We start from the raw sequence: 56,004 nt of genomic DNA, 5'->3' as shown, positions 1-56,004 counted from the left end.
TGAGCGGTGCAGCGCCTTTGTCCAAAGCTTCAGACATACTGATTTTGTTTTCAGAAAAAGGCTGATAGGCGTCGGCATAAACTTTGTCCAGCACCGGTCCCATCACAAATAAAGTCAGAAACAAGGCAAGTCCGACCATGACTTGATTCGGTGGTGCAGACTGAGTACCCAGCGCCTGACGTAACAGCGACAACACGATGATGATGCGGGTAAAACTGGTCATCATCAGCAAAGCTGCGGGTAAAAAACTCAGAGAAGTCAGGAACAGCAGGGTTTGCAGGCTCAATGAGTAATTTTGTCCGCCACCGGCAGCCGGTGTGGAATTGATGGCTGGCAGCCCGCCACTATTCTGGGCGAATACCGTGTCCGGAAAGAGTAGCAGGCATGAGAATGAAAAAAGACTCAGAAACAGACTTAGAAACAGACTCAGGCGTGGTACGGGATAGCGTAGCAGTTTCATGCAGATTTATGTTTGCGGTGGGCGGGTCTCAGCAGCGGAGCTGGTTTCATTCCGCTTAGCGATGGTTTTTTGCAGCCAGTTGTGAAAGGCACCCGTGTCAGTGCTGCCATGCTGTAAAAGCTCTTCCTGTTTGGCGACCTGGCCCAGCTGATTAATGCTGTGTGCGGTGACACCGAGTACCATCCATTGATCGCCGATCTCAACCACCAGGATGCGTTCGCGCTGACCAAGATTGAGTCCGCCTACAATTTTCAAGGCCAGCCGGTTTTGCTGACCAACTGGCGTGATACGTTTAAAAGCCCAGGCGGCCGCGAACATCAGGCCCAGAATAAACAACAGCGCCAGGATGATTTGCAGGAAACCGGTAGTGGGCGCAACAACCGCATTGTCGGCTGCCTGACTCAGGGTTGGCAGCATCAGGATTGACAGCAGGGAAGGGGACAGTTTCTGCATTATTTATTGAGTTTTCTGATGCGTTCAGCAGGCGTCACGATATCGGTCAGACGAATACCGAACTTATCATTCACCACCACCACCTCGCCCTGGGCAATCAGGCAGCCGTTGACCAGCACGTCCATAGGTTCACCGGCCATGCCATCAAGTTCAACTACCGAGCCTTGCGCCAATTGCAGCAAATTTTTAATCGCAATTTTGGTGCGTCCGAGTTCAACCGTGAGTTGTACCGGAATATCCAGGATAAAGTCGATGTCATTGTGGGTTTCTATGCCACTGCCTTTATTGCTGAATTCGGTGAAGATGGCGGCACTGGGCTCTGCTTTTGGTGCGGCGCTGGATGCTGCCGCTGCGGCTTCAGCCTTTTCCTGTTCGGCAATGGCGGCGCCCCAATCGTCTTCACTGATGGGTGTGTCTGCGCTTTCATCCATGATTTTCTCCTTGTGCTACTTCCTGTACGCTGGAGCTGAGTAGCTTTTCCACGCGTAAGGCATATTGACCATTAAAAACACCATACTTACATTCCATGACCGGGGTGCCGTCTACTTTAGCTGAGACTATCTCCGGCACGCTGAGCGGTATCACATCGCCCTCTTTCATGTTCAGAATGTCGCCCAGTGTGACGCGGGTAGTGCCCAGATCTGCCACCAGTTCGACTTCCGCAATCTGTATCTGCTGCGTCATCAGACGCACCCAGCGTTTATCCACTTCCAGCGTTTCACCTTGCAGGCTGCTGGTCAGTACATCGCGGATAGGCTCTATCGTCGAGTAAGGCATGCAGATATGCATTTCGCCACTGACTGGCCCCAGTTCTATCGTGAAGGTAGTAGACACCACTACCTCGTTCGGGGTGGCAATGTTAGCGAACTGCGTGTTCATTTCTGAACGTATATATTCGAATTCAATCGGATATACGGGTTCCCAGGATTTGGAATAGGTCTCAAAAATGATTTCCAGGATACGGTGAATAATCCTTTGTTCTGTCTGTGTAAAGTCGCGACCTTCGACCCGGGTATGGAAGCGTCCATCACCGCCAAACAGATTGTCCACCAATAAAAATACCAGTCCCGGGTCGAGCACGATCAGCGAAGTACCGCGCAAAGGCTTCATGTGCACCAGGTTCAGATTGGTCGGCACCACCAGATTGCGGATGAATTCACTGTATTTCGACACGCGCACTGTGCCGACGGAAACCTCAGCACTGCGACGTAAAAAATTGAATAAGCCTATGCGTAACAGACGAGCGAAACGTTCATTGATGATCTCCAGCGTCGGCATACGGCCACGCACGATACGCTCTTGCGTGGCAAGATTGTATGGGCGGACACCAGAGGTGTCCTCCTGAGAGAGGGAGTCATCCTGATCTCCCGTGACACCCTTTAAAAGGGCATCAACTTCTTCCTGGGAGAGAAAATTGTCTGACATGATGCTTATTGAACGACAAATGAAGTGAAGAACACACCGCCGACTTTTTGCGGATCGCCCTTAGGAGTAAATGGCTGAGAAGTTTTCTCAACGATTTCTTCTACCAGTTTTTCTTTGCCCTCAGTTGAAATGATTTCGCTGGCTTCTTTACTCGACAACAGTAACAGCAGGCGGCTACGCACTTGCGGCATATTTGCTTTGATCAGGTCAGCCTGATCCTGGCCTTCAACCTGCAGTGTCATGGTCACCTGCAGATATTTATCGCCTTCATTCGACTGCAGATTGACGGTAAACGGTTCCATAGGCAGGAAGACCGGTGGCTTGGCCGCTTCCACTTTGTGTTCTTTTTCTTTATTGGCTGATTTTTTAGACAAAAAGAAAGCAGCTCCACCACCTATACCCGCCAGCAAAACGACTGCAGCAGCAATGATGATGATTAGTTTTTTCTTTGATTTGCCGCCAGCAGCGGGTTCACCGTGATCCGGTGCTGCTTTCGCAGGAGCTTTCGCCATGTTCTTCCTCTCATCTGGCAAGACGTGCCACGATTTTCTCTATTATCCGATATCGAAGGCATGCGTGAACGGTGAAACAGAGGGGGGAAACACCCTTAGCTCAGGCTTATCCTGGCATTGACTGTTTGCTGCCGCTCCTGATGACTGGTTCGTATGCCTGCGTATCGCTTCAGGTTCTTATTTTACCTGTTTCACTGGCAATATTTCCAGTTTGCTGCTCAGGCAAAGGTATCTACTGCTCCCGGATTGGTTCTGGCTCTGCCAACTGTTGTTGTGCTACGCGTTGTTTCTGCATCATTTCGCACAATTTCAGAGTTCCGGCGTATGCTGTTTTCCGGCTGGAAGCTTGCCTGCTGTTGTCCCTGTCCTTGTCCCTGCCCCGATGGCGACGACTGGGTCTGCACATTAAATCCCGCTAATTGCATACCCGCATCATTCATCATGTCGCGCAACTTAGGCATAGAGGCTTCCAGTGCCTGCCTGACTTCAGGCTGGGCTGTAATGAAAGTCGCATTGGCCTGATCCTGATTCAGACTGAGTATGATTTTCAGCGGCCCCAGATCTGGTGGATTCAGAGACAGCTCTGCCTGTTGCAGCTTGCTGGCCGCCATGCTGATCACATGCTCACCGATTGCTTTGTCCCAGCCAGTTTGATGTACGCCAATGGGAATTTGCACTGGACGGACGGCTTGCTCCGTCTGCACATAGGATGCGAATCCCGGGCTGGCTTGGGTTACAGAGGCTGGGAGGGCAGTGCTTTCCTGTTCTTTGCTGATAGCGACACGCATAGAGTTAGCAAATGACAGCTTTTCCTCAGATTTCTGTGTAAGTGCATTGAGCGTGGCGGCTGATTTTTCATCCGGCTTAATATCTGCACTGACGCGCTCCGATACCTTTTCGTTCAGTGCTGTTTCTATTTCAGGTAATGCACCCGGTTTGATTGATTCGTGTCTGATATCTGCAGGCTTTGCTGGCGCAGAAGTCTGCTGAGTTTTACTCATCATTTCTTTGCTCAGACCCGCATTTCCGTTGGCCAGTGCAACCTCAGGTTTTGCAGCCTGATCGGTCGTATCCAGCTTAAAAACCTGGTCTGCAGCAGTTGCATTGGATTCGCCCTTGTCAGTGATGTTGGCGTTGCTGCTCAATGTATCCAGGATCTGCGCTAATTGTTCTGTAGTGACAGGTGCAGAGGCTGGCTCAGCATTCGCGCTTTTTTCGGTATGAATAGCATCGGAACTGATTTTGCTATCTTGTGCTTTCGCCTGCGGTGATTCACTATCACTCTGCTTAGTACGCAGATTCTGTAACAATGCAGCTAAATCCATGCTTGGTGCTGCGATGGGCTTATCTTCTTCTTTTTCCTCGTGCGCGGCCTGGGTCGCGTTCGTGTTAGTGGTGTTGCCCGTCACTGGCGCGGGGCTTTTTGCTGCTACCACTTGTGGATCCGGATTTTTTAAGGAACGACTCACCAGTTCTTGCTTCAATTGTTGCTGAAACGAGGAAGTTAACGCTGCGCCATTTTTATTTGCACCGCCAGTATTCGCTGGCAGGAAATCGGCTGATGGCTTAATACTCGTGGTTTGCATGATCTTACTCACTCAGAACTGAAATTATTGTTTGTAAAAATAAGTGCGCGCAGCGAAGTCATCGGTCTGTTTCTGGTCCCGCTTACTTTCTTTTGCCAGTCGGACGGACTCAGCGCGCTTATCCAGTGTGTTGTACGACAAGCGTTTTTTTTCGTTGGCCTGCCAGTTCATTTTTGCCATTTCAATTTTGCGCTCGGCGTCTTTGACCACTAACTTTTGGCCATCAACCGCGCTATCCAGTTTGGCCAGAAAACTCATGAAGTTGCCGTACTGCGTAATATTGATACCACGCGCACTGGCATCCCTGAATTTCGCATCGTAATCATCCCGGTATTGCAGCAGCAAGTTCAGCTTGCTCAAGGTATCTTCATGCGCGCGTATCGCTTTCCCTAGCGTCTTGGCCGCCTCATCGGTATCACGTTCCGCAATTTCAATCAGAGTTTGTAGTGGAGACTTCGCTGCCATAATGATTTCAGTATAGTCGCCTCACAGGAGAATCTAAGCGTTAAACAGAGCCTGAAGTCCCGCTAAGCTCTCGGATATGCTGCATTTTTCCAGGATATTCTGTTGTAAAAATGCGGTAATGTGTGGGTGTAGCCGTATCGCTTCATCCAGCATAGGGTCTGAGCCAGGCGCATAGGCGCCGACGCTGATCAGATCCCGGCTGCGTTCGTAGCGCGAATACAGTTGCTTGAGCTTTCGCGATAATTGCTGATGTTCAGGTGTGGTGATGCTGTGCATGGCGCGGCTGATCGATTGTTCGATATCAATCGCCGGATAATGGCCTGCTTCTGCCAATGTACGGTTGAGCACGATATGGCCATCCAGAATCGCGCGGGCCGAGTCCGCGATCGGATCTTGCTGATCATCGCCTTCAGTCAAAACGGTATAGAAAGCGGTAATAGAGCCGCCGCCTTCCTTGCCATTGCCTGCGCGCTCGACCAGTACCGGCAGTTTAGCGAAAACGGATGGCGGATAGCCCTTGGTCGCTGGTGGCTCACCGATCGCCAGCGCAATTTCACGTTGGGCCATGGCGTAACGGGTCAGGGAATCCATAATCAACAAGACGTTATGGCCCTGATCGCGGAAAAACTCAGCGATGGTGGTGGCATAGGCAGCACCTTGCAAACGTAATAGCGGCGGCGCATCTGCGGGCGCTGCGACCACTGCCGAGCGTGCCAGACCTTCTTCACCCAGAATCTGTTCAATAAATTCCTTGACCTCGCGACCCCGTTCGCCGATCAGGCCGACTACGATCACGTCTGCCGTGGTATAGCGCGCCATCATGCCGAGCAGCACACTCTTACCGACGCCGGAACCGGCGAATAAGCCCAGCCTTTGTCCGCGACCCACACTCAGCATGCTATTAATGGCGCGCACGCCTACATCCAGTGTGTCGCTGATAGGCGCACGTTCAAGCGGGTTGTAAATTCTGGCTCCCAGTGGCGCACTGACTTGGGTATTGAGTGGCCCCAGCGTGTCAAGCGGCCGTCCATTGCCATCGACCACGCGACCCAGCAACTGATAGCCGACCGGTAACTGGCGGCTGCGGTCATTTGGTCTGCGCTGCGCCTGCTGCGCTGCGGACAACACTTCCGCATAGACTGGTGCACCCGGCGTCACACCATCCAGGTCACTATGTGGCATCAGGAACAGACGATCACCATCAAAGCCTACGACTTCCGCATCAATGTGTGATCCGTTCGCCAGATGGATGGCGCAGGCGCTGCCGACTGGCAGGCGCAAACCAACTGCTTCCATCACCAGACCGGTCACTTTGGTGACGCGTCCGGCAATCACCAGATCATCGGACGGACGTATGCCGGACTGGCTGGTTTTCAGCAGCGATTGCCATTCATGGGTCAGGGTAGCTTCCATTTATTTCAGTCCGGTGTCTGCAATTGCTCGGTGATGTGTGCACTCAGTTTTTGCCAGCGGTTTTCCAGACTGGCATCAATCACGTTTTGCGGCGTCTCTATCATGCAGCCACCACGTGTGATTTGTTCGTCGGGACTTATGCGCCAGCCTATCTGTTGCAGGGCAGGGGTGAGTAATTCCTGCACTTGGGCTGCATCATCAGGATGGACATGGATCTGGGTTGCCTGTTGGCGCGATGGCAGCTGAGCAATCGCATCTTCAGCGATACGTAAGATGACATCCGGCCGCATCTCGATTTGACTTCTGAGCATGGCTTGCGCCAGATCTAAGGCCAATGCCAGCAGATCTTTGCCGGTTTCCTTGCCCATGTGTTGCAGCTGTGCGCTGAAATTCGCGGTCAGCTCTTGTAAATGCTGTAATTCCTGCTGCATCTCTGTACGGGATTCGGCATAGGCCTGCTCTTTGCCGTCCAGCAGTCCTTGTTCGAATGCGCTTTGATATGCATCCTGATAAGCTTCCTGGCGCGCCTGTTGTCGCACCGCTTCCAGTTCTTCTTCTGTCAACATAGGAACCAGCGGGACTTCCACAACTGGTGCCGGGATGGGTTCCAGCTCTATTTTTGGATGTTTATCCCCGAACGAAGTCAGCTCCCATGGTCGGAAGGCGGCCGGATCGAGGTTGTGGAAAATACTAGACATACGCGTCATCGCCTTTAGAGCCCAGCATGATCTGACCTTCATCGGCCAGGCGACGTACCACCAGCAGGATTTGTTTCTGCTGCGTTTCAACTTCAGACAGACGTACCGGGCCTTTGGATTCCAGATCTTCACGCATCATTTCAGCAGCACGCGCCGACATATTGCGGAAGATTTTTTCACGCATATCCGGATTGGCACCTTTTAGCGCCACGATCAGCGAGTCAGACTGCACTTCGCGCAGCAGCATTTGTATGCCTTTGTCGTCAATGTCCATGATGTTATCGAAGACGAACATTTCATCCATGATTTTTTCTGCCATATCGCCATCGTATTTCCGCAGATTGTCCATCACAGAGGCTTCGTTTTCACCACTCATGAAGTTCAGAATTTCGGCAGCAGCACGCACACCACCGATGGATTTTTTCTTCAGACTTTCATTGCCAGTCAGCAGTTTGGTCAGTACATCATTGAGTTCGCGCAGCGCCGTCGGCTGAATACCATCCAGGGTGGCGATCCTCAGCACCACATCATTACGCAGGCGTTCAGAGAAATTGTTCAGAATCTCGCAAGCCTGATCGCTTTCCAGATGCACCAGTATGGTCGCGATAATTTGCGGATGCTCATTCTTGATCAGATCCGCTACTGAGGGCGAGTCCATCCATTTCAGGCTTTCTATGCCGCTGGCGTCTTTGCCACCCAGGATGCGGTTGAGCAGGGACGATGCCTTGTCGTCGCCCAGCGCTTTGGTCAGTACATTACGGATATACTCATCCGAATCCAGACCAACGGACGAACTGACGTCTGCTTCGGCTTTAAATTCTTCCAGTACCTTGGCAATTTTTTCATGCGGAATGGCGCCTATCGTTGCCATCGCGGCACCGATTTTCTGCACTTCCCGTGGGCCAAGAAATTTCATTACTTCAGCCGCACCATCCTCACCCAGAGCCAGCATAAAAGTGGCTGCTTTCTGTACGCCGTCATCACTCATTATTCACCCACTTTTTAATCACGTTAGCGACGATTCTTGGATCGGATTTAGCCAGTTCACGGGCCAGTTCCAGATTCATCTCATAAATAGTAGCTTGTTTGCCGGCAACTTGTTGTTCTTCTTCGCTGGAAAGCTGAACCACGGCACCGTCTTCTTCTGCGGCTGCGGCTTCTTCGGCGATACGTTCTTCCTCGGCGACGCGTTCCGCTTCCTCGGCTTCTGCTTTTGCCTTGGCTTCGGCTTCTTCCTTCTCTTTGTCTTTGCCCATGATCTTGTACAGGATAGGGCGTAAGTAGCCAAAGAACAGGTAAGCCATGACTGCAGCAAGCAATAAGTAACGCCCTAGTTCTTTGGCCAGCTGGATGTTCTCCGGCTGCTTCCAGAGTGGTGCATCAATCAGGTTTTCTTTATCTGGACCTACAAACGGACTATTGGCAACGCTTAAAGTATCTCCGCGTTCCTTGTTGAAGCCCATGGCTTCCCGTGCGAGATCGGTAATCTGTGCTTTTTCTGCATCGGTCAACGCACGTGGGATGACTTTGCCATTTTTGTCGGTTTCATTTTTGTAGTTGACCACGACTGCAACCGACAGGCGCTTGACACCGCCCATGCCTTGCTGGGTGTAGCGTATGGTTTTGTCGACTTCGTAGTTAATGGTGGAATCCTTCTGTACCAAGCCAGCTGCTGCAGCCTGGCTGGCGCCAGTGGTGGTGCTGGTAACCAGAGGAGCGGTTGCCGGTACCGGGGGCTGATTGGTCAGTGCGCCTGGAACGCCGGAAGGATTATTGTTTTTGTTGAAGGTCTCGCTGGATTGCTGGCTGCGTATGGTCGACGCTTCCGGTGGGGAGTTAGGGCGATAGCTTTCCGCTGCCTGCTCGCTTTTCGAGAAGTCGATATCGGCGGTTGCTTCCGCATGCACATTGTTGGCACCAACGATAGGGGCGATGATGGATTCTACCCGCTTGATAATGTTTTGCTGGTATTCCTGTACGTATTTCAGTTGGGATGGGTCCAGGTTGGCACCTATACCCTGGCGGTTCATATCAGACAGCAGGGTGCCATTCTGATCCACGATGGAGACGTTCTTGGTAGAGAGTTCCGGCACGCTACTGGCAACCAGATGCAGAATCGCGCTGACCTGTTGCTGGTCGAGATTGCGTCCCGGGTAGAGGTTCAGCAATACCGACGCAGTTGGTTTTTGCTGGTCGCGGATAAAGACGTTTTGTTTAGGAATGGCCAGATGCACGCGCGCCGCCTGTACGGAGGAGACCGCCTGGATAGAGCGCGCCAGCTCACCTTCGAGCGCGCGTTGGAAATTGACTTGTTCCAGAAACTGAGAAATGCCCAGTTTTTGATTTTCCATCAGTTCAAAGCCGACATTTCCGCCTTTAGGCAGCCCCTGCGACGCCAGTTTCAGGCGTGCATCATGTACTTGTGCAGCAGGTACCAGGATCGCATTACCGCCATCCGAATACTTATAGGGCACATTCATTTGCTGCAGCGATGCCACAATGGCGCCGCCATCACGGTCATTAAAGTTGGAAAACAGTACCTTGTACTCAGGTTGCTGTCCCCACAGCCACAGTCCGGCCATGATGGCTATGATCAGGGCGGCACCGCCGGATAACATCGCGATGCGTATGCCCGGGGTTTGCGGAATGCCGAACAGGCGTGGCGGTTCGGCAGCGATCTCTTCCGGATTCAACAGTGTGTCAGCTGTGGCCATACTTTACTCCAACCGCGGCAAAATCAATAAATTGTGGGTACATGATACTCGTCAGCTTAAGCGTTGATGGTTGATGGCAGCGGTTTTACGCTTCGCACACCAAACCAAGATGGTTTTTCTCTGTTAGCTATTTTGCGTTAACCGAAAAAAAATGATGTCCCGAATAAAGGGGATTTTCCCTGCTTACTCTGGCATATGCGGCAGACGGAAGCTGGTAACTTATTGCCTGGGACATTCTTTTAATGACGCTCAGCGAAGCAGCTCGGCATCGTGGATACCGGTTGCGTGCTTATGCAGTAATCCGGTGACTGCCTGTGGCGGAGTTGATTAAGCGGAGTAAGCTGACAGATTGAATAAAGGAGTTGATATGAAACTCGCAGGCATAGATAGCAGCCGCATTGATGCAATGGTGGCACAGTTGCGTAATGCAGCGGCGAAAATGGAGGCTGGCGCTGGTGTGAATCAGGCTGGCGCCGCGACAGGGGCGGCGGCAACGACAGCGCCACAAAAACTGGATTTCGCGGATGCCTTAAAGGCGTCGCTCGATCAGGTGAATGAGGTGCAAATGAGTTCCCAGGAGCTCGGGCGTAAATTTGCTTTGGGTGACGATAAAGTCAGCCTGTCCGATGTCATGATCTCTATGCAAAAAGCAAATATCTCGTTTCAGACTACGGTACAGGTCAGAAATAAACTGGTGACTGCATACCATGACATCATGAGTATGCAGATTTGAATGGTCGCGAAATTGACAGAAAAGGCGAGGGCGTATCAGCGTATGCCAGTTAATTTGGAATTGCGCTCCCGCTCCAGTTTCATAATGTAACGTTGAACGCTGGCCAGTACCGCATTGGACAGGTTGATGAACTGGCAACCTACACGGCGGTTCGATTTTCCATTCAGCAAAACCAATTCCTGAGAGTTTCTGACCTGCAGACTCACATCAACCAGACCGATAGTCGGCAACTCTACTTTGCAATGATCGTAGGTCGTGCCTACCGTTACATCCAATAGTTTTTTCTCATCCAGTACTGCAATGCCACCACAGCTGATGTCTACCAGTGTCAGCTTCAGCGTTTCTATCCGGCCATCGACTTCAACCGGGAAGTTGGCTTTGATCGGTGTAGAAAGCGGGGTATTGATGCGGTAATATTCGCGCCTTTGCAGGCGTATCAATGTGGCGGGAATAGGAAATTGCAGAGAAGGCCGGTTCTCAAAGCTGGCAATGCTGACTTTGTTTGCGGAGAACTGGATGCCTATCTTGTCCAGTAAGCCTTCAAACGAGATACGGTTTGCTTCCGCTATCCGCTGGTTCGCCAATTGACCAGGTGCACTGTCTACGATCACCAGATTGGCTGCCTCGTCGATATGCAAAATAGAGGTGATAAAAACCTCTGCCCCCCCGTTAATCAACATGCTGATTAACTGATTACTGTCACTTAGCCCGCGTAGCAGTGAAATAATTTCCCTGCGGGACTCAACTTGATAGGGACTTTGATTCTCTGTCCCAAGAGTGGGGGTAAGTTGCATATTTGTGTTGTTATTGTCAGTAAAATGAATGCGTAAAAAAGTCAGTGCGAAGTCAGTGCAGGTAGATCTTACTTTTTGTTGAATCCTGACTTTTCGGCTTCGATATGGTAAAGCCAAGCGAGCAGTTCTGCAACTGCGCGATACAGCTCTGGCGGAATATCCTGATCCAGCTCCACCCGCATCAGTAAACTCGTCAATTCTTTCGATTCATGCACATGTACGCCGTGCTCCCTGGCTTTGAGTATGATCTGTTCTGCAATCAGTCCTTTGCCCTTAGCAACAACTTTGGGCGCACCTTCACCTTCCTGATAGGCCAGCGCAACGGCATTTTTTAGCGGCAAGTGATGGGACTTATCATCCATGTTGTGTCGGTGAGTCTTTTGTCATTAAATTACGCCAGCAAAAGGATGTGGCGAGCGTAGAGCGGCCGGCGCCAGCGTGCAAACTAAGGTTTCTCAGGTGCTGACACGACTGCCCCTGATACCTGTAGTCCGGATATCTTCATGCCAGCGGCTTCGAGTGCAGTCGTTAAGCTGCTCTCATTTGCCGCGAGTGTCAATGCCGAAGATTCTGGTGCAGAGATCGCGATCTGTACGGTTTGCTGATGCAATTGTATTTTTGCGTCCAGCTCGCCTAGTCCGGGCAATGTCATGCGCAGGCGGGTATGCCAAATTTCCGGTTGTGGTGTATCCGCAGCAGCCTGATGATGGGGGTCTTTTGTGATCTGCCATTCCAGCTTTTGGCCTGGAAACAGTTCGCCGCGCCATTGCAGCTTGTCTTGCTCAAGCAGTTGTAACTGATTCTGGATTATTTGCTTCAATGTATCCGTATATTCACTTTGCTCAGCATTGGTATTTGGAATAGCCGCCAGCAAGCTATGCTGAGGCTCAGCCTCCAGTGCTTTCTGTTCCAGCTGTCCTTGTGCCCAGGCTGCAATATGCGATTCATAAAACAAACCACTTTGTGACACTGCCTTTTCCATGACCCCTGCCAACGCAGCTGGTTTGGCTAAGTCCTGAGCATCGCTCAACAAGGGCTGTGCAGAAAGCAGTTCTGCTCCGGACATGGGTTTTCCCTTGTCCGTCAGCCGTAACAAAATCTGACTGAGCGGGCTGAGTTGGGTCACGCTGCTGGTTTCAGTCTGCGCCAAGGGTAAGCCCAGACTTGCGCTCAGCTGTTCAGGGCTGATTCTGACCCACTGCGTTTGTTGGCTGTTGATGTCAGCATGCAAATTCAGCGTGTAATGTGCAATGTCCAGCGGCTGAGCCGGATTTTGCAAGCTGATGTGAATAGTTGGTGTCAACGTCAGTAAGCGAAAACTGAGTTTGTCGGCACCCGAAAAACTGGCGGGCAGCCTTAAGCTCGTGCTCAGATCACCGATACGTATGGTGCTTAGCTTATCGGCATTTGTGCCGAGTACTTCGGCTTGAGAAGGCTGACCCAGCGCCAGTTGAGCAAACTTGAGGTACGTGTTCTGATCGCCCGCTTTGAGTGGCAGGGCAGAGCTGATCGCCTCGACAGCGGAAATGGGTTTGTACAAGCTGTCGAGGCGCACAGGCATGATGTTTAGGCCGCGTTACCGGTCCCGTAGGCAGTATTGACCTTCATGGCTGTATTTGAGCTACGCATTAATTGCGACAACTCGGTCATCCAGGGTTCAGTGATATCGCGAATTTCTCTGTCATCCGCCAGGATTTTTTTAATGACCCGAATTTTTCTTTCTTTTAATTCAGGGGAGAGCGGGGCAGGCGTATCTGCCGTCTTTATTGCTTCAACTTTCAAGGAGCAATCACTTTCCAATACGCTTAAACGTTCCCAGTCCCGGTCCCGCGCAGCATTGAGCATCTGATTGGTCAGAGACGCGACATTTTCATACAAGGAGATAATTTCTAAGCTTTCCATTCTGAATCAAGCCTCAAAAACGTGAGTAGGACGTGGTTGTAAAGGGTCGTGCATCATGACAGGTGGCGCATCGGTTGTCGTAGCCTGTGGAGCAATCGCGTCCCAGGCGGATTTCAGGTCCCGCAATAATTTTGATACTTCAATCAGTGCATCTTCGCTGTTATTCAGGTTGGCCAGCAGCAATTGTCTGGTCATGTATTCGTATAATGCGTCGAGATTCAAGGCAATCTCACCACCAACCCGTTTATCAAGGCTGGCTCGTAAGCCATTGTCAATAATCGAAATGGCCTTGGAGATCGATTTGCCTTTGCCGGCAATATCGCCGCTATGCATTTGTACCTGAGCATTATTAATAGCAACAATGGCACCTTCAAACAGCATCACGATCAGTTTGTGAGGAGATGCTGCAATAACACCGGTTTCAACACCTATTTTTGTATAAGCATTCGCGCCATTTGATGATGAACTAAACATGGGAATTCCTTCGCTTAATCTTTTACTTGTTGGTGGTACCGTTTAAAACGTTAATTTGCTGGGTCAGGAAATTTTGGGTCGCTGTCATAGAACTCACAATTTTATCTAGCGCTGAAAATTGGGCCTGATACCTGGCTTGGGTAGCTGCCAGCCGCTTATTGATGGTGTCGGTCTGTTTTTGTAAATCTTTGATGGAACTGTTAATGCCATTGGTGGCATTGGTGATAGCTCCATTCGCGCCCACAAAGCGACTCAGGGCAGCATTCAGGTTAAATGCATAGCCTTGCGAAAAATTCACACTACCGCGGTCGCCGGTGGAGCCACCGCTGATCAGAACTTGTATTCCAGCCGAATCTGAACCACTGGCACCGGTCAGAGTTTGCCCTGTACCAATTGCTGCAACCCCGTTTAGGGTTCCTGTTACATTTTTACCCGGCGTACCTGAGGTTACAACGCCAGTCAATTGGTCGAGTCCGGTTCCTGATTTATTGCTCAGGCTGATATTTGAAGTTGACCCATAGCTGCCTGAGGTCATGTTCAGAAAGCCACTGGAGTCTATCGTGGCATTCAAGCTGATGCCCTTAGCGCTAAAGCCGGCAGTGCCATTGACTGCAGACTGTATCATGCTGGCTAACTGGGTTGCCGTGTATGTGCCAGCTGTGAGATTCACGTCAGCTGCTACGCCATCAACTGAAAATGACAGGGTAGTGCCGCTGGCAATTGTTGTCGGACCACTGTTGAGATTAAGACTGCCGGTCAGGCTTCCCTGGGTCGCTAATTGTGTGATGTTGACGGCATAAGAGCCGGGTTTGGTGCTGGGGCCAGAGCCAACAAAACTGGTCAGACTATCTGTGGTTTTGCCCGCAGCTGCAAACAAACCCGCCACATCGCTGAAATTGGCACTCAGCGCAGATTGTAATTTGCTGGAGTCGACTGCCAGTGAGCCGTCTTTTTGGAAAGAGATGCCTATCTGTGCCAGATTGGTCAGGCCACCACCAAGCCCGGCGACTGAGTTTGTCATCACACTGCGTATCTGATTTTGTACAGATTGCACAGTCGCATCACCCAGCAAGGCGCCCGCAGCTTTAGTCGTCGGATTGTAGGAGGTGACTGAGGCGATGGTAGAATTCAAGCTATTGTATGCATTTACAAATGCAGTAATGCCGCTTTGTATCTGGGTCGTATTTGCAGTCAGATTCAGATTGGTGGTGCCCACTTTCTGAGCTGTGATCGTCACACCTTGAATCGCGCTCGACACATTATTGCTGGCGCTGGTGACAGGAATACCATTTACGGTCAGATTCGCACTTTGTGCATTCACAACTTCTTTAAAATTCTGTGTGCCAGCCGGATCATAGTTCATCAGGTTAGCCAGCGCGCTATCACCAGTAGTGCTGATTTTCATACTGGAAGTCGCGCCGGTCTTACTGGAGTTGAGTACCAGGTGATACGGGGTGGCACTGCCATCGCCGACTATCGAAGCTTGTACGCCGATTTTTGCAGCGTTAATGGCGTCGCGTATGCCTTGCAGTGAGTTATTGGTGCTGTCTATGGTGACCGTACCGGTTGCCTGTGTAGCATCCTGTTCAAAGCTTGCACCGGTATACACGCCGGACGCAGCGGTTCCCGTGATGGTACCAAATTGAAAGCTAATGGTCGTGCTGGCTCCAGATCCTATCGGTGTCGTGGTACTAACCTGGCCAGCACTGGAAATAGTTTGTGCTTGCGCAATTTTGCTGACATTGATGTTGTAGCTGCCAGCGACTGCCGTACTGTTAGTGGATGCACTGGCTACCGAAGCATCTGACATTGCAGCATTCAGATTCTTAAAGGTATTGACGTTGTTGAGGGTGGCAAGTGCAGTTTGTAATGAACTGAGCGCGCCATTGACTGTACCAAAGGCAGTCAGGTCAGCCTGGTAGCTGGCTTGTTTTCTGGTGATGTTGATTAAAGGCGTACTCTCAGCCTGCATCAGCTTACTGATGATGCCGCTCACATCCAGTCCAGATCCGACGCCAGTTGATTGAATTGTAGCCACGTGATTCTCCTTAATTAGCCATCACTTTATCAAATCAACGACCGACCCAATCCGGATGACAGAGGGGTATTTATGGGTCAATTTCCGAAAAAGCCATTACGCCTGCTGTTTTATGAGCAGACCTTGCAGCTTATCCAGCGATTTCGAGATTTCCAAAGCTTCTTCACTTGGAATCTGACGTAATACTTGCTTGGTTTGCTGATCGATAATTTTAACGACCACTTTGTCACTGTCTTTATCGACACTGAACTGCAAATCCTGAGAGAGTGACTGTATGCTTTTGTTGATGTCAGCGACAGCTTTAGTGACCTGGCTAAGGTCTGGTGCGGTGCCGGACTCAGTTTTGGCGTTTGTAGTGCCTGAGAGTCCATTGGTATTTCCGACACGTTGTGCATCAGAACTGATGTTCACTTTTTCACTGATCAGTTGTCCTGATTGCACTGAATTGCCAATCGATCGGATGTCCATGATCATTTCCTTAAAGTAGTATCCCCCGATCGTAATGACCGGGGGAAAATTTACATCATACTAATTGTATCCGCTGTTTGGGATTAGCCGCGCAGCAGTGCCAACACGCCGTTAGGAGCAGAGTTAGCCTGCGCCAGAATCGCCGTACCAGCTTGTTGTAATACCTGTGCACGGGTCATATTCGCTGTTTCAGATGCGAAGTCAGCATCTTGAATACGGCTACGTGCAGAAGATAAGTTTTCTTGCGAAGTTTGCAGGCTGGTGACCGCAGAAGTGAAGCGGTTCTGGAACGCACCCAACGAAGCGCGGGAGGAGTTCACAGATTGCAGTGCCGAGTCAATGGTCGCCAGCGCTGATGTTGCACTTGAGGCGGAGGTCAGGTCCAGTGAAGACAAGCCGCCACCGACTGTTACAGAGGCAGAGACTGCCGTTGTGCTCAGACCAACCGATGTTGCACCTACACCTGCCGCAGCGCTGGTTGTACCGGCAGTCAGACCAGAGGCTGTCAGGCCACCAGCTGTACCTGCAACAACAATGTTGCCACCTGTGAGGGATTGCAATTTCAGTGTGCCGCTGGAGTTTGCAGTTGCAGTTACGCCTGTTTTTGCAGCAGAGGCATTGATTGCGTCGGCGATGTTTTGGCCGGCAATCGCTGCTGTCGCACCACTGGCAACTGCACCAATATCAAAGCCATTGATGGTGATACCACCTGCAGACAAGCCAGATGTAGTCGCTGCACCACCTGCTGTGACGCTGGTTTCTGCGCCATTGGTTACCTGAATACCTTTGGAGCTGCTGGAAGTCAGGCTGACCTGTGCTGAAACGGTAGAAGTCGATGCACCGCTGGTGGCACTGGCTGTCAGACCAGTCAGCGCGTCAACTGTGGATGCGCTTTGTGTTCTTTCGATGGTGATATTACGACCATCGGAAGCCGACAGATTCACAGCGCCAGTAGCAGTGTCATAGCTGGCAGATACGCCGGATTGTGCGGATTTAGCATTGATCGCGGCTGTCATTTGGGAGCCGCGTTCTGCTGCTGTACTTGCAGAAGCAACTGCGCCGATGTCAACGCCGTTGATTTTGATAGAGCCAGAAGTGATAGCAGTCAGACCGCCGCTGCTGACTGCAGTACCGGCAACGCTGTTTGCATTCACGACTGCGGACACGCCGGTATTGCCGGAAGCTGCGTTGATCGCTGCTGCTTTAGCAATCGCACTGCCGTGAGAATCTTTGTAGGAAACGCCGTCAGCACTGGATGCGCCTATGCTTACACCGTTGATGACCAGGGAGCCTGCGCCGATTGCATCATTGGTGTTCGATGCGCCAGCCAAAGAAGAGGAGTAGCTGGAGCTGGAGCCTACACCCAAAGAGCTGGATTTAGCGCTGGAGATGGCGCCGATCGTGATCTGATCGTTAGATGTGCCGTTTGCACCAACCTGGAAAGTCTGGTTTGCGAAAGAGCCATCCAGCAGATTCACGCCGTTGAAGTTAGATGTGCTGGCCACACGGTTGATCTCGGAGATCAGTTGGCTTGCTTCGTTATTCAACGCTGCACGGTCAGATGCACTGTTAGTACCGTTGGATGCCTGAACGGCCAGATCACGGATACGTTGTAAGTTGGAGCCGATTTGCTGCAAATCGCCCTCAGCAGTTTGCGCGAGAGAGATACCATCGTTTGCATTACGAGCTGCCTGGTTTTGACCGCTCAGCTGGGATGTCATACGTTGGGAAATTGCCAGACCCGCCGCATCGTCTTTTGCACTGTTGATACGCATACCGGATGACAGACGTTGCATCGCAGTGGACAAAGACGCTTGAGAAGAGTTCAGATTGCGTTGTGCATTGATCGACGCAATATTGGTATTGATATATGAAGCCATGTTGATTCTCCTTACCTAAGTTATTCAATTCGGCGTTTGAGCCTCAAACTTTGGTCTGTCTTGTTGACTGTTGCACCGCCGTTGTGAAGGGTAACGGTCAAGGTTTGAAAACTTTTAGGAAGTTACCGCAAATAAATATTATTTTTTTTGCTTAAGTTTCTCTGTATTTTCCGCTCTACGACATTTTTTTAAAATACTTTAGGGTAATTTGGACTGTAATCTTGCCTCTGTTTTGCTGATTAAAAAGAAATTTTCTCGATAAAATGAGGGTGTCAAATTGGCTTCTTGCGCATCTGAGCTGTGATTTCTACGTTGCATGATAGGTGTTGCAGGAATTTTTGCTACATTTTCCGCGTCAGGACTTGAAAGAGGTAGTTATAGTGAAAGCAATTAATCCGCAAAAATTTCTGTCAGAAGCCAAAGCAAGTCTGAAAAATGGCGACCTTGCCCATGCCGCTGATCTGTGCCTGCAAATTACCGCACGCTATCCCTTGAATGCGGATGCCCATTATCTCCTGGCTAAAATAGGTATACAGCAAAGTAACTTTGAAGCTGCCTGGCATGCATTGCAAAAAGCCTTTGAAGGCAGCGTGGCATCAAAGATGGACGCCGATGCCTGTTACGACTTAATGAATGCGCTGATAGCAGCAAAGAATTTTGCTTTGCTCGAAAAAGTCAGTGCCTGGCTGACGACGGTCTTGCCACGTGACCCATTTGGCTGGGATTACCTCGCCATCAGTCGCATTGAACAACAGGATTTTGAACGTGCACTCGAAGTCGGTAAGCGCGCCTTAGCGCTGATGCCGCAAAATGCGCACATACAGGGCAATGTGGGTGCGGCGCTGAATGGATTGCAGCGTTTTCCTGAAGCGATACAGGCTTTGCAAAGAGCGATAGTGATGGAGCCTGGGCTGGCGAATGCGCACAATAATCTGGGTAATGCCCTCAATGGAAATGGTCAGCAGGAGGAGGCAATTGCTTCTTATTTGAGAGCGATCAGTATCAATCCTGAGGTGCCTTTCTTTTACAGTAATCTGGCTGAGGTCTACACGGCACAGAAAGAATACGACAAGGCCGAAGACTACTATCGCAAAGCAATCGCAATCATGCCTGATAATCCTATCGCGGTACCGGCATTGATCGACGTGCTGACACTTAAAGGTAAGGCCAAGGAAGCGATCGATTTTGCCGAGCTTGAAATTCTGAATCAGCCGCGTAATTCAAAAATCTGGGCCGCTTATGGCAATTCTTTGCAAAGAGCCAGCAAAGCCGATAAGGCACTGGATGCATATATGCAGGCCTTGGCCTTGGAACAAGATCCACAATCTAAATTCAGCCGTAAAATCTATAGTTCCTTGTTATTTGTCCTGAATTACCATCCGGATTTACCGGCCGAGGTGATTTATGGCGGCTATGAAGAATTCGAGCAGCGCTTTGGTGCGCCGTTCCGTGGGGAATGGTTGCCGTTTCTGAACCAACGCGACCCTGGCAAGAAGCTGAAAGTCGGCATCGTCTCACAAGCTTTTTACAACCAGGTCTGCCGTTATTTCCTGTTGCCTATGATGGAGCATCTGGATCGCAGCAATATCGAAGTATTTGCCTATTCAGATCCGCCAATGGAAGACGTGGTGACAGATAAATATAAGGCATGTACTGATCATTGGAGAGTAACTAATCATTTATCAGATGCAGAACTGGCTGCGCAGATACGTAACGATGGTATTGATATTCTGATTGATATTGGCGGACATTCGACCGACAACCGGCTGGGCGTATTTGCCCGCAAACCTGCACCGGTTTCCTTTCACTGGCTGGATTTCGGCTACACCACAGGATTGAAGGCGATCGATTACTACGTGACTGACCAGTACTCGGTGACCGATCACTGCGATCATCTGTTCTCAGAGAAGATTTGGCGCCTGAACGGGCCGACTATCGTATACCGCCCTGATCCCGGCGTACCTGAAATGAGTGAGCCTCCATGTCTTAAAGACGGCATTGTGACCTTTGGCAGCCTGTCACGCGCCAATCGTATCAATCACAAAGTGATCAAGGTGTGGGCGGCCATCCTGGATGCCATGCCGAATTCACGTCTGGTGCTCAATAGCGGAGACTTCCATGATCCAGGTATACAGGATGAAATGGCGAAACGCTTTGAAGCTTACGGCATAGAGCGTTCGCGTCTGGATATTGGCTATGCGTCGCCTTCATGGGTGCCCTTACAGAAAATCGATATCAGCCTGGACTGCTTCCCGCATAACTCTGGAACCACCTTAATTGAAAGCCTGTATATGGGCATACCCTATATCACCTTAGTAGACCGGCCTAGTGTAGGACGGCTGGGGGCCAGTATTCTGCATGCGGCCGGATTCCCTGAGTGGATTGCCGAAACCGAGATGGAATATGCGCAAAAGGCGCTGATATTGGCGCACGATATCGAGAGGCTGGTGCATTATCGCCAGACCATGCGCCAGACTATGCGCGAATCATTGCTGATGAATGAACCCGCATTCGGGCAGAGTTTTGATCAGGCTTTACGTCAGATGTGGTTGCGTTATTGTGAGGATAATCAGGTATGAAAGCGGTGATTTTAGCGGGTGGCCTGGGTACCCGGATTTCTGAAGAAACCCATTTGCGGCCTAAGCCCATGATAGAAATCGGTGGTCACCCTATTTTGTGGCACATCATGAAAAGCTATTCTGCGCATGGCGTGAATGACTTTGTGATTTGCTGTGGCTATAAGGGCTACATGATCAAAGAGTATTTCGCCAATTACTTTCTGCATATGTCGGATGTGACCTTCGACATGCAAAACAATCGCATGGAAGTGCATGAGAGACATGCCGAACCCTGGAAAGTCACCTTGGTGGATACTGGTGAAGAAACCATGACAGGCGGGCGTTTGAAGCGGGTCGCCCGTTACATCCAGGATGAAGAAGCATTTTGCTTCACGTATGGCGATGGTGTATCAGATGTGAATATTGCAGAGTCTATACGCTTTCACCGTGAGCACGGTAAGTCTGCCACCGTCACTGCGGTATTGCCGCCGGGCCGTTATGGTGCGCTGGAACGCCAGGGTGTACAGGTAGCAGGTTTTACAGAAAAACCACGTGGTGATGGCGGCTGGATCAATGGCGGCTATTTTGTCTTGTCGCCCGAAGTGTTGCAGCTGATTCCGGATGACAGCTGCAGTTGGGAGAGTGATCCGCTGAATCAGTTAGCCAGTCAGCAGCAACTGATGGCCTTCGAACACAGCGGCTTCTGGCAGCCTATGGATACCTTACGCGAAAAAAATATGCTGGAAGAATTGTGGAATTCCGGACGGGCGCCATGGAAAATCTGGTAGCGAGACCGCGTCTGCCTGACCCTGCGTTTTGGCGGGGTAAGCGTGTTTTACTGACCGGGCATACCGGCTTCAAAGGTGCCTGGCTGGCACACTGGTTGTCTGCGCTGGGAGCGCAGGTGCATGGGCTGGCGCTGGCTCCTGCCACTACACCTAACTTATTTGAAGCGCTGTCGCTGCCGGATATCAGACATCAATTGGCAGATATCCGTGACGCCGACACGGTCAAACGCAGCTTCCGGCAAGCCGAGCCGGAAATTGTGCTGCATCTGGCTGCTCAGGCACTGGTCAGGCCCGCTTACCAGACACCGCTTGAAACCTTGTCTAGCAATGTGATGGGAACAGCGCATGTGCTCGATGCGATGCGGCTGACGCCCGGTGTGCGGGTCGGCGTCATGGTCACTACTGACAAAGTGTATAAAAATCTGGAGACCGGCCAGTCTTATCCTGAAACCGCTGAGTTAGGCGGACATGATCCTTACAGTGCGAGTAAAGCGGCCAGTGAGCTGGTGATTGCCAGTTACCGCAGCGCTTTCCTGCAAGAGATGGATATCCGGATTGCGACGGCAAGAGCGGGCAATGTGATCGGTGGCGGTGACTGGTCGCAGGATAGATTATTACCCGATGCAGCCAAAGCCTGGCATCTGGAGCAGGAAGTTTTGATACGACGCCCTGATGCAGTACGCCCCTGGCAGCATGTGCTGGAACCGCTATGCGCTTACCTGTGCCTGGCGGAGTCGCTGTGGGTTGATGCGCGCTTTGCCACTGCCTGGAATTTTGGGCCGGACAGTGCCGCTACCGTACGGGAAGTGGTACAGACGGCGCATACCGCATTTGGACGTGGTGATCTGCGTTTTGCGACCCAGCCGGAAGGGCCGCATGAAGCTGGCTTGTTGGCACTGGATGCGGCCAAGGCGAGAGCTGAACTGAATATCTACGGACGCTGGCAACTGGCCGGGTCAGTGCAGCGCACGATGGCCTGGTATCAGCAGTTTTATCAAGGTGTGCCTGCGGCACAGCTGTGCGACCGTGATTTGCAGGATTTTCTGCAGGCCTGAAAGGACAGGACATGGCTCAGAGATTTGAATTGATAGAGACCCCGCTCAGAGATTTACATCTGATACAGCGCCTGCCACTGGGGGATGAGCGCGGTTATTTTCAACGCCTGTTCTGCGCTGAAGAACTTGCCTTGTTTGGCTGGCGTGACCCTGTACAGCAGATCAATCATACCTATACCAAAGAGAAAGGCAGTGTACGTGGATTGCATATGCAATTAGCACCGCATGCCGAGGCAAAGCTGATTACCTGTCTGCGTGGTGAAGTCTGGGATGTGGCGGTGGATTTGCGTGCGGGTTCACCCACCTTCCTGCATTGGCATGCGGTGCATCTGATTGCTGAAAAAGCCTGTTCATATTTGATACCAGAGGGCTTCGCGCATGGCTTTCAGACACTCAGCGATGACGTAGAAATGCTGTACTGTCATAGCCAGGCTTATGCGCCGGATAGTGAATTCGGTGTACATGTGCAGGATCCGCGCCTGCAGATCCATTGGCCACTGCCAATTGGACGACAATCAGAGCGCGATCAGAAATTTCCATTTTTAGACCAACATTTTCAGGGAGTAGGGCGATGAATTGCCGACACTGTGGCCAGGCCTTAACGCATACTTTTCTCGATCTCGGTAGCGCGCCTCCTTCGAATGCCTATTTATCTGCGCAGCAGTTGCAGCAGGCAGAGACCTGGTTGCCACTCAAGCTTATGGTGTGTGAACAGTGCTGGCTGGTACAAACCCTGGACTTCACTGGCCGTGAAAATCTGTTTGATTCCGATTACGCGTATTTCAGCTCTTGCTCGTCGAGCTGGCTGGCGCATGCACAGCGCTTTGTGCAGGATATGCAGCAGCGTCTGGGACTGAATGCAGACAGTCATGTGGTTGAGGTGGCGGCCAATGATGGTTATCTGCTGCAGTACGTACAGCAGGCGGGTATTCCTTGTCTGGGCATAGAGCCGACCGCCAGTACCGCTGCCGCCGCGCGTGACAAAGGGCTGGCGATACGTGAAGAGTTTTTTGGACTGACGCTGGCAAAGCAGTTGGCTGCAGAAGGGAAATCAGCGGATCTGACGGTGGCAAATAATGTGCTGGCGCATGTGCCGGATATGAATGATTTTGTGGCTGGATTTGCCGCCTTGCTCAAGCCGCAGGGAGTAGCCAGTTTTGAGTTTCCTCATCTGCTGAATATGGTGAACCTGAATCAGTTTGACACGGCTTACCACGAGCATTTTTCTTACCTTTCCTTGCTGGCGGTAGAGCGTATTTTCAATAGTCAGGGTTTAAAGGTTTTTGACGTGGAGCAACTGACTACCCACGGTGGTAGTTTGCGTGTGCTGGCGCAGCGTTCCGATACCGGCCAGCGTGAGCGCAGTGGGCGGGTAGATGCCTTGTTGCAGAAAGAGCGGGAAGCTGGCGTCAATAGCCTGACTTTCTACCGCAATGCGCAACAGCGTGCTGAGCAAACTAAATATGCCTTACTTAAATTTTTGATCGCGAGTCGTGAGCAAGGTCTGAAAGTTGCTGCCTATGGTGCAGCGGCTAAAGGCAATACCTTGCTCAATTTTGCTGGTGTACGGGCCGATTTGCTGTCCTATGTCGTGGATATCAATCCGCATAAACAAGGCAAATGCATGCCAGGCAGCCGGATTCCTATCGTCCATCTGGATCACCTGATCCAAGATCAGCCGGATTTTGTGTTGGTCTTACCCTGGAATCTGGAGCAGGAAATCAGTGCGGATTTGCGCATGATACGTGCCTGGGGTGGACGCCTGGTGTTTGCGATTCCTGAATGGAAGATAGTGTAAGAGGCTGCCTATGATAGAAATTCATCCCGATGCTGTGGTTTCGCGCCTGGCGGATATTGAAGATTCGGTCAGGGGAAGCCGCATCGTACTTGCTGCCCGTGCTGTGATCGATAGTTTTGTCAAAATCAAACCGGCAGGCGGCAGCGGTGATTTGTGGATAGGTGAGCGCAGTGTGATTAATTCCGGTTGTGTGCTGTATACCGGCAATGGCATCCGTATTGGCGCCGATGTGGCGATTGCCGCAAATTGCACTTTCGCGCCGGTGAATCATGCTTATATGGCGCGGGATATTCGCATTAATCAACAAGGCTTTTTGCCCAGCAAAGGCGGCATCGTGATTGAGGATGATGTGTGGATAGGTGCGAACTGTGTCTTGCTCGATGGTGCTGTGCTACGCCGGGGATGTGTGATTGCCGCCGGTTCGGTCGTACGCGGTGAAGTTCCTGCTTACACCATACAAGGTGGGAACCCATTGCGGCAATTGGGTGAGCGCGGTGTGCAGGCGTGATCAGGACTGAGGCCTGACAGAACTGGCAGAAAGGATGCGAACACATGGGCAATACATCAAAGCGGGTTGCGACTCTGGTTGGAGGTCGTGGATTCATCGGTCAGCATCTGCATCGTCGATTGGTGGCAGATGGCTGGGATTGCTGGATACCGGAAAAAAATGATCCTGGCTTGTTTCGTCTCGATCTGGGGACGGTGTTTTATTGTGCCGGTGTGACTGCAGATTTCGCACAGCGTGGGTTTGATTGTGTGGATGCCCATGTCAGTTGCCTCAATCAGATCCTCCATATGGGTGTATTCCGTAAGCTGGTGTATCTGTCTTCAACCCGCTTGTATGACCAGTCTGCATCGGCCTTGTTATCAGAATCTGACCCTTTGCAACTGAACCCGCATCATCCACGTCACTTGTTTGATTTGTCTAAAGCATTGGGCGAGTCCCTGTGTTTGCAACTTGGAAAAAACAAGGCCAGCGTTGCGCGTTTATCCTGCGTGGTCAGTCAGGATCTGGATGCAGAGGGTTTTCTCGCATCGCTGCTGCAAAAAGTCGTGCATCAGCCAGCTGGCGAGCCGCTGCGCATCGAATCCTCGCGCCAGTTTGTGCGTGATTATGTGATGATCGATGATGTGGTTTCTGCATTGCTGCATTTGGCCGGGTCGGAAACGGGTGGGATTTATAATGTGGCCAGTGGTACCAATACCAGTAATGAGGCATTGTTTGATGCTATTACGGAGATCACCGGCGTTACGATAGCAGCCATGATCGCCAATAATGAAGCGTATGTGCCGCCTGGGCAGATTTCAGTAGCAAAGATGCGTGATGAATTTGGATGGACGGCAAGCAGGCTATGTGAGCTGTTGCCGACTATGGTGAAAGGAAAAATATGATCAGTCTGCCGGGCATGGAGCGCAGCAGTTTAATGAAATATCTGGTGCGACAGCTGGAACATTTTTTTCCGGATGGTCAGCAGGATTTGTCGGTCAGAATAGACAAAGATTTGGATCAGGCGCTGGCGCGTCTGGAAGTCTGTATCAATGCCGTCCGGATGTGGAGACCAGGCGAATTCGACTATCTGCATTCCAGTCAGTACACGATTTTTTTATATTTTTTGTCGAATACCATATGGCGTAACCGTCAGGATAAACAGCTGTGCACCAAGCTGTTTTACCTGAATAAGGCGCTCAATGGCATCGATTGTTTTTACGAGATCGAATTGCCGGAGATTTTCTTTATCGGTCATTCCGTTGGTATTGTGCTGGCTAAGGCAAGCTATGCCAATTATCTGGTCTTGTATCAGAACTCAACCGTAGGCAAAAACCACGGTGTCGCACCGGTGCTGGAAGAGGGTGTGATCCTGTATCCGAATACGGCCGTGATAGGGCGTAGTCTGGTCAGGAAAAACAGCGTGATCAGCCAGGGGACCAGCATCATTAATCAGGAAACGCCGGGCGATTGTCTGGTATTTGCGGGAGAAAAAGGCAAGCTACAGGTGCGGGCGAATGAAAAGAATATTCTGGCTGATATTTTCAGGCTGTAGTATTTCGCGACGAAACGCGGCAAGGTAAGCCTCGACTGAGAAATGCAAGTGCCAGTTTAGACGCACTCAGCGCGAAATTTTTCTATTGCGGCTGATGAATATTTCTCCTCGCACCGATCATCTTCTAAGCGCCAGGGCTTACGCGATAAACAGTCGTGCAAGTTCTTGGAGCTAGAAAGTTGAATCAAATTCAGATTTGTTTCAGCTTGCTTTGATCACCCGGTTTTTGCCAGTCTGCTTTGCTTCATACATGGCTTTGTCAGCGCGTTTGATGACCTGTTCCTGTGGTTCCCGCAAACCACGCAAGGCTACCCCTGCAGAGAAAGTAATGAACAGTCTTTGATCATTGGCGGTAAAGAAGTGTTTGGTCAGTTCGCGCTGTACCCGTGTCATGGCCTGAGCCGCTTCATCAATTGCAGTTTCTGGCATGATGATGACGAATTCCTCACCACCATAGCGGGCAATAACATCGATGGAGCGCAGAGTTTGTTTTACGATGCGTACCAGATGCACCAGCGCTTCATCACCCGCAGCATGACCATGCGTGTCATTCAGCTTTTTGAAATTATCCAGATCAAGCAAGGCGACACACAGCGGCGCATTGCGGCGGTCGGCTCGGTCGGCTTCGCGCTCGAAAATATCTTCCATGCCGCGCCGGTTCAGGCTGCCGGTAAGCTGATCTTCACGCACCAGTTCACTCATGTGCGCCAGTTTGTTCTCCAGGTCTTTGATTTTTGCTTCAGCTTCTTCGACTTCTTTTTGGGCCGCAACGATGATGTCCCGCGAGCGCAGGGTTTCAGTTTGGACTGCTTTGGTTTCCAGTAAAATCTGGCCGATTACGCCGCTCACTTCATTTGAAGATTTGGCACTGCTGATCTGGCCAGCATACAGATCCATCTTATTCTGGTAGGCGCCAGTACTTTCAGCCATCGCTGATAAACGGTCGATAAATGCAGCCATCATGTTTTTGACTGAGGATTTCGACTCGGCGATACTATTCTTCAGGCTGCCTTGTTTGTAGATGACATCTTTCAGGCTACGTGTTGCTTCCTGCAAGGCGCGATGGTCTATTGGCCCGGCAATCAGGTTTTGTACCACCTCTATCTGTCCGCGCAGCCAGTTATCGTTATCTAACAAGTCGTGGATGTTAGTCAGCAGCAGGTCGAATAAGCGCAGCAATAATTCTTGTTGTTCTGCCGTATCGCCACTTTGTAGCTCGATCTGGAAACACAGGTGTTTGAGTCTGGCACCAATCTGATTCAGTTCATTTTCGGTTTCTGCATCGCGCACAGCCAATCCCAGCGCGTCGGATTCATTGGCCAGCGGTGGATTGGGTTTGAGCAGTGAACTCAAGGCCAGCGTCAGGGTGCGGTATAACAGGTCTTTCAGCAGTTTAGGGCGATTATCAGAGACGGCGACTTCATCTACCAGTGAAATGCTTGTACTTGCTGTTGCAGGAGCGGGATCGTCAACCAGGCTGATTTGCGGCGCAGGTTTGCTGGTCATGCGCTCAGTGACAGCACGTAATTCGCGCTCGTAAGCTTCCCAGTTGTCATTACTGATCGCACGGCTCAGGCGTTGACCGTAAATCGTGTAGTCACTTTGTGAGCTTTGCAGATAGTCGGCAAAGCTACTTAACAGCTTTTTGGCATGCTCAATGCCGGCATCTGGAATTGTGGTACTGATTTCCTCAGGTGACGCTGGTTTGGGCTGAGCGACAGGTGCTTCTGTACCGGCAATTTCATGGTACAACTGACTGTAGGCGTCCGGGGTTGGTGCAATTCGCTGTATCGCAAGCTGGCGAAATGTCTCACGTGCGATATCAGTTGGCGTTTTGAATTGCTGATTATTATTTTTTGTTGACATATTGCCCCATCTACACGCGGATAACCAAATTGACCTGCTAGCCAGCTTATCAATTGGCGAAGCCTGATTGACACAAGCCAATCAGGGTAGGCGGCATGAACGCGAGGGCCTGGCAGTATTACTCAACCAGTTGATTTTTAATCGCATAGTGAGTTAACTCTGCATTGTGCCGCAATTTCATCTTCAACAAAATCCTTGAGCGATATTCACTGATGGTTTTTACTGACAAAGATAAGTCTTTGGCAATATCACTGACCGATTTTCCGGAAGCGATCATGGTTAGCGTCTGAAACTCCCGGTCTGACAAGGTTTTGTGCAGCGCATCTTCATGTTCCTGATTCAGGTTATTGGCCAGTTCCTGTGCCAGTTGAGGGGTAATGTATTTCAGTCCATTGGCAACCTGGCGTATAGCCTGCAATAGTTCTGTGGTTGCGCATTGCTTGTTCAGGTAGCCAGCTGCTCCGGCCTTGAGCGAGCGGATTGCATACTGTTCTTCTTTGTGGATGGAGAACATTAATACCTGCACATCGGGCTTTTCAGACTTAATTTGCTTGAGTACTTCGATGCCGTTTTTATCAGACAGCGCGATATCGAGTAACATGACCTTGTAATCAAGTTGTCGTGACAGACGGATAGCATCCAGTCCAGAGGCTGATTCACCGGCAACTGCAATATCGTTGGCGGCAGCGACTATGCTTTTGATCCCTTCGCGGACTACCGGATGGTCGTCAACGATCAACAATTTAATAGCTGCGTGTTCAGTCATGCACATTTCCGTTTCTAAGTCAGTATCCCTCGCACGGTTTCACATAAAATCGTGGGGGATACAATAATTCCTGGGGTCTGGCGGATTATTACCGCGCTGACTGCGCTATTTGCAGTCATTTGATATTCACTTGGTATTTTATAAGGGATGCAGAAGCTGCGGTAAGAAGACGACAATAAATTTGATCTAGTTCGATATATGGTAATGATGAGTAAAGCATTTGTGAAAGAAACCGAGCAGGACGAGGATGATGATTTTGGTGCGCCCGCCATTCCTGCCGGTTCAAAAAACTATATGACGCCACAAGGGCATCAGCGTATGAAGGATGAATTTCTGCGCCTGATCGACGTGGATCGTCCTGAAGTCGTGAAGATAGTCTCGTGGGCTGCGTCGAATGGCGATCGCTCAGAAAATGGCGATTATATTTATGGCAAACGACGTCTGCGTGAAATTGACCGTCGCATACGCTTCCTGAGTAAGCGCCTGGATGTGGCGGAGGTCGTGGATCCGCGCGTGCATCATGGCAGTGATCAGGTTTTTTTTGGTGCGACCGTTTTGTATGAAAATCAGGATGGGCTAGAGACCACGGTGACGATAGTCGGTATCGATGAGTTTGATCCGCTCAATGGCCGCATCAGCTGGATATCGCCGGTTGCGCGGGCACTAACCAAGTCACGCACTGGCGACACGGTCATGTTGAAGACGCCTGCCCGGATTGAAGAGTTGACTATTTTGGACGTGAACTACCCGGCATAGTTATTGCGTCAATACAGATGATTGCTACGCTCAAATGAGGTCCTGCTATGTCTATGAATCATAGTCTGCGTATTCCATTAGCTGCGGAAATTCATTCCCGCCCCTCTTTGTATCTGAGTTCGCCGGAGCGCATCAGTCATCTGGCTGTGTTTGCAGGGCAGGATTTCCCGCAAGCCAGTAATGCTCAGTTATTGCAGCAACAGATACTGGCGGATTTATGTGCTTACTTTGGCGTAGCGAATCCCGCCGCTGAGGCCAAATATTTTTTCCACGATTTCGGCCGTTTCCGGCTGAAGTGGGAATGCCACACTGAATTCGCTACCTACACCTTTGTCGATAATGCTCAGACGTCCCCTGTGGAGTTTTCGTTCGCATCTCAGGAGTTGTTTGCAGAGACGCCATTGCGCCATGTACCTCAGACCTGGATTGAGGGCTTGGCAGGCAGAGTGATGGTGGCCGCTCACATAGAGTTGATGAAAGAGGGTATGGAGACCTGGTCAGGTTCCAGGCTGGATAGTTTGTTTCAGGGCAAAGTACTGGTGGGCAGTGAAGTATTGGGGCGGGGGCAGATCTGGACTGACTTCCTGATTCATGCTGATGGTTATAGCCGGTTTATTGTCAGGGATCAGGGGTTTTTGGGGCAGCAGTCAGGGCGCACAGTACAGCGTTTGCTGGAAATTGAGACCTACCGCATGATGGCTTTACTTGGTTTGCCTCAGGCGCAGGCTGCATTGCCTGTGCTGAGTGCAATTGAAGGCGAGCTGGTCAGTTTGATGAACGGTATGACGCTCAGTTCAGACGTGCAGCAGCTCGGTGCTGACACCGATGCTGAACAACAAATGCTCACGCAAATCATCGATCTGGCGGCCCGGGTCGAGAAGCTGTCTCTGCAAAACAGTTACCGTTTTTCGGCTTCAAAAGCCTATTTTCAATTGGTGAATGCGCGTATCGATGAGTTGCGCGAACAGCGCATCGAAGGTTTGCCTACGATAGCGGAGTTTATGGAGCGTCGTCTGGTACCGGCAATGCAGACTTGCGAGTCCGTAGTCAGGCGACAGCAGGCATTGGCGGCAAGGATTGCCCATACCAATGATTTACTGCGTACCAGAGTCGGCATTTTGCAGGAACAGCAAAACAGGAAGATCCTGCAGAGTATGAATGCTCGCGCAGCCCAGCAATTGCGCCTGCAACAGGCGGTTGAAGGTTTGTCAGTCGCAGCGATTTCGTATTATCTGGTCGGTTTGTTTTCTTATGTGGGTAAGGGCTTGAAGGCATACGGATGGGCCTTGAATCCCGATCTGCTTTCCGCCTGGCTGGTGCCGCTGATTGCGGTTGCCGTCTGGCTCGGTTTGCGTCGTATGCACAGGCAGTTGCATTGACCGTGGTTTTGCTGGGTTAGGGTAGGGGTGCTAAGAAAACAAAAGGCCGGTCACATCGATATGTGCCGGCCTGTTGACTGATGCTGCCTGAAACAGGCAGCTTACCCCTTATCAGCCTGGTTTACGTGTTTCAACCAGGATCAGCGGTTCATTCGAAGCTGCTGGCAAAGGCTTACGCTCACGTGGAACGCGTGGTGCGGCAACGATGTTGGCCGCTGCCTGTTGGGCTGCACGATGCTTTTCAGGATCGGTGCTGGCAAGTACCAGGCCAGCTGCGCTCAGCATCGCTTGCAGGTCAGCCACTGGCATGTGCCCTGCTTGCTTTGCCGGAGCAACAGGAGTTGCCTTGATTTCAGGCTGCTGTGCCACTGGCGCTGGCTCAACTGCTGTGGTCTGTGCAGTAGGTATTACGGCGACAGGCGGTGCAACATCAACAGCAACCGGTACAACCGGCTCAACAGCGGCTACAGGTGCTGTCACGACAGGCTCAACCGGAGTCACAGCAACCGGAGCAGGCGACGCAACTGGCGTGTCAGTAGCAGCGCTTACTGTCTGCGTCACTTCAGTTGCAGCAACTACTGGTGCAATTTCTGTAACTGCAGGTGCAGTCGCTGCGTTGACTTCCGTTGTAGTAACAGGAGTAACTGATTCAACTGCTGTGCTGATCGCAACTGCTTCTACAGGGACAGTCGCTGCCGGAGCTGCTTCTGTGTCTGCTTCAGTCTTTGCCTGGGCTGCAGCTTGCTGTTCGATGGCGACGTCAGCAACTGGCACAAAGCTTGCACCCTCATTGCCTTCGCTACCTTCGCTTTGCTCGTTCAGATCACCTGCTTCGCGCTCACGACGGTTACGGTTGCGACCACCGCGACGACGACGACGGCGGCGTTCTTCGCTTTGCTCGCCTTCCGCACTTTCCGGGTTACTGACAGGATTATTGGCCGGGATCAGTTCCAGCGGAACCGGGTCTGCATGTTTCTGCAATACGGGTTCTTCCTGCTTGGTTTCAGTCAGCAAGGCTTCTTTACGCTCTTCACGCAGACGTTGCTGACGTTCGCGGCGACCTTCCTGAGGTTCACGCTGTTCGCGTGGTTCACGTTCTTCACGCGGAGGTTTGGCAGCTTTAGGCGGACGGCTTTCAGCTGGTGCTGCCGCTTTCGGTGCTTCTGCCTTTTCAGTACGGGCGCTGGCCGGACGCTCTTCGCGCTCTTCGCGATTGCGACGATTGCGGTTGCGTTGGTTGTTGCGGCCGCTACGTTGACGGTCACGTTCTGCGGATTTCTCCTCAGTCACTTCCGGTGTAACGACTGCAGCAGGCTCGGATTTACCAAACAGGAAACCAAAGATTTTACTGAAGAAGCCAGGTGTTGGTGCGCTGACAGGTGCGGCCACCGGTGCCGGTGCCACTTCCTTGCGTTCGACGATAGGTGCCTGATCAGGCGTAATGCTCTTGACGACGGCTTCCTGGCGCGGCTTGACGTCTTCTTTCTGACGCTTGTTGTAGCCGATATCGGTGTCTGCCTGTTCAGCCATGGCATAGCTGGCATGATGATCTTCCAGGCGTGGATCGTCATGCTTGAGGCGATCCAGTTTGTAGTGCGGCGTTTCCAGATGCTTGTTCGGGATCAGGATTACGGTGACGCGGTGACGGGTCTCGATTTTCAGAATTTCGCCACGTTTTTCATTCAGCAGGAAGGCCGCTACGTCGACCGGAACCTGAACATGAATCGCGGCAGAATTTTCTTTCATTGCCTCTTCCTGGATGATGCGCAGGACTTGCAAGGCGGAGGACTCGGTATCGCGGATGTGGCCAGTGCCGTTACAACGAGGGCAGGTCACATGGCTGCCTTCAGACAGGGAAGGGCGCAGGCGCTGACGCGACAATTCCATCAGGCCGAAACGGGAAATTTTACCCATCTGTACCCGTGCGCGGTCATAGCGCAGTGCATCTTTCAGGCGCTGTTCGACTTCACGCTGGTTTTTCGCGTTTTCCATGTCGATGAAGTCGATCACGATCAGGCCACCCAGATCGCGCAGTCGCAACTGGCGGGCCACTTCTTCAGCAGCTTCCAGATTGGTATTGAACGCCGTTGTTTCAATGTCACCACCACGGGTGGAGCGGGCCGAGTTAACGTCCACAGACACCAGTGCCTCGGTGTGATCAATCACAATCGCGCCACCGGATGGAAGCGGTACTGTGCGGCTGTAGGCAGTTTCGATCTGATGTTCGATCTGGAAACGCGAGAACAGCGGCACGTCATCACTGTAGCGTTTGACGCGGTGCACCATGTCTGGCATCACATGGCTCATGAACTGCTGAGCCTGCTCATAGATATCATCGGTATCGATCAGGATTTCACCGATATCTGGCTGGAAGTAATCGCGGATAGCGCGAATCACCAGCGAGGATTCCTGGTAAATCAGGAATGCGCCGGGAGCCGATTTGCCAGCGCCTTCAATTGCGCGCCACAATTGCATCAGGTAGTTCAGATCCCATTGCAATTCATCGACATTACGGCCTATGCCTGCGGTACGGGCAATCACTGACATGCCGGTTGGCAGGTCCAGTTTGTCCATGGTTTCACGCAGTTCCTGACGGTCTTCGCCTTCTACGCGACGGGATACGCCACCACCGCGTGGATTGTTAGGCATCAGCACCAGATAGCGTCCGGCCAGAGAGATGAAAGAAGTCAGTGCAGCCCCTTTGTTGCCGCGCTCTTCTTTTTCCACCTGAACCATGATTTCCTGGCCTTCGCGCAATGCTTCCTTGATAGTGGCATTACGGACGTCTATCCCTTCTTTGAAATAAGAGCGGGCGACTTCTTTAAAGGGGAGGAAACCGTGACGTTCTTCGCCATAGTTGACGAAGCATGCTTCGAGGGAGGGTTCGATGCGGGTGATGACACCCTTGTAGATATTGGACTTACGTAGTTCGCGACCAGCAGTCTCAATGTCGATATCAATGAGTTTTTGCCCATTAACGATGGCAACGCGCAATTCTTCTTGCTGCGTTGCGTTAAACAGCATACGTTTCATGTTTTACTCCGTGACCTGTTGGTCATCTTTTGTTGCTGCCTCAAGTCGTGAGGCTCACAACTGTACTGATACGGGATGTATGCGAGGACGGAGAATCTGAAGGGATGGAGAATGCCTTTGGCGCAGCAGAATGCACAGCGTACTGAACTACGATACGCAATTATTAATTCAACACCATTCTGCTTCGCGCCTGGCGCGGTAAATCGCTGGAAATAACCGAGTGCACACGTCCCCCGCGTTGTCCTGTATTGTCAAATTTGTGCATTAACAATCGACCACGCCAGGCGATGAGCAACTTTGATGTCAGACCATCTTATTGTGTTGTGTCTGACGGAATCGCTAATTTCCTGCAACTACTATGCGTAAGCACGCTGACCAGCAATTAAGTCATCGTCTCTTGCGCAACTTATCCTGTTTTTTCAAATTCTCTGAGCCAGACCTGTTTTACTGAGCCCGATAACAACATTTGGTTGTTACCCTGACCTGAAAACACGCCTGCATACACATCTTTCCCATCATATTTGCAAACTGGCGAGGCTGATGGGCTTGCCCCTGTGTAAAATAGTCGTTTATTTCTCTTACACTGCCAACAGCGTAAATTCTGAGGCGAAAATGATTATATATTCAAAATGAAGGACTTAGCGACAATTAATCGGGAATTGCATCAAAAACAGGTGCAAAAAGTTTCCCAGAACGATCCTTCAAGCGTGATGCCCCAGGTCAGACTGATCACAATCTCGGAAGAAGAGGCCGGTCAGCGCATTGATAATTTCTTATTGCGTATTTGCAAAGGGGTGCCAAAAAGCCATATTTACCGTGTGCTGCGCTCTGGCGAAGTGCGCGTCAATAAAGGGCGCATCGACCAGTTATACCGCCTGGTTGAAGGCGATGTGGTAAGGATTCCGCCGATCCGGGTGGCAGAAACCGTGGCCCAGGTCGTGCCCAAGCTCGAATTTCCGATTGTGTTTGAAGATAATCACTTGCTGATTATTGATAAGCCGGCGGGTGTGGCGGTGCATGGTGGCTCAGGTGTCAGCTATGGCGTGATTGAACAATTGCGTGCGTCCCGTCCCGATGCCAAGTTTCTGGAGCTGGTGCATAGGCTGGACCGGGAAACCTCAGGTATCTTGTTGATTGCCAAAAAACGTTCGGCATTAACCAATTTGCATGAACAAATGCGGGATGGGGTGACCGATAAGCGCTATTTTACGCTGGTATCCGGTGATTGGAAAAATGCCAGACAGCATATCAAGTTGCCTTTGCATAAATACTCGACACCGGAAGGTGAGCGCCGGGTCAGAGTGCAGGCGGACGGTATGGCTTCACACACAGTGTTTACTTTGCAGCGCAAATTTAAAGATTTTGCCTTGCTGGAGGCGGAACTCAAGACTGGCCGCACCCATCAGATTCGGGTGCATTTGTCAGCCAGTGGTTTTCCAATTGCCGGTGATGATAAGTATGGTGATTTTCCGCTCAACAAAGCCCTGCAAAAAGCCAATGCCGAACGTGGCGCCTTGAAACGTATGTTTTTACATGCGCATCAAATCACTTTCATCCATCCCGAAACAGGCAAGCCAACTACGGCGAAGGCGCCCTTACCAGCAGAATGCTTGAATTTTTTGCAAAGCTTGCGGAGCGCATAGGTTTTAGCAGAAAAATTAATTGTTTAGTAATGGTATGATCGCTTAATGATGAATAAAAAGCGGTATCTCCTGGCGAGATACCGGGTAGAATAAAAATGGCAAAAAAACAATTCGATCTTATCGTTTTTGATTGGGATGGTACGCTGATGGATAGCACAGCGACCATCGTGAAATGCATACAGGCGGCAGCCAGGGACTTAGGCTTGCCGGTTCCGGATCAAACTGCGGCTGCTTACGTTATCGGCCTGTCGCTGGCAGATGCGATGCAAGTCGCGGTTCCTGGTGTCGATCCTAAATACTATCCGCGCATGGTGGAGCGGTATCGCTACCATTATCTGGCCAAGGATCATGAATTGCCTTTATTTCCGGGCGTACGCGAGATGCTGACTGACTTGTCGCAGCAAGGCTACTTCCTGGCGGTGGCAACGGGTAAAAGCCGGGTTGGCCTTAGCCGTGCCTTGCACACGGCGGATCTGACTGCGGTTTTCGATGCCACCCGTTGTTCTGATGAAACGTTTTCCAAGCCTCATCCGGCGATGTTGCAAGAATTAACAAGAGAGCTGGGTCAGGATATGCAACGTACCGTCATGATAGGCGATACCACCCATGATTTGCAGATGGCAAGCAACGCAGGTGCTGCCGCTATTGCTGTGGAATTTGGGGCGCACGATGCCGGCTCATTGCTCAGTCTGAATCCGGTTTTCTCTGCTAAATCGATTTTGGAACTGCATCAATGGCTGCAGGAAAATGCCTAAGCGTTACCATTCCACCCATTATTCGATTGAATGACTATGGAAACAGTTTTTATTTGTCAGTCTGACGCACTGGAAGAGGGCGGAAAAGGCGTGCGCTTTTCCGTGATGGCGGGTAGCGATGAGGCAACAGGTTTTGTGATCCGTTATGCGGGTGGGGTGCATGCTTACCTGAATCGCTGTGCGCATGTGCCGGTTGAGCTGGATTGGAATCCGGGCGAGTTTTTGGAATCCAGTGGTTTGTACATTATGTGCGCGACCCATGGCGCTATTTACGAACCGCAAACAGGACATTGTTCGGGTGGCCCTTGCCGCGGTAGTCGCCTGCGTAAGCTGGCAGTGACTGAGGCCGATGGCAAGGTCGTTTGGACGCCGGATGATTATGTGCGTCCGGTGTTGGCTTAACTGAGGAGGGCGACTATGAGTCAGGAACTTGGACCACAAAATAACGCGACTCCCACTACAGGCAGGGATGTGCAATGGGAACGCTCGGTATTGGAACGTCTGGCATTTGAAACTTTGCAGGAGCAGAGACTCAGGCGTCGCTGGAGTATCTTTTTTAAGCTGGCAACACTGACACTGATCATGTTTGCTATTTACCGCTTTTCAGATTACACCGATGACGCCGCAGAAAAGCTAGGGCCGCACACGGCACTGATTGATGTTTCAGGAGAGATTGAGTCCGAGGGTGGAGCCAGCGCGCATGATGTGATCCCGGCGTTGAACCGTGCATTTTCTGATAATGCATCGGTTGGCGTGATACTGCGCCTGAACAGTCCTGGTGGCAGCCCGGTGCAGGCAGGCATGATTAATGATGAAATTCAGCGTTTGCGTAGTGAGTATCCCGATAAGCCGCTCTATGTCGTGGTCGAGGAGATTTGTGCTTCTGGCGGGTACTACATCGCTGCCGGTGCCGATAAGATCTATGTCAATAAAGCCAGTGTGGTAGGTTCGATCGGTGTCTTGATGGATGGCTTTGGCTTTACCGGTCTGATGGGTAAATTGGGTGTAGAGCGTCGCATGATGACTGCTGGCGAGAACAAGGGCATGATGGACCCTTATTCGCCGCAGACCAGCAAGCAAAAAGCGTATTCGCAGGCAATGCTAAACGAAATTCATGCACAGTTTATTGATGTGGTGCGTAAAGGCCGTGGCACACGTCTGAAAGAGACGCCCGAGACCTTCTCTGGCCTGTTCTGGGTTGGCAGTAAAGCGGTTGAAATGGGTTTGGCGGATGAATTAGGTACGGTTGATTCGGTTGCGCGGGATGTGATTAAAGCTGAAAACGTGATCGACTATACCCAGAAAGAAGGTTTGCCTGAGCGTATGTTGAAAAAGTTCGGTGCTTCGCTGGGTGGTGGTGCAATCTCCACTTTACTGTCAGCCAAACGTCCATCATTGCACTGAAACCGGAAACTGTTTAGTTGATTTTTTAAATCCCGGAGTAACACTGCATAGATTTAATTTTCTTTGAGGCATCAGGTGCTCTGGATTATAGTGATTACGTAGCTGGCTCAAACGGGAGGTCGAAATTAGAAGCAGATTATCTCAGTATGCTTACCTTGGGCTCCGGTACTGATCCGGTTATGTACGTGGTAGTAGCAGATGTAAACGTAAGTTGGTATTTGTTTATTGTTAAGTAGTTGTTGGTAAGTAGTTGTTGGTAAGTTGTTGTTTACAATTTGTGCAGTGATGTGCCGTGTACTCTGGCGGCTTCGAGGTTTCTAAGAATCCTCACAAAATAGTCTGGCAACACCCAAAAAGACGGAAGCGCAATGCTCCCGTCTTTTTGCTTTCTCCTCCCGATTCTCCCGATTTTTGCTGACAGCAATTGTTCCAAATCAAGTAGGTTTGTCTGACTTCAGGTAAGATGACTGGATTGCATGGTTTCCTGTTAACGATGATCAGCGCACTCTCAAATTTCCTTTCACGCCTACAGCTGCCCTCTGCTGAAAAGAAGAGTGTTGTCTGTTTTCATTGTGGCGAGTGTTCCAGGCCAAGCCAGACTTTATACACCCAGTTTGACAATGCGCGCCAGGCTGTCTGCTGTCATGGTTGTCTTGCTATTCTGCAGGCAGTCGAAAAAAATCAGATGACAGCGGCCTACTTGCGTGCCAGAGAAGAATTGAACCCATCCTGAAAATCCGCATGTCTATTCCTTCCGGAACCAGCATTACCAAGGCCACAGACGCCGCTCCAGAACACTACCTGCAGGATAAGCTGGCCTTGTCCGGTATGCATTGCGCTGCCTGCATACAATTAATCGAATTCCGTGTCAGACAAATTCCCGGCATCCTGGCTTTTGCAATTAATCCAGCTACGCACAGGGCTGACGTGCAATGGGATGCCGCACAGACCGGGCTGTCGCAAATTATTCAGGCCATCGTGCAACTCGGATACGGCGCGTTGCCAGCGAATCAGTCACCCGACGAATTTGAGCGGCAGCAAAACAAGCTGGCAATTTGGCGTATCTTCGTAGCTGGTTTCGCCATGATGCAGGTCATGATGTATGCATTCCCCGCCTATCTGGTGCCGGTGCCTACCGCAGATGGTGACCTGACGCCGGATCTGGATAAATTACTCAAAATCGCCAGCATGGTATTAGCAATTCCCGTAGTCGGTTTTTCAGCGCTGCCTTTTTTTCAATCTGCCTGGCGTGACATCAAAAACCGTCATATCGGTATGGATGTGCCGGTGTCGCTCGGTATTTTGCTGACATTTTTCGCCAGTGTATGGGCAACTTATCAGGGTGGGGCGGTGTACTTTGACTCGGCCATCATGTTCGTTTTTTTATTGCTGGGCGCACGTTGGATAGAACAGAAAGTACAGAAGCGTACCGGCGCAGCGCTGAAGATACTGACTCAGTTACAAACCCTGATTGCCCAGGTCTTGCCGGGTTTTCCTCAGCAAAGAGAAGTGCTTGAAAAAGATGCCTCACAGTTGCTGGAGGGTGAAATCGTGTTGGTCGTACCCGGCGCACAAATCCCTGCGGATGGCACCGTCATTGAGGGTTGCAGCGAATGCGATGAATCATTGATGACGGGTGAATCACTGGCGATTCCTAAGGTAGTGGGAGACACGGTGATTGCCGGTGCCGTCAATATGAGTGGGCGCCTGGTCGTTCGCGCAACTCAGGTCGGCCAGCAAACACGTTTGGCCAGCCTGATAGGGATGATGGAACGCGCCGCGGCTGAGAAGCCTGCCATCGTGCTGCTGGCGGACAAGCATGCCAGCCGTTTTTTATTGATCATCATGCTGATCGCACTGGTTGCCGGGATCACTTGGGCCAGCATCGATCCATCGCGCGCACTGTGGATCGCTATCAGCGTAATCGTTGTGACCTGTCCTTGTGCCTTGTCGCTGGCGACACCCGGCGTGATGGCGGCTGCCATAGGCTTGATGGCGCAGCATGGCTTGCTGGTTAAGTCGGGTAAAGCAATTCAGGGCCTGGCGGAAGCCACCCACTTTGTATTTGACAAGACCGGTACGCTGACTGCCGGCCGCATGCAAGTGGCAGAGTGCAGGGATTTGACTTCGTCTGTGTTGGCCCGCCAGTTAGCATTCCGCCTGGCGTCGGAATCTGCCCACCCCGTTTCTAAGGCGATTGCTAATTATCTGAGTGGCTGGCAAGGGCAGGGCGCTGACTTGCAGTTGCAGAATGTACGCGAAGTGGCTGGCGCTGGTATTGAGGCAGAACTGAATGGCATGATTTATCGCCTGGGGCAGCCGGTTTATGCGACACAAGCTTTGCCGGTTCCATTTGTTTTGCCGCCAGAGCTGGCAGGGAAAAGTCTGACCGTATTGGCTGATCAGGAACAGGTACATCTGATTCTGCTGTTGGATGATGTGATGCGTGATGATGCGCCACAGCTGATACAGTCTTTGCAAACAAGTGGGAAGCAGGTAATGCTGCTATCTGGAGATGCGGAAGAAGCCGTGCAGAACCTGGCTGCACTGTGTGGCATCAAGGATGCACGTGCGCGCATGAGTCCGTTGGATAAGCACGATGTGGTCAAATCCTTGCAGGCAAACGGTGCCAGAGTCGTCATGATAGGCGATGGCATGAATGATGGTCCTGTGCTCTCGATTGCAGATGTATCGATTGCGATGGGACAGGGTGCTGCGATATCGCAAACCCGAAGTGACTTGTTACTGATGTCGAACCGCCTCAATGATTTGATGTTCGGATTGAGTGTGTCTGAGAAGGCTTTCCGTTTGATCCGCGAAAATCTGATGTGGGCGATCGTTTATAATCTGATCGCTATTCCTGCCGCAGTGGTCGGCTGGCTGGAGCCCTGGCATGCAGCATTGGGCATGTCGCTGAGTTCTTTGCTGGTTGTATTGAATGCATTGCGACTGTATCTGCTGCCCCGACCTGCTTTCCCACTTACTGATGAATGATTTGAGTATGGATATCCTGTATCTGCTGGTCCCCTTGAGTATCGTTCTTGTGTTCGCAATCGGCGGCGTATTCTGGTGGGCCATCAATCACCGCCAGTTTGATGAACTGGATCGTGAAGGTCAGCGCATTGTGGATGATGTGGATGGCTGAGCGGGGTTGAGTATTTCGCGTGCAGTCTGTGTCATCGCAGCCGGCGTCAAATCTTGCAGGCGCACAGTCTGCGCTGCTGAGAACTGTTTAAAGTTGTTATTGATGGATTTCAGATAGGCGGGATCATAGTGTTCACGCAGCAGGCTGAGCACCAGTGCGTCGAGTTGTTCGCTTCTGATCATTTGCTTCCATGCGTTGATTTTGTCATTGCCATGCAATTGGGATAAATAGCTTAATTGTTCTATGAGCAGCTCAGGCTGAGACTGGAAATGTGCATATTCCTCTTTGAGCAGACTGACCCGATGCGGCATGTCGAGCTCCAATGTCGTACAGGGTGCGGCACGCATGGCTTCCATCAGTTGTTCCGGTACCCGTAAATTGCCTACCTTTTTGCTTTCAGCTTCTACATAGACGGGTTTAGACGGATCAAATTGTGTGAGTGCAGACCAGATGTGGCTTTCAAATTGTTTTTGCGATGGTTGCTGCGTACCCGGTGTCAGACCCAGTACCGATCCTTTGTGGCAGGCGAGCTGTTCCAGGTCCAGCACCTGTGCGCCTTCCTTGCTGAGCGCAGTCAGCATGCGGCTTTTCCCGCTGCCAGTGGTGCCACAAATTACATGCCATTGCATGCGTTGTGCCAGTGTTGGCAGATGTTCGTTCACATGCTGCCGGTAGGCTTTATAGCCACCCTGTAATTGCGCGACCGGCCAGCCTACCTTAGAAAAAATATGGGCCATAGAGCCGCTGCGATTGCCACCGCGCCAGCAATAAATCAAAGGTCGCCACTCGCGTGGCTTATCCTGAAACAGGGTTTGCAAATAGTATGCGATGTTGGCCGCAACCAGCGCCGCGCCCAGCCTCTTTGCTTCAAAGGAGCCGACTTGCTTATACATGGTTCCTACCTGTATCCGTTGTTCATTGTTGAGTACCGGGCAGTTGATGGCGCCGGGCAGATGGTCCTCGGCAAATTCAGATTCGCTGCGCGCATCGATGATGCAATCGAACTGACTTAAATCAGTGGCGATGTCGGTGAACTGGATGAGTTCTGGATATTTCATGGGTGCTTATTTGAGTAAGGGGGAAAGAAGTGGCCATACATTGCCCAACATGATGGGCTGTGCCTGTGCAGTCGGGTGTATGCGGTCGGTCTGAAACATAGCAGGCTGATCGGCAAATCCTTCAAATATAAATGGGACCAGCGGTACTTTTTCGTCCTTGCTGATCGTTTTGAACATCGCAGAAAAACTTTTACTGTAGTCGGGGCCGTAGTTCGGTGGAATCTGGATACCGGTCAACAGCACTTTGGCATTGGCCTTTTTTGCGCTGCTGACGATGTACAACAGATTTTCCCTGCTGGCTTGCAGTGACAGGCCGCGCAGGGCATCATTGCCGCCTAATTCTATGATCACAATTTGTGGCTGGTGTTTATTGAGTAAATCCTGAATTCTGCTTTTGCCGCCTATGGTGGTTTCACCGCTGATGCTGGCGTTGAAGACCTTGAAAGTATGGCCATTGGCCTCCAGTTTATTCTCCAGTAATTTGACCCAGCCCTGGCCGCGTACCAGCCCGTATTCGGCTGAGATACTGTCGCCCAGCACCAGGATGGTTTTTGCGGCAGAATGCGCAGTGCCAGTCAGCATAAGCAGGCTTACAATGATCAGTCTGCACACCGATCTACATTTTAATTTCCAGGCAAATGACAGCATGAATAGTCCTAATACGATAAACAATGGCGGGCAAATGGCGCTTGAGGTCGTTCAGCTCCGCAAAGAGGTTGAAGATGCGACCGGCAAGCTCTCCATACTTCAGGGTATCGATTTTACAGTGCAAGCGGGTGAGACGCTTGCCATCGTTGGCGCTTCTGGCTCAGGTAAGTCAACTTTGCTAGGCATATTGGCCGGGCTGGACTTGCCGACTTCCGGTAAGCTTGCATTGCAGGGCGTGGACTTGTTTGCGCTGACCGAGGATCAGCGCGCCCAATTTCGTAAGGAGTATGTGGGTTTCGTGTTCCAGTCTTTTCAGTTGCTGATGCATTTGAATGCCTTGGAAAATGTGATGCTGCCCCTGGAATTGCGTGGCGATAAAGATGCGCGCAGCAAGGCGGAACAAATGCTGAAGCAGGTCGGCTTAGGCGAGCGCTTGCGGCATTATCCTAAATATCTGTCTGGAGGCGAACAACAAAGGGTTGCGCTGGCGCGCGCATTTGTGACCGAGCCCGCGCTATTGTTTGCGGATGAACCGACCGGTAGTCTGGATACGCAAACCGGGGAAGCCATCATGCAGCTTATGTTCAGGCTGAATAAGGAGCGCGGTTCTACGCTGATACTGGTGACCCATGATATGGCGATGGCTGCGCGCTGCGACCGCATACTGACGATACAGGCTGGCCGCATCGTCTGAATCAGTTTTTATTCAGGCAGGTCCTTGAGTGTACAACGCTTAAAGCGGCCTGCCGTATCGATTTCCAGCCATCCTCCGCGAGCCTGATCTTTGTCACAATCCCAGTCCGGTAACACGATACGCTGACGTAGCCCGTCGCTATGTAAGGCGGGGCGGTGGGTATGACCATGGATCAGAGTTAGCGCTGCAAACTGAGCAAACAGGTTATCAACCGCGTTTAAATTGACATCCATAATTTCTGCCGCTTTTTCTGCCTGCTGCATACGGCTTTGCGCGCGCATCCCTTGCACAATTTGTTTTCTTTGCTCCAGCGGCTGACTCAGAAATTGCGCTTGCCAGGCTGGTTGACGCACCACACTCCTGAACTGCATGTAGGCGAGGTCATCGGTGCACAGTGCGTCGCCATGGGTCAGAATGATGTGCTGACCCGCGATATGTACTTCGCAAGGATCGCTAAGCAACTGCATGCCGGTATACGCAGCGAAAGCTTCGCCCAGTAAAAAATCACGATTACCTGCTATCCAAAATACCTGGATACCCGCTACAGTCAAGGCTTTGAGCGCATCAGCGACCGCCAGATGATAGGGATCATTCAGGTCATCGTCGCCGACCCAGTATTCAAACATATCCCCCAACAGATAGACCTGTTTGGCAAATCTGGCTCTGTGGGTGAATAACTGCAGTAAGCTCGCAGTCGTTTGTGGCAGCGCAGAGGTCAGATGTACGTCAGAAACAAACAACGCAACCAGATCTGGTTGCGTTGCTGGTGCTCCGTCTCCTGATACTTGGGATCCGGCTGTCATTGATCAGATGATTTCTGCTTTTTGGATCACAACATCTTCAACTGGCACATCGGCAAACATGCCGGAACGTGTTGTTTTGACGGCTTTGATTTTGTCAACGACTTCAGTGCCTTCAGTTACTTTGCCGAATACACAGTAGCCCCAGCCATCCTGACCTGGGTAGTCGAGGAAGGAGTTGTTGCTGGTGTTGATGAAAAACTGAGCGGATGCAGAGTGCGGTGCACTGGTACGTGCCATTGCAATCGTGTACAAGGCATTCTTCAAGCCGTTATTAGCTTCATTTTCGATAGGCGCCTGCGTGTCTTTTTGCTTCATGCCTGGCTCAAAACCGCCGCCTTGTATCATAAAGCCGTCGATTACGCGATGGAAAATCGTACCGGCATAGTGACCGGATTCAACGTAGGAGAGGAAGTTGGCAACAGTTTTCGGTGCTTTTTCAGCATCGAGTTCGATAGTGATGTTGCCATGGTTCGTAGTCAGAAGAACGGCCATAATTGTCCTTAATTGGGTAAATAATCTGGTGATTAATCGGGTGATTAATTAGGTGATGAAAAGAAAGTTATTTTATTACAGTAGCGGATTCTATGATGATGTCTTTTTTCGGGACATTTTGCATCATGTGGGAATCGCCGGTTTCCACGCCTTTGATTTTTTCCACGACATCCATGCCTTTGATCACTTTACCGAATGGTGTGTAGCCTGCCGTGGCCAGTAATGCCTTGGCTCTTGGTGCAACTGTGTTGTTGCCACGGTAGAGGAATTCAACCGGATCACCATCGGGCAGAATCTGATGATTCAGGAAGTCATTGTCTTTGACATTGATATAAAACTGCGCCGTGGCTGAGTTTGGATCTTCGGTGCGCGCCATTGCAATGGTGCCCACATCATTTTTCAAGCCCTTTTCCAGGGCAGCGCGAGCCTCCAGTGGAATAGGTTTGCGGGTAGGCTTTTCTTTGAAATTTTTATCGTAGCCGCCACCTTGTATCATAAAGTTATTGATAACGCGGTGAAAAATCGTTCCTTTGTATTGGCCGGCTTTGACATATTTGAGGAAATTATCAACCGTGACCGGCGCTGCTTCCGGATAAAGCTCCACTACGATTTCGCCCATATTGGTCTTAAAGGCGACTTTGGGCAAATTTTCCGCAAATGCAGCTGGCGCGCTGAGTGCGGCAGTCACGGCAAACACCAAACTGATTTTTTTATAAAGCTGTTTCATGCTTATCTCCTGTACATCAGACATTTGTTTCGTAAATGATGCGCCATTTATTGGATTCTTTGATCCAATACTGACGCTTCCTGCTACTCATCTTTGACTTGCCGGAACTCAGTTCCATGGTAAAAGTAGAGACCAGTATTTCATCTTTACCCGGATAGCGGAAATGGGTAATGTCCTTTAAGCGAACAATCGGTGCGGTCCAGCCTTCCCAGGATGGTCGTTGTTTGGTGAACCAGGCATTTAAATCTTCGCTTTGGGCGGATTTGAAATTGCGCGAGTAATTAGCAAATATCCGGTTTACATTCTGGCTTTCCAGATCCAGGCGCCAATCTTCCAGCAGTTTGTTGGCTGAATGCCGTTCTTGCTGCCATTGCTGTGCTGAGATGAATTCCAGCTGATCTGAAATGATGACAGGGGTTCTGCCTATGTCTATGGTTGCCGCGATGCGCAGAAAATCCGGGTTGGTCAATACAACGCAGCCGTCAGATGCCAGCGGCGGGCGGCTGAAGTTAGCAGAAGGCATTCCGTGCAGCCAGATGCCGCTGCCACCTCTGCCATTCACCTTGTCCCATTCGTTAGGATAATTCAGCGGCAGTGCGCCGGGCCCATAAAAGTCAGGCAGCTTACTGCCAGATAATCTGCTGGTGATGTAATAAACGCCAATAGGTGTTTTTTGATCACCTTCTTTGAATTTATTTATGCCGAACTTGCCCTGGCTGATGTAATGGTCGCTGACCAGTTTAGGCAAGCCTGACTGATTATCATAAACATAGAGGCGGGAGCGTTTTGCATCGACCACTAAAGCCTGTTTCTGGTCTTCCTTGAGTTGAATTAATACCTTGGGAATCGCCTCTGGAGCCGGACGCTGTTGATAGGCGCGGATACGGGCAGCAGCTTCATCGCGCAACTCCTTGAGCTTTTCTGGCTGGCTATTGGCCGCGCTGCCAAAGCCTTGTAGCGGACGGGTATGCATCAACAGCAAATCACCACGTATCAGATGCGCCAATTGAAAGTGCGGATAGGCCGCAACCAGCTCATCAATTTTTTGTTGAGCGATTGAGAGCTGATTATTAGAGAGTGCCCGTACGGTTTCAATCAGCAACAGATCCGGATTGGGCAGGCTCACACCGGAAGGTGGCTCTATCGTGTCTGATTTGCTGCGGCGGGCAGCATGCGCCTCATGCATGCCAGTCAGCAAAACAAGTGAGAATAAGAAAATGGAAGCGACAGGGCGCAGCTTTACTCTCTTAATAAGTAAAGCATTTTTCAGTACTGCAGAAAACATCAGCTACCTGCGCGCTCCTGCTTGATCAGCCACTTACCGTCTTGCTTGGTCATTGCAAGCACTTTGCGACTATTCGCGGTCAGCCGGTCTGAAGTATAAATTTGGCGGAATTTGACGGTTGCTGAGTTACCGTCAACGCTGACTTTGGCGCTTTCTACCTTGACGTTGATGCGACCTTTGCCTTCAATTCTGCTGCGACGCTCTTCAGCCCAGGCTTTGCGGCTTTCGCCTTTTGGTGTCTGGAAGTCTTTGGCATAGTGGGCTAAATAGCTGTCAGTTTCCTGGTTACTCCATGCTTTCGCCCATTTTTCCACGGCGCGCATGACATCATCTTCATCCTTGTCCTGAGCAGGCGCTGCTGCTACAGCGGGCTTAGCTTTGGCGGGATTGTTCTCTGCTTTAGCTGGTTCAGGATCGGTTTTTGCGACGACATGGCTTGGTTTTGCCTGCGCAGCCGCGGTCACTGCAGTTGCCGGAGCCGGGTTGTTTCTAGGATTGGTGCCGCCTGTGGTATTGCCAACCAAATTTTTCACTAAGGTCAGTTTTAGCTTGGCAGTTGCGTTACCAGAGTCCAGTTGCAGTGCCTTGTCGTAGGACTGACTGGCCAGTTTGGCATACACATCACCCAGATTTTCATGTGCAGTACCATAGGTTGGATTGGTGCGTATGGCCATTTCCAGCGACGCACGCGCTTTGTCATATTGACCTGTCGCTGCATACAGCACGGCGAGATTATTGTAGGGTTCAGGAAGCTCCGGATAGTCGTCGGTCAGTTTAGTAAAAACAGTGATCGCTTCAGCGGACTTGTTCATCTCAGTCAATATCAGGCCGCGCAAAAAGCGCATCTGCGCATCTTTGGGTTTGCTGGCCAATGCTGCATCGACTTTTTGCAAGGCTTCCGAGGTCTGCCCGGCGCGCAGTAACTTACCGATGTCAGCGGCCTCATCGGCGCTGGCGGATGAAGAGGCCAATGCCAGTGCCAGAGAGGAGGTGATAAAAATACTTTTCAGGAGATGACGCATAGTGTTCTGGCTTGTAATCATTTTAGTAGTCTGAACGCGAGGGCTGTAATGCTAAACGGTAGCACACAAAATCACATCTTATCAAAGAAGTAGCCAGCATTGGGTGTTTCGATGGAATTAATAAATTGAACACATGCAGAACGTGGTAATTTTTTAAATCTTGCGAAATGCGTGCAGAAGAGGGCAGATAGCAGAATCTCATCCCGAGGAAGTATTCTAAGCTGGACAGATAGCCTGCTTTTGATATTTAATCTTGTCCGTCTTAATGGATTCTGATTCTTCAGTCTCCTTTGAGTGGCAAGTATATTAAGATTCATCTGTGTTTTTTCTTGTTTTGTGGTGTTGCTACACTCTTTGAGAGTGCGCCATGATGGCCATTATGGCCATTGGTGATAAGCAGATGTTTCTTCGCATTTTTAACTCGTGTAGATTGAAGGAGGCACGATGACTAAAACGACATTCCTGAGTTTTGAGCAATCCATTGCAGAACTCGAAACAAAAATTGAAGAGCTGCGATTTGTTCAAGATGACTCTGCTGTAGATATTTCGGAAGAAATCGACAGATTGTCTAAGAAAAGTCAGATGTTGACCAAGGACATCTATGCTAAGTTGACTCCTTGGCAGGTTTCTCAGATATCCCGTCACCCGCAGCGTCCATATACGATGGACTATATCAATCAGATATTTACTGATTTTCATGAATTGCATGGCGACCGCAGTTTTGCTGACGACCAGTCCATCGTTGGTGGTCTGGCTCGCTTCAACGGTCAGGCCTGTATGGTGATGGGGCATCAAAAGGGGCGTGACACCAAAGAACGTGCTTTGCGTAACTTTGGCATGCCTAAGCCTGAGGGGTATCGTAAAGCCATGCGCCTGATGAAGCTGGCTGAAAAATTCGATATTCCGGTATTTACCTTTGTTGATACGACCGGTGCATGGCCTGGGATTGATGCGGAAGAGCGTGGTCAGTCGGAGGCGATTGGTCATAATCTGTACGTGATGGCTGAATTAAAAGTCCCGTTGATCACGACGATAATCGGCGAGGGTGGTTCCGGCGGTGCGCTGGCGCTTGCGGTCGGTGATGCCGTGTTGATGCTGCAATATGCAACCTACTCGGTGATTTCTCCTGAGGGTTGTGCATCAATACTGTGGAAGACTTCTGACCGTGCCTCCGATGCTGCTGAAGCACTGGGCCTGACGGCACACCGGTTGAAAGCGATGGGTCTCATCGATAAAATTATCAATGAACCTTTGGGTGGTGCACATCGTGATCCTAAGCAAATGTGCGCACTGGTCAAACGTGCACTCGCGGATACCCTGCGTCAGTTCCAGGGAGTGAAGACTAAGGATTTGTTGTCTGCCCGTCATGAAAAACTCATGAGCTATGGCAAGTTTAAGGAAACTAAAGTTACTGAATGAAATCTGACAAGAATGAAATTGCGCTCAGACGCAAATTTTCGGATGTCCTAGGTTCTTGTCTTCAGAAAAGCAGTGCTAATCAAGCGCTCAGCCTGGCCGTCGCTTATAGCGGCGGTCTGGATTCCTCCGTATTGCTAAGCCTGGCCCATGCGTATAGTCGCCAGCACCAAATTCCTCTGTTTGCGTTCCACGTTCATCACGGATTAAGTCCGAATGCGGATGACTGGCTCAAACATTGTGAGGCAAGGTGTGACGAACTGGGAATTACTTTTCATGCCATCAGAGTGACTGTGGATTTGACTTCCGGGCTCGGGCTTGAGGCTGGGGCGCGCAAGGAAAGATATGCCGCGCTCGGTCAGCTTTGCATCACTCACGGTGTGAGCCACTTGATGACCGCACATCACCAGGATGATCAGGCGGAAACAATACTGATGCAAATGTTGCGCGGCTCTGGCCTGGCAGGATTGTCCGGGATGGATTTGTCGAATGCAGCGCCTGGGTTGCTGGGCGATCCGGCTTTGATGATCGTCCGCCCTTTGCTGGAAGCCAGTCGTGAGGAGTTGGAGCAATTCCAGTGCTTGCATGCGCTAGCCTTCGTGGAAGATGAGTCAAATGCGGATGTGCGTTACCGCAGAAATGCGTTAAGACACAGAGTGATGCCTGTGCTTGAGGAAATTTACCCTGGCTTTGCTGCGCGCATGTCGCGTGGTGCCAGACATGTCAGTGCAGCACGGGATTTGATTGAGGAAATGGCAGCCTCAGATCTGATTCAGTGTACAGAGGATAGCCAGTTGCTGGTTCCCAGGCTGGTGGCGCTTGGTGAAAGCCGGGCAGCCCATGTTTTCAGGTATTGGTTAAGTCAGCAAGGCGTGCGTCTGCCATCAACTGCAAGACTGCAGGAAATGTTTAAGCAGCTTTTTTATGCAAAAACGGATGCGCGTATAGAAATTCATTGCGGCGAGCATGTGCTGCACCGCTATCGGGCCGCGGTCTACCTCCAGCAAGTCGAGGGTAGCTTGTCTGGTTTGGATGAGGTCAGCTTTACTTGGAAAGGTGAGTCCAGTCTGGCATTTCCGGCCTACGGTGGCGTGTTGTATTTTAAGACTGCCGAACAGGGACTGGCGCCCGAATGGCTGTCTCAGTGCTCCTTGGTTTTACATTTGCGCCGAGGTGGTGAGCGCATGAAGCTGGCAATCGACAGGCCTACCCGTGATATGAAAAGTCATTTCCAGTCTTTGAATATACCTTTTTGGGTCAGGAGTGAATTACCATTCGTATCAGTGGGAGCTGACTTAATATATGCAGCCCGAGTGGGTATGAATGCAAAGTTTTTTGATCAGGATTCAACTGCAAAGATAAGTCTGCATTGGGTTTTTGATGAATCAGGGAAAAACGTATGGAACAACAATTAAGGCAAATTGTCCTTGATACGGAAACCACCGGCCTTAGTCCGCGTGATGGCAACCGTATCATTGAGATTGGTTGCGTTGAATTAATTAATCGCAAACTTACCGGTAATAATTTCCACCAGTACATTAATCCTGAGCGCGATTCAGAAGAGGGTGCGCTCGCAGTGCATGGACTCACGACTGAGTTTTTATCGGATAAGCCCAAATTTGCAGAGATTTCGCAAGAGTTTTGTGAATACATTCGTGGTGCAGAAGTCGTTATTCATAATGCGCCGTTTGACGTAGCATTTCTGAATGCAGAGTTTGCCAGAATCGGTCTGGGAAATTTTGCCGATCATGTCAGCCATGTCACCGATACCCTGGTTCAGGCCAAGGAGTTACATCCAGGAAAGCGAAACTCCCTCGATGCTTTGTGCGACCGTTATGAAATTTCGAACTCACATCGAAAACTGCACGGCGCTTTGCTGGATGCGGAGTTGCTGGCCGATGTTTTTTTGGCAATGTCGCGCGGGCAGAATAGCTTTGCGATCGACATAGAAGAAGAGGTTGTGCAAGTTGTTGTTGATTTGCCAGTCGAAGCACTTGCGATTGACGACATGGTTTGCATTGCAGCTGACGCGACTGAATTGGATGAGCATGAAAAACTGTTGGCAGGTTTAGATAAGCAAGGTAAGCAGGATTGTTTGTGGCGTTTGCAATAAAGGCCGTCTGTACCATTAGCTTTTCGCCTTTATGGACGGGATAATGTCGCCGTAAGTGATATGGAAGTATCCCAAGACCTTTTAAGTGCCTCAGGAAAAAAGCTTCAAATGGCCATATTTAAAAATTGCAACTGAGCTAAGTTCAGTTGCGATTTTTTTATTTTTGAACCAAATTCCATCACTTTCGCAAAATTCCCATCAAAAAAACGACAGTTGCCCTAAAGTTTTTTTATTCCCTGCCGTTATCAAACTGTAGGAAAAAATATTTAAAAATTTTTGCGATTAACCCTAAAGTTCTCGTTTTTAGTGCCGTTAATAGTAATGAGAGAAAACTAAAAAGCTGCCTTATTTAAGATAAGTCTTTGTTTTATTAAGATTATTTTTTGTTTTCTTGCTGTTGGTTAAAAAATTCAATTTTTCTCTGTTTTAAACAAAATAGAGAATGTCTTACGTGTGTAGGTTAATCTCCTATGCGCGCTTTCGTTGTATTCCGTCCGTAAATATCTACTTTTGCCTATACCTCGGTTTTTTTCGTCCAAGCACAATGTGTCTCAACGGCAATGAACTTGTCTTGAAAAATGGACTGGAGGGTGTGGAAATGACACAGAACGATATGATGGCGGAAATTCGCGATGCAAACTTAAGCTACTTGATGCTTGCTCAGCAAATGATACGTGCTGATAAAGCGACTGCAATTTTCCGTCTGGGAATAGGTAAAGAAATTGCAGATCTGATTGAGGGTTTGAATAACTCTCAGATACTGAAGTTGGCAGGCTCCAATATGATGCTTGCCCGCTTCCGTTTCGAAGATAGCGCGATTCTCTGCATGTTGACCAATTACAACAAAGAACGTGCTTTGGCACACTCCCATGCAGCCATCCTGATGGCTGGTCAGCCAGTTGAAGAAATTCATTAATTTCTTTTTTGAATATAAAGAGTGAGGCGAACATGGCGATCAAAAGTGTTGTAAATGAAGCTAATGAGATTCAGTTGGCAATAGAACTGGTTAAGTTGGGTGCGCGCTTACAATTGCTTGAGTCGGAAACTTCTCTGTCTCGCGAACGCTTATTGAAAATCTACAAGGAGTTGAAGGGCGTTTCTCCTCCAAAGGGAATGCTGCCTTTTTCGACCGACTGGTTCGTGACCTGGCAGCCGAATATTCATTCATCGCTGTTCATGAATATCTATAAGTACCTCAATGAACACGCTGAAATCACCGGCATCGAGGCTGTTGTTAAGTCCTACAAGCTTTACTTGGAGCAGGTCGGCTGCCTGAATCCTGATGATGCTTTGTTATCGCTGACGCGCGCCTGGACTTTGGTTCGATTTTTTGAGGGAAAAATGTTAACATTTGCCCGCTGCAGTGAATGTGGTGGTCATTTCGTTGCACACTCACTTGATTTACATGATCAGTATCGCTGTGGCCTGTGTCATGTCCCATCCCGCGCTGGCAAAACGAAAAAAGCGAAAGATGCGGAGATGGCAATGGTTGCCTGAGTCTAATTTGGGGGTGGATTGCTTAAGTTCCGTTTTTTATCTGACTTGTTCAAGCTCACCCCGGATCGTCAGCCCCTGATTCCGGTGGCGCTGGCTGCACTGTTCGTTCAATTAATTTGTTTCTTTCTTGTGCTGATTTCAGTGAGCCTGATACATCGCACGCTGAATGTCCCGATTTATCCTCTTTATTTTGTTATTGCGCTTTCTTGCGCAGCGGCGCTGGCTGCCTATATTCTGCGCTTGGACTGGTGGTGGTGCGTCATTGAGGCGTTGTTTCCCTGGCTCGTTTGGTTGGCTACCTCTTTACAGCTGAATCCTCAGCTCTATCTTATTCTCTTTTTGCTTTTGTTTGCCATCTGCGGCGCGACTTTGTTTAGTCGCGTGCCTTACTATCCTTCACCTCATCGCGCAGTAGAAATGCTGGCGCAACAATTGAGTCCTGAAAAATCACTGTCCGTGCTGGACGTTGGGTCTGGTTTTGGTGGGGTGCTTTTGGGTTTGGCTGAAAAATTTCCGCGATATAGATATGCCGGAATTGAGCTGGCTTTGTTTCCCTTTATTGTCAGCTGGTGTAGGGCGAAGTTGCGGCACGAGGCAAATGTTCGCATCCACTTTGGCAATTATGAAGAAATCGACTTGGCTGCATTTGATGTGGTGTATGCCTATTTGTCGCCGGTGGTGATGTCGGGTTTGTGGGAAAAAGTGCAGCAGGAAATGTTGCCTGGAACAATATTTATCAGTTATGAGTTTGTTGTTCATGGAAGAAAGCCGGATTTTGCAATACAGTGTGGATACGAGGAAATTTATTTATACGGCTGGAAAATGTGAATTTTGGTTTCTTGCTGTTGGTTTCTGGAAATTTTTTAGTTTTTCGCAAGAAATTCCCGCGTTTTTTCATGCTTCCTCTGGGTTGGACTGATATGATAAACGTAAGTGATTTATGCTTTGATTTTCCTTCAGGGAGTAATGTTCCGTGTTAGTCATCGTTGGCTATTTAGTTGTTATGGGGTCGGTGTTTGGTGGCTTCGTTATGTCAGGCGGCCATGTGGCCGTATTGTTTCAGCCGCTTGAATTGTTGATGATTGGTGGGGCTGCGGTTGGTGCAGCGCTGGTTGGGAATAATGCCAAGAGTTTGAAGGCGTCATTGAAAGCCATTCCCACCGTATTCAAAGGCTCAAAATACACCAAGGCACTTTACATGGAATTGATGACCATGATGTTTGACGTGCTGACTAAGGTGAGAAAAGAAGGCTTGATGTCAATCGAAGGTGATATTGAGAAGCCTGACGACAGTCCTTTGTTCAGCAAGTATGGTTTGATCGTTCATGATCATCATCTGATGGAGTTTATCTGTGATTATCTGCGCTTGATGGTATCCGGAAATATGGATGCATTTCAGATCGAGAATCTGATGGATAACGAACTCGAAACGCATCATCATGAAGCTGCTGTGCCGGCCCACTTTATCGCGAAGTTAGGTGATGGCTTGCCGGCATTCGGTATTGTGGCTGCGGTCATGGGGGTGGTGCATACAATGGAGTCGGTTGGCATTCCTCCGGCTGAATTGGGGATTCTGATTGCTAAAGCTTTGGTTGGTACATTTCTAGGTATTTTGCTTGCGTATGGTTTCGTTGGCCCACTGGCTAGTTTGATCGAGCAGCAAAATGATGAGGCCTCGAAAACTTTTCAGTGCATTAAGGTCACTTTACTTGCCAGTCTGAATGGGTATGCGCCAGCTTTGGCTGTCGAATTTGGTCGTAAAGTGCTGTATTCAACCGAAAGACCAACCTTTAGTGAGCTGGAAGAACATATTAAGCAGTCTAAATCAAAATAATAAAAAGTCTTCTGGGGTAGTGCGATGGCAAATGAGGAACTCAGGCCAATTATCGTCAAGCGTATTAAAAAAGCTGGCGGTGGTCATCATGGCGGTGCATGGAAAATCGCCTACGCCGATTTTGTAACGGCAATGATGGCTTTTTTTCTGTTGATGTGGTTGCTGGGTTCAACGGCAAAGGGAAACCTGCAGGGTATTGCTGAATATTTTCAGACCCCATTGAAGGTCGCGATGGCTGGCGGAGATGGAAGCGGTGATAGCTCCAGCGTGATTAAAGGTGGCGGTAAGGATCTCAGCTTGAGAGAGGGCCAGAACCGCAAGGGTGATATTGAATCATCTAAAAAAACATATAACCTGCAGGCAGCGGAAGCCGCGCTCGCAAAAGAAGAGGCGGAGCGGCTGAAGAATCTCAAAGGAAAAATTGAGGCAGTGATTGAATCGAATCCAACCTTGAAGCAGTATAAAAAACAACTGCTGTTGGACATTACGACCGAAGGTTTGCGCATTCAAATGGTGGACGAGCAGAACCGACCCATGTTTGCGTTAGCCAGGGCAGATCTGCAACCCTATACACGTGAAATTTTGCATGAGATTGGTAAGGCGCTGAATGAGGTGCCAAATCGCATCAGCTTATCCGGTCATACCGACGCAACTCCCTATGGCTTAGGTGAGAAGGGGTATAGCAACTGGGAATTGTCAGCGGATCGTGCTAATGCATCGCGCCGCGAACTGATTTACGGTGGTATGGACGAGTCTAAGGTACTGCGCGTAGTTGGGCTGTCCTCATCGGTGTTGTTTGATAAGCAGGATGCCTACAATCCGGTTAATCGAAGAATCAGCATCATCGTGATGAATAAAAAAGCAGAAGAGTCGGCTTCTCAGGATGGCGGCTCGGTCGAAGTAACCAGTCAATCAGATTCAAAAGCAGAAGTGACAGTAAAAGGTACAAAGTAACCTTTAAGTTTGCATCGCTTGTTTATTTTACGCATACGGGATGCTCAAGATGTCCAAAGAGAAAATGCTCGGTCCCCAGGTAAAACAACTGCTGTCAGGTGTCTCTGATCACAGCAGTGCGCATTTATCCGAGGTGGAAACGGACCTCGCTCAGACGGCTTTGTTACTGGGTGAGGCAATAGAGAAACTGGGTATCAGTTTCATGTCTCTGCATTCTGCCGTAATCAAAGAGCAGGATGAAATCAATCTGATCATTAACTCAGGTGCGGTGACCAATGAAAGTGTTGACCGTCTCAAGCTTATACAGAGTGAAATTGCCTCACATATTAATTCCGCTGTGACCTGCCTGCAGTTTCAGGACCTGACCAGTCAGCTTATTTCCAGAACGATGCAGCGCTGTGAGGGATTGCGTGAAGTATTGGTGACCCTGGGTGTGGTTGGTGATGATATTTCCACTG

Annotated in this window: 57 protein-coding genes (2 of these 57 running past the window's edge); 28 read left to right on the top strand and 29 right to left on the bottom strand. The window is 50.3% G+C overall.

Features of this window, described 5'->3' with window-relative positions:
• From fliP to fliF, 11 genes are all read right to left on the bottom strand, one after another.
• Positions 1 to 460, bottom strand: partial view of a flagellar type III secretion system pore protein FliP gene (gene fliP / locus EYB48_RS13770; RefSeq protein WP_162020945.1) — the 5' portion only. 332 nt of this gene lie to the left of the window's left edge; the window shows 460 of its 792 coding nt (coding positions 1-460); it begins with the start codon at positions 458 to 460; its stop codon lies beyond the left edge, outside the window.
• 6 nt (positions 461 to 466) lie between these two features.
• Positions 467 to 913: a flagellar biosynthetic protein FliO gene (fliO, locus tag EYB48_RS13765; RefSeq protein WP_162020944.1), complete on the bottom strand. Its 447-nt coding sequence runs from the start codon at positions 911 to 913 to the stop codon at positions 467 to 469.
• Entirely contained in the window at positions 913 to 1,344 is a 432-nt protein-coding gene (gene fliN, locus EYB48_RS13760) for a flagellar motor switch protein FliN (RefSeq protein ID WP_162020943.1), read from the bottom strand. Before fliN ends, fliO begins: the two co-directional genes overlap by 1 nt.
• Positions 1,337 to 2,338, bottom strand: coding sequence for a flagellar motor switch protein FliM (fliM, locus tag EYB48_RS13755; RefSeq protein WP_162020942.1), 1,002 nt, complete (start codon positions 2,336 to 2,338; stop codon positions 1,337 to 1,339). Before fliM ends, fliN begins: the two co-directional genes overlap by 8 nt.
• Positions 2,339 to 2,343: 5 nt before the next feature.
• The gene (gene fliL, locus EYB48_RS13750) at positions 2,344 to 2,850 is read right to left on the bottom strand and encodes a flagellar basal body-associated protein FliL (RefSeq protein ID WP_162020941.1); all 507 of its coding nucleotides are present in this window, start codon (positions 2,848 to 2,850) and stop codon (positions 2,344 to 2,346) included.
• A 218-nt stretch (positions 2,851 to 3,068) separates the two neighbouring features.
• Entirely contained in the window at positions 3,069 to 4,436 is a 1,368-nt protein-coding gene (locus tag EYB48_RS13745; protein ID WP_162020940.1) for a flagellar hook-length control protein FliK, read from the bottom strand.
• Positions 4,437 to 4,460: 24 nt separating this feature from the next.
• The gene (fliJ, locus tag EYB48_RS13740; RefSeq protein WP_162020939.1) at positions 4,461 to 4,901 is read right to left on the bottom strand and encodes a flagellar export protein FliJ; all 441 of its coding nucleotides are present in this window, start codon (positions 4,899 to 4,901) and stop codon (positions 4,461 to 4,463) included.
• Between the two features lie 33 nt (positions 4,902 to 4,934).
• Entirely contained in the window at positions 4,935 to 6,314 is a 1,380-nt protein-coding gene (gene fliI, locus EYB48_RS13735; RefSeq protein WP_162020938.1) for a flagellar protein export ATPase FliI, read from the bottom strand.
• Between the two features lie 5 nt (positions 6,315 to 6,319).
• Positions 6,320 to 7,012 (bottom strand): FliH/SctL family protein, encoded by a 693-nt coding sequence (locus EYB48_RS13730; protein ID WP_162020937.1) that lies wholly within the window; start codon positions 7,010 to 7,012, stop codon positions 6,320 to 6,322.
• Positions 7,005 to 8,000, bottom strand: coding sequence for a flagellar motor switch protein FliG (gene fliG / locus EYB48_RS13725; RefSeq protein ID WP_162020936.1), 996 nt, complete (start codon positions 7,998 to 8,000; stop codon positions 7,005 to 7,007). Before fliG ends, EYB48_RS13730 begins: the two co-directional genes overlap by 8 nt.
• Complete coding sequence (fliF, locus tag EYB48_RS13720) at positions 7,993 to 9,726, bottom strand: flagellar basal-body MS-ring/collar protein FliF (RefSeq protein WP_162020935.1); 1,734 nt, start codon at positions 9,724 to 9,726, stop codon at positions 7,993 to 7,995. The genes fliG and fliF overlap by 8 nt, the downstream gene beginning before the upstream one ends.
• 367 nt (positions 9,727 to 10,093) lie before the next feature.
• On the opposite strand from fliF, the gene fliE reads away from it, so the two are divergent.
• Positions 10,094 to 10,459: a flagellar hook-basal body complex protein FliE gene (gene fliE / locus EYB48_RS13715; RefSeq protein WP_162020934.1), complete on the top strand. Its 366-nt coding sequence runs from the start codon at positions 10,094 to 10,096 to the stop codon at positions 10,457 to 10,459.
• 35 nt (positions 10,460 to 10,494) lie between these two features.
• Here fliE and EYB48_RS13710 read toward each other — a convergent pair whose 3' ends face one another.
• The 8 genes from EYB48_RS13710 to EYB48_RS13675 all read right to left on the bottom strand — a co-directional run bounded on the left by EYB48_RS13710 (position 10,495) and on the right by EYB48_RS13675 (position 18,015).
• The gene (locus tag EYB48_RS13710; RefSeq protein WP_162020933.1) at positions 10,495 to 11,253 is read right to left on the bottom strand and encodes a flagellar brake protein; all 759 of its coding nucleotides are present in this window, start codon (positions 11,251 to 11,253) and stop codon (positions 10,495 to 10,497) included.
• A gap of 68 nt (positions 11,254 to 11,321) precedes the next feature.
• Positions 11,322 to 11,615, bottom strand: a complete 294-nt coding sequence (locus EYB48_RS13705) for an EscU/YscU/HrcU family type III secretion system export apparatus switch protein (RefSeq protein WP_162020932.1) — start codon at positions 11,613 to 11,615, stop codon at positions 11,322 to 11,324.
• An 83-nt stretch (positions 11,616 to 11,698) separates the two neighbouring features.
• Entirely contained in the window at positions 11,699 to 12,814 is a 1,116-nt protein-coding gene (gene fliK, locus EYB48_RS13700) for a flagellar hook-length control protein FliK (RefSeq protein ID WP_162020931.1), read from the bottom strand.
• A gap of 5 nt (positions 12,815 to 12,819) precedes the next feature.
• Positions 12,820 to 13,155: a flagellar protein FliT gene (locus EYB48_RS13695; protein ID WP_162020930.1), complete on the bottom strand. Its 336-nt coding sequence runs from the start codon at positions 13,153 to 13,155 to the stop codon at positions 12,820 to 12,822.
• Positions 13,156 to 13,161: 6 nt separating this feature from the next.
• Positions 13,162 to 13,629 carry a flagellar export chaperone FliS gene (gene fliS / locus EYB48_RS13690; protein WP_162020929.1) on the bottom strand — a complete coding sequence of 156 codons (468 nt, stop codon included), beginning with the start codon at positions 13,627 to 13,629 and terminating at the stop codon, positions 13,162 to 13,164.
• A gap of 22 nt (positions 13,630 to 13,651) precedes the next feature.
• A complete protein-coding gene (fliD, locus tag EYB48_RS13685; protein WP_328823410.1) occupies positions 13,652 to 15,667 on the bottom strand; it encodes a flagellar filament capping protein FliD in 2,016 nt (671 codons plus the stop codon).
• A gap of 96 nt (positions 15,668 to 15,763) precedes the next feature.
• On the bottom strand, positions 15,764 to 16,135 hold the full coding sequence (locus EYB48_RS13680; protein WP_162020928.1) for a flagellar protein FlaG: 372 nt from the start codon (positions 16,133 to 16,135) through the stop codon (positions 15,764 to 15,766).
• Between the two features lie 83 nt (positions 16,136 to 16,218).
• Positions 16,219 to 18,015, bottom strand: coding sequence for a flagellin N-terminal helical domain-containing protein (locus EYB48_RS13675; protein WP_162020927.1), 1,797 nt, complete (start codon positions 18,013 to 18,015; stop codon positions 16,219 to 16,221).
• 380 nt (positions 18,016 to 18,395) lie between these two features.
• On the opposite strand from EYB48_RS13675, the gene EYB48_RS13670 reads away from it, so the two are divergent.
• The 8 genes from EYB48_RS13670 to EYB48_RS13635 are packed head-to-tail and all read left to right on the top strand — an operon-like array spanning position 18,396 to position 26,256.
• A complete protein-coding gene (locus tag EYB48_RS13670; protein WP_162020926.1) occupies positions 18,396 to 20,594 on the top strand; it encodes an O-linked N-acetylglucosamine transferase, SPINDLY family protein in 2,199 nt (732 codons plus the stop codon).
• Complete coding sequence (gene rfbF / locus EYB48_RS13665; protein WP_162020925.1) at positions 20,591 to 21,361, top strand: glucose-1-phosphate cytidylyltransferase; 771 nt, start codon at positions 20,591 to 20,593, stop codon at positions 21,359 to 21,361. The genes EYB48_RS13670 and rfbF overlap by 4 nt, the downstream gene beginning before the upstream one ends.
• The gene (gene rfbG / locus EYB48_RS13660; RefSeq protein ID WP_162020924.1) at positions 21,346 to 22,416 is read left to right on the top strand and encodes a CDP-glucose 4,6-dehydratase; all 1,071 of its coding nucleotides are present in this window, start codon (positions 21,346 to 21,348) and stop codon (positions 22,414 to 22,416) included. Before rfbF ends, rfbG begins: the two co-directional genes overlap by 16 nt.
• 11 nt (positions 22,417 to 22,427) lie before the next feature.
• A complete protein-coding gene (locus tag EYB48_RS13655; protein WP_162020923.1) occupies positions 22,428 to 22,991 on the top strand; it encodes a dTDP-4-dehydrorhamnose 3,5-epimerase family protein in 564 nt (187 codons plus the stop codon).
• The gene (locus tag EYB48_RS13650; protein ID WP_162020922.1) at positions 22,988 to 24,214 is read left to right on the top strand and encodes a class I SAM-dependent methyltransferase; all 1,227 of its coding nucleotides are present in this window, start codon (positions 22,988 to 22,990) and stop codon (positions 24,212 to 24,214) included. The genes EYB48_RS13655 and EYB48_RS13650 overlap by 4 nt, the downstream gene beginning before the upstream one ends.
• A gap of 10 nt (positions 24,215 to 24,224) precedes the next feature.
• The gene (locus EYB48_RS13645) at positions 24,225 to 24,722 is read left to right on the top strand and encodes an acyltransferase (RefSeq protein WP_162020921.1); all 498 of its coding nucleotides are present in this window, start codon (positions 24,225 to 24,227) and stop codon (positions 24,720 to 24,722) included.
• 44 nt (positions 24,723 to 24,766) lie between these two features.
• Complete coding sequence (locus EYB48_RS13640; RefSeq protein ID WP_162020920.1) at positions 24,767 to 25,606, top strand: NAD-dependent epimerase/dehydratase family protein; 840 nt, start codon at positions 24,767 to 24,769, stop codon at positions 25,604 to 25,606.
• Positions 25,603 to 26,256 carry an LbetaH domain-containing protein gene (locus EYB48_RS13635; RefSeq protein ID WP_235935136.1) on the top strand — a complete coding sequence of 218 codons (654 nt, stop codon included), beginning with the start codon at positions 25,603 to 25,605 and terminating at the stop codon, positions 26,254 to 26,256. Before EYB48_RS13640 ends, EYB48_RS13635 begins: the two co-directional genes overlap by 4 nt.
• Positions 26,257 to 26,457: 201 nt before the next feature.
• Here EYB48_RS13635 and EYB48_RS13630 read toward each other — a convergent pair whose 3' ends face one another.
• Both EYB48_RS13630 and EYB48_RS13625 read right to left on the bottom strand, forming a co-directional pair.
• On the bottom strand, positions 26,458 to 28,122 hold the full coding sequence (locus EYB48_RS13630) for a GGDEF domain-containing protein (RefSeq protein WP_162020919.1): 1,665 nt from the start codon (positions 28,120 to 28,122) through the stop codon (positions 26,458 to 26,460).
• Positions 28,123 to 28,240: 118 nt separating this feature from the next.
• Positions 28,241 to 28,888 carry a response regulator gene (locus tag EYB48_RS13625; protein ID WP_162020918.1) on the bottom strand — a complete coding sequence of 216 codons (648 nt, stop codon included), beginning with the start codon at positions 28,886 to 28,888 and terminating at the stop codon, positions 28,241 to 28,243.
• A 207-nt stretch (positions 28,889 to 29,095) separates the two neighbouring features.
• Here EYB48_RS13625 and greB point away from each other — a divergent pair, with 207 nt between their 5' ends.
• Positions 29,096 to 29,644, top strand: a complete 549-nt coding sequence (greB, locus tag EYB48_RS13620; protein ID WP_162021081.1) for a transcription elongation factor GreB — start codon at positions 29,096 to 29,098, stop codon at positions 29,642 to 29,644.
• Between the two features lie 53 nt (positions 29,645 to 29,697).
• A complete protein-coding gene (locus EYB48_RS13615; RefSeq protein ID WP_162021080.1) occupies positions 29,698 to 31,023 on the top strand; it encodes a DUF3422 family protein in 1,326 nt (441 codons plus the stop codon).
• A 111-nt stretch (positions 31,024 to 31,134) separates the two neighbouring features.
• On the opposite strand, the gene EYB48_RS13610 is transcribed toward EYB48_RS13615, so the two are convergent.
• Complete coding sequence (locus tag EYB48_RS13610; protein WP_162020917.1) at positions 31,135 to 34,056, bottom strand: Rne/Rng family ribonuclease; 2,922 nt, start codon at positions 34,054 to 34,056, stop codon at positions 31,135 to 31,137.
• Positions 34,057 to 34,685: 629 nt separating this feature from the next.
• On the opposite strand from EYB48_RS13610, the gene EYB48_RS13605 reads away from it, so the two are divergent.
• From EYB48_RS13605 to ccoS, 7 genes are all read left to right on the top strand, one after another.
• Positions 34,686 to 35,699 carry an RluA family pseudouridine synthase gene (locus EYB48_RS13605; protein WP_162020916.1) on the top strand — a complete coding sequence of 338 codons (1,014 nt, stop codon included), beginning with the start codon at positions 34,686 to 34,688 and terminating at the stop codon, positions 35,697 to 35,699.
• 95 nt (positions 35,700 to 35,794) lie between these two features.
• Positions 35,795 to 36,454, top strand: coding sequence for an HAD-IIIA family hydrolase (locus tag EYB48_RS13600; protein ID WP_162020915.1), 660 nt, complete (start codon positions 35,795 to 35,797; stop codon positions 36,452 to 36,454).
• Between the two features lie 30 nt (positions 36,455 to 36,484).
• Positions 36,485 to 36,856: a Rieske (2Fe-2S) protein gene (locus EYB48_RS13595; RefSeq protein WP_162020914.1), complete on the top strand. Its 372-nt coding sequence runs from the start codon at positions 36,485 to 36,487 to the stop codon at positions 36,854 to 36,856.
• A 15-nt stretch (positions 36,857 to 36,871) separates the two neighbouring features.
• Positions 36,872 to 37,858: a S49 family peptidase gene (locus EYB48_RS13590; protein ID WP_162020913.1), complete on the top strand. Its 987-nt coding sequence runs from the start codon at positions 36,872 to 36,874 to the stop codon at positions 37,856 to 37,858.
• Between the two features lie 463 nt (positions 37,859 to 38,321).
• Positions 38,322 to 38,591, top strand: coding sequence for a heavy metal translocating P-type ATPase metal-binding domain-containing protein (locus EYB48_RS19540; RefSeq protein ID WP_186904347.1), 270 nt, complete (start codon positions 38,322 to 38,324; stop codon positions 38,589 to 38,591).
• Between the two features lie 8 nt (positions 38,592 to 38,599).
• On the top strand, positions 38,600 to 40,852 hold the full coding sequence (locus EYB48_RS13580) for a heavy metal translocating P-type ATPase (protein WP_162020910.1): 2,253 nt from the start codon (positions 38,600 to 38,602) through the stop codon (positions 40,850 to 40,852).
• Between the two features lie 7 nt (positions 40,853 to 40,859).
• Positions 40,860 to 41,003, top strand: a complete 144-nt coding sequence (gene ccoS / locus EYB48_RS13575; protein WP_162020909.1) for a cbb3-type cytochrome oxidase assembly protein CcoS — start codon at positions 40,860 to 40,862, stop codon at positions 41,001 to 41,003.
• On the opposite strand, the gene mnmH is transcribed toward ccoS, so the two are convergent.
• Positions 40,973 to 42,061 carry a tRNA 2-selenouridine(34) synthase MnmH gene (gene mnmH, locus EYB48_RS13570; protein ID WP_162020908.1) on the bottom strand — a complete coding sequence of 363 codons (1,089 nt, stop codon included), beginning with the start codon at positions 42,059 to 42,061 and terminating at the stop codon, positions 40,973 to 40,975. The genes ccoS and mnmH overlap by 31 nt on opposite strands.
• Before the next feature lie 6 nt (positions 42,062 to 42,067).
• Entirely contained in the window at positions 42,068 to 42,643 is a 576-nt protein-coding gene (locus EYB48_RS13565; protein WP_235935134.1) for an arylesterase, read from the bottom strand.
• Between the two features lie 64 nt (positions 42,644 to 42,707).
• Here EYB48_RS13565 and EYB48_RS13560 point away from each other — a divergent pair, with 64 nt between their 5' ends.
• Positions 42,708 to 43,403, top strand: coding sequence for an ABC transporter ATP-binding protein (locus EYB48_RS13560; protein ID WP_162020906.1), 696 nt, complete (start codon positions 42,708 to 42,710; stop codon positions 43,401 to 43,403).
• An 8-nt stretch (positions 43,404 to 43,411) separates the two neighbouring features.
• On the opposite strand, the gene EYB48_RS13555 is transcribed toward EYB48_RS13560, so the two are convergent.
• From EYB48_RS13555 to EYB48_RS13535, 5 genes are all read right to left on the bottom strand, one after another.
• On the bottom strand, positions 43,412 to 44,206 hold the full coding sequence (locus EYB48_RS13555) for a UDP-2,3-diacylglucosamine diphosphatase (RefSeq protein WP_162020905.1): 795 nt from the start codon (positions 44,204 to 44,206) through the stop codon (positions 43,412 to 43,414).
• A gap of 3 nt (positions 44,207 to 44,209) precedes the next feature.
• Complete coding sequence (locus EYB48_RS13550) at positions 44,210 to 44,698, bottom strand: peptidylprolyl isomerase (protein ID WP_162020904.1); 489 nt, start codon at positions 44,696 to 44,698, stop codon at positions 44,210 to 44,212.
• A gap of 67 nt (positions 44,699 to 44,765) precedes the next feature.
• Positions 44,766 to 45,425 (bottom strand): peptidylprolyl isomerase, encoded by a 660-nt coding sequence (locus EYB48_RS13545; RefSeq protein WP_162020903.1) that lies wholly within the window; start codon positions 45,423 to 45,425, stop codon positions 44,766 to 44,768.
• A gap of 16 nt (positions 45,426 to 45,441) precedes the next feature.
• On the bottom strand, positions 45,442 to 46,611 hold the full coding sequence (locus EYB48_RS13540; RefSeq protein ID WP_162020902.1) for a L,D-transpeptidase family protein: 1,170 nt from the start codon (positions 46,609 to 46,611) through the stop codon (positions 45,442 to 45,444).
• 98 nt (positions 46,612 to 46,709) lie between these two features.
• Positions 46,710 to 47,732 (bottom strand): nuclear transport factor 2 family protein, encoded by a 1,023-nt coding sequence (locus tag EYB48_RS13535; RefSeq protein WP_235935132.1) that lies wholly within the window; start codon positions 47,730 to 47,732, stop codon positions 46,710 to 46,712.
• A 444-nt stretch (positions 47,733 to 48,176) separates the two neighbouring features.
• On the opposite strand from EYB48_RS13535, the gene EYB48_RS13530 reads away from it, so the two are divergent.
• The 9 genes from EYB48_RS13530 to EYB48_RS13490 form a co-directional block, all read left to right on the top strand.
• Positions 48,177 to 49,151: an acetyl-CoA carboxylase carboxyltransferase subunit alpha gene (locus tag EYB48_RS13530; RefSeq protein ID WP_162020899.1), complete on the top strand. Its 975-nt coding sequence runs from the start codon at positions 48,177 to 48,179 to the stop codon at positions 49,149 to 49,151.
• Positions 49,148 to 50,563, top strand: a complete 1,416-nt coding sequence (gene tilS, locus EYB48_RS13525; protein ID WP_162020898.1) for a tRNA lysidine(34) synthetase TilS — start codon at positions 49,148 to 49,150, stop codon at positions 50,561 to 50,563. Before EYB48_RS13530 ends, tilS begins: the two co-directional genes overlap by 4 nt.
• Entirely contained in the window at positions 50,548 to 51,261 is a 714-nt protein-coding gene (gene dnaQ, locus EYB48_RS13520) for a DNA polymerase III subunit epsilon (protein WP_162020896.1), read from the top strand. The genes tilS and dnaQ overlap by 16 nt, the downstream gene beginning before the upstream one ends.
• A gap of 598 nt (positions 51,262 to 51,859) precedes the next feature.
• A complete protein-coding gene (gene flhD / locus EYB48_RS13515) occupies positions 51,860 to 52,177 on the top strand; it encodes a flagellar transcriptional regulator FlhD (RefSeq protein ID WP_162020895.1) in 318 nt (105 codons plus the stop codon).
• A gap of 32 nt (positions 52,178 to 52,209) precedes the next feature.
• Complete coding sequence (gene flhC / locus EYB48_RS13510) at positions 52,210 to 52,758, top strand: flagellar transcriptional regulator FlhC (RefSeq protein ID WP_162020894.1); 549 nt, start codon at positions 52,210 to 52,212, stop codon at positions 52,756 to 52,758.
• An 18-nt stretch (positions 52,759 to 52,776) separates the two neighbouring features.
• On the top strand, positions 52,777 to 53,586 hold the full coding sequence (locus tag EYB48_RS13505) for a class I SAM-dependent methyltransferase (RefSeq protein WP_162020893.1): 810 nt from the start codon (positions 52,777 to 52,779) through the stop codon (positions 53,584 to 53,586).
• Positions 53,587 to 53,731: 145 nt separating this feature from the next.
• The gene (gene motA / locus EYB48_RS13500) at positions 53,732 to 54,592 is read left to right on the top strand and encodes a flagellar motor stator protein MotA (protein ID WP_162020892.1); all 861 of its coding nucleotides are present in this window, start codon (positions 53,732 to 53,734) and stop codon (positions 54,590 to 54,592) included.
• 24 nt (positions 54,593 to 54,616) lie between these two features.
• The gene (gene motB, locus EYB48_RS13495; protein ID WP_162020891.1) at positions 54,617 to 55,546 is read left to right on the top strand and encodes a flagellar motor protein MotB; all 930 of its coding nucleotides are present in this window, start codon (positions 54,617 to 54,619) and stop codon (positions 55,544 to 55,546) included.
• A 49-nt stretch (positions 55,547 to 55,595) separates the two neighbouring features.
• Positions 55,596 to 56,004, top strand: partial view of a chemotaxis protein gene (locus EYB48_RS13490; protein WP_162020890.1) — the 5' portion only. The gene runs 140 nt beyond the window's last position; the window shows 409 of its 549 coding nt (coding positions 1-409); the start codon lies at positions 55,596 to 55,598; the stop codon falls past the right edge of the window.

The organism is Cognatundibacterium crateris, from assembly GCF_010078235.1.
Taxonomy (GTDB): domain Bacteria; phylum Pseudomonadota; class Gammaproteobacteria; order Burkholderiales; family Burkholderiaceae_D; genus Undibacterium; species Undibacterium crateris.
Note: the sequence above shows the minus strand (reverse complement) of the source record. Positions and strands in the feature narration are given on the sequence as shown.

What these genes read in the sequence shown, in the direction of transcription:
- fliO (WP_162020944.1), bottom strand. Translation starts at nt 913, where the DNA reads ATGCAGAAACTGTCCCCTTCCCTGCTGTCAATCCTGATGCTGCCAACC.
- fliN (WP_162020943.1), bottom strand. Translation starts at nt 1,344, where the DNA reads ATGGATGAAAGCGCAGACACACCCATCAGTGAAGACGATTGGGGCGCC.
- fliM (WP_162020942.1), bottom strand. Translation starts at nt 2,338, where the DNA reads ATGTCAGACAATTTTCTCTCCCAGGAAGAAGTTGATGCCCTTTTAAAG.
- fliL (WP_162020941.1), bottom strand. Translation starts at nt 2,850, where the DNA reads ATGGCGAAAGCTCCTGCGAAAGCAGCACCGGATCACGGTGAACCCGCT.
- EYB48_RS13745 (WP_162020940.1), bottom strand. Translation starts at nt 4,436, where the DNA reads ATGCAAACCACGAGTATTAAGCCATCAGCCGATTTCCTGCCAGCGAAT.
- fliJ (WP_162020939.1), bottom strand. Translation starts at nt 4,901, where the DNA reads ATGGCAGCGAAGTCTCCACTACAAACTCTGATTGAAATTGCGGAACGT.
- fliI (WP_162020938.1), bottom strand. Translation starts at nt 6,314, where the DNA reads ATGGAAGCTACCCTGACCCATGAATGGCAATCGCTGCTGAAAACCAGC.
- EYB48_RS13730 (WP_162020937.1), bottom strand. Translation starts at nt 7,012, where the DNA reads ATGTCTAGTATTTTCCACAACCTCGATCCGGCCGCCTTCCGACCATGG.
- fliG (WP_162020936.1), bottom strand. Translation starts at nt 8,000, where the DNA reads ATGAGTGATGACGGCGTACAGAAAGCAGCCACTTTTATGCTGGCTCTG.
- fliF (WP_162020935.1), bottom strand. Translation starts at nt 9,726, where the DNA reads ATGGCCACAGCTGACACACTGTTGAATCCGGAAGAGATCGCTGCCGAA.
- fliE (WP_162020934.1), top strand. Translation starts at nt 10,094, where the DNA reads ATGAAACTCGCAGGCATAGATAGCAGCCGCATTGATGCAATGGTGGCA.
- EYB48_RS13710 (WP_162020933.1), bottom strand. Translation starts at nt 11,253, where the DNA reads ATGCAACTTACCCCCACTCTTGGGACAGAGAATCAAAGTCCCTATCAA.
- EYB48_RS13705 (WP_162020932.1), bottom strand. Translation starts at nt 11,615, where the DNA reads ATGGATGATAAGTCCCATCACTTGCCGCTAAAAAATGCCGTTGCGCTG.
- fliK (WP_162020931.1), bottom strand. Translation starts at nt 12,814, where the DNA reads ATGCCTGTGCGCCTCGACAGCTTGTACAAACCCATTTCCGCTGTCGAG.
- EYB48_RS13695 (WP_162020930.1), bottom strand. Translation starts at nt 13,155, where the DNA reads ATGGAAAGCTTAGAAATTATCTCCTTGTATGAAAATGTCGCGTCTCTG.
- fliS (WP_162020929.1), bottom strand. Translation starts at nt 13,629, where the DNA reads ATGTTTAGTTCATCATCAAATGGCGCGAATGCTTATACAAAAATAGGT.
- EYB48_RS13680 (WP_162020928.1), bottom strand. Translation starts at nt 16,135, where the DNA reads ATGGACATCCGATCGATTGGCAATTCAGTGCAATCAGGACAACTGATC.
- EYB48_RS13675 (WP_162020927.1), bottom strand. Translation starts at nt 18,015, where the DNA reads ATGGCTTCATATATCAATACCAATATTGCGTCGATCAATGCACAACGC.
- rfbF (WP_162020925.1), top strand. Translation starts at nt 20,591, where the DNA reads ATGAAAGCGGTGATTTTAGCGGGTGGCCTGGGTACCCGGATTTCTGAA.
- rfbG (WP_162020924.1), top strand. Translation starts at nt 21,346, where the DNA reads ATGGAAAATCTGGTAGCGAGACCGCGTCTGCCTGACCCTGCGTTTTGG.
- EYB48_RS13655 (WP_162020923.1), top strand. Translation starts at nt 22,428, where the DNA reads ATGGCTCAGAGATTTGAATTGATAGAGACCCCGCTCAGAGATTTACAT.
- EYB48_RS13650 (WP_162020922.1), top strand. Translation starts at nt 22,988, where the DNA reads ATGAATTGCCGACACTGTGGCCAGGCCTTAACGCATACTTTTCTCGAT.
- EYB48_RS13645 (WP_162020921.1), top strand. Translation starts at nt 24,225, where the DNA reads ATGATAGAAATTCATCCCGATGCTGTGGTTTCGCGCCTGGCGGATATT.
- EYB48_RS13640 (WP_162020920.1), top strand. Translation starts at nt 24,767, where the DNA reads ATGGGCAATACATCAAAGCGGGTTGCGACTCTGGTTGGAGGTCGTGGA.
- EYB48_RS13635 (WP_235935136.1), top strand. Translation starts at nt 25,603, where the DNA reads ATGATCAGTCTGCCGGGCATGGAGCGCAGCAGTTTAATGAAATATCTG.
- EYB48_RS13630 (WP_162020919.1), bottom strand. Translation starts at nt 28,122, where the DNA reads ATGTCAACAAAAAATAATAATCAGCAATTCAAAACGCCAACTGATATC.
- EYB48_RS13625 (WP_162020918.1), bottom strand. Translation starts at nt 28,888, where the DNA reads ATGACTGAACACGCAGCTATTAAATTGTTGATCGTTGACGACCATCCG.
- greB (WP_162021081.1), top strand. Translation starts at nt 29,096, where the DNA reads ATGAGTAAAGCATTTGTGAAAGAAACCGAGCAGGACGAGGATGATGAT.
- EYB48_RS13615 (WP_162021080.1), top strand. Translation starts at nt 29,698, where the DNA reads ATGAATCATAGTCTGCGTATTCCATTAGCTGCGGAAATTCATTCCCGC.
- EYB48_RS13610 (WP_162020917.1), bottom strand. Translation starts at nt 34,056, where the DNA reads ATGAAACGTATGCTGTTTAACGCAACGCAGCAAGAAGAATTGCGCGTT.
- EYB48_RS13605 (WP_162020916.1), top strand. Translation starts at nt 34,686, where the DNA reads ATGAAGGACTTAGCGACAATTAATCGGGAATTGCATCAAAAACAGGTG.
- EYB48_RS13600 (WP_162020915.1), top strand. Translation starts at nt 35,795, where the DNA reads ATGGCAAAAAAACAATTCGATCTTATCGTTTTTGATTGGGATGGTACG.
- EYB48_RS13595 (WP_162020914.1), top strand. Translation starts at nt 36,485, where the DNA reads ATGACTATGGAAACAGTTTTTATTTGTCAGTCTGACGCACTGGAAGAG.
- EYB48_RS13590 (WP_162020913.1), top strand. Translation starts at nt 36,872, where the DNA reads ATGAGTCAGGAACTTGGACCACAAAATAACGCGACTCCCACTACAGGC.
- EYB48_RS19540 (WP_186904347.1), top strand. Translation starts at nt 38,322, where the DNA reads ATGACTGGATTGCATGGTTTCCTGTTAACGATGATCAGCGCACTCTCA.
- EYB48_RS13580 (WP_162020910.1), top strand. Translation starts at nt 38,600, where the DNA reads ATGTCTATTCCTTCCGGAACCAGCATTACCAAGGCCACAGACGCCGCT.
- ccoS (WP_162020909.1), top strand. Translation starts at nt 40,860, where the DNA reads ATGGATATCCTGTATCTGCTGGTCCCCTTGAGTATCGTTCTTGTGTTC.
- mnmH (WP_162020908.1), bottom strand. Translation starts at nt 42,061, where the DNA reads ATGAAATATCCAGAACTCATCCAGTTCACCGACATCGCCACTGATTTA.
- EYB48_RS13565 (WP_235935134.1), bottom strand. Translation starts at nt 42,643, where the DNA reads ATGCTGACTGGCACTGCGCATTCTGCCGCAAAAACCATCCTGGTGCTG.
- EYB48_RS13560 (WP_162020906.1), top strand. Translation starts at nt 42,708, where the DNA reads ATGAATAGTCCTAATACGATAAACAATGGCGGGCAAATGGCGCTTGAG.
- EYB48_RS13555 (WP_162020905.1), bottom strand. Translation starts at nt 44,206, where the DNA reads ATGACAGCCGGATCCCAAGTATCAGGAGACGGAGCACCAGCAACGCAA.
- EYB48_RS13550 (WP_162020904.1), bottom strand. Translation starts at nt 44,698, where the DNA reads ATGGCCGTTCTTCTGACTACGAACCATGGCAACATCACTATCGAACTC.
- EYB48_RS13545 (WP_162020903.1), bottom strand. Translation starts at nt 45,425, where the DNA reads ATGAAACAGCTTTATAAAAAAATCAGTTTGGTGTTTGCCGTGACTGCC.
- EYB48_RS13540 (WP_162020902.1), bottom strand. Translation starts at nt 46,611, where the DNA reads ATGCATGAGGCGCATGCTGCCCGCCGCAGCAAATCAGACACGATAGAG.
- EYB48_RS13535 (WP_235935132.1), bottom strand. Translation starts at nt 47,732, where the DNA reads ATGCGTCATCTCCTGAAAAGTATTTTTATCACCTCCTCTCTGGCACTG.
- EYB48_RS13530 (WP_162020899.1), top strand. Translation starts at nt 48,177, where the DNA reads ATGACTAAAACGACATTCCTGAGTTTTGAGCAATCCATTGCAGAACTC.
- tilS (WP_162020898.1), top strand. Translation starts at nt 49,148, where the DNA reads ATGAAATCTGACAAGAATGAAATTGCGCTCAGACGCAAATTTTCGGAT.
- dnaQ (WP_162020896.1), top strand. Translation starts at nt 50,548, where the DNA reads ATGGAACAACAATTAAGGCAAATTGTCCTTGATACGGAAACCACCGGC.
- flhD (WP_162020895.1), top strand. Translation starts at nt 51,860, where the DNA reads ATGACACAGAACGATATGATGGCGGAAATTCGCGATGCAAACTTAAGC.
- flhC (WP_162020894.1), top strand. Translation starts at nt 52,210, where the DNA reads ATGGCGATCAAAAGTGTTGTAAATGAAGCTAATGAGATTCAGTTGGCA.
- motB (WP_162020891.1), top strand. Translation starts at nt 54,617, where the DNA reads ATGGCAAATGAGGAACTCAGGCCAATTATCGTCAAGCGTATTAAAAAA.